This window comes from Paractinoplanes toevensis (assembly GCF_018332695.1).
Lineage (GTDB): Bacteria > Actinomycetota > Actinomycetes > Mycobacteriales > Micromonosporaceae > Actinoplanes > Actinoplanes toevensis.
Map to the genome: position 1 here is coordinate 1 of NZ_BOQN01000039.1, position 55,342 is coordinate 55,342.

Consider the following 55,342-nt stretch of genomic DNA (forward strand, 5'->3'; position numbering starts at 1 on the left):
GTCCCAACGCCGGGCGGGCCGGTCCCCACGCAGGGCGGGCCGCAGCCGACACCGGGCGGGCCGGTCCCGGCACCGCGCCGGCCCGAGATGGAGCCGGTCGCGGCCGGCGCTCAGCCGGTCATGCATCCGCGTGTCGCGCAGATCTGGTCGGCCGAGCCGCGACCCACGCCCCGCCCCGGCTACGTGGCCGGGCGGGCCGCCCCCGCGACCCTGCCGATGTCCGAAAAGGAACACCCGGTGGAGGCGCCGACCCGCCGAGTCGGTGTGGTGATCGGCGTGCTCACCCTCCTGCTCGCGGCGATCGGCGCCTACACCCTGCTCAACCGGGAGAAGCCGAAAACCGACGCCGGCCCGCCCGCGCAGCAGACCCACCCGGCCACGCTCTACTACTCCCCCAACCCGACCGTCGCGGCCACCACCACCGCGCCTACCACCCCGCCGGCGCCCAAGACGTCGGCGCCGCCCAAGCTGAGCTTCGACGACGCGCTGAGCCGGCTGCGCACGTCGGTCGAGGACGGCGCCGCAACCGGCGACATCCGCGGCGACGTGGCCACCGATCTGCTCAACCTGATCGGCAACCTGTCGCGGGCCGGCAGCAAGGACGTCGACGCCCGCATCGAGGTGATCCGGCAGAAGATCATCCAACGAACGGGTGAGGGCGCCAGCAGCCTCACCTCAGCGCGCGCCACCATCCTGCGCGCCCGCCTGGCCGACGTGGACCGGGCCGCGGGCGCCTGACGCCGTCCCGCACCTCTCCCACGCCCCGGCCGTCAAAGCCGTGCCGACGCCATCCCGCCGCCGCCACGGCCCAGATCTTGTAGAACCGCTGCTCTGTCCGCGCCTTAACTCAACAAGGTGGAGGTCGCGCCACCGCCAACGCCGGACATAGGCGATATGTCAGGCCGTCAACTCGGTTCGGCTGGCGATGGGGAGGCGCTGCCCGTAAGGCGGCACCGCGCCGCAAGACGGGACCACGCCGCAAGGCGGGACCGCGCCGCAAGGCGGGACCGCGCCGCAAGGCGGGACCGCGCCGCAAAGCGCAACCGCCCGCGAAGCGCACCGCCTGCAAAGCGCAACCGCCCGGAAAGCGCGACTGTCCGCAAGCGCAAGCGCAAGCGCAACCGCAACCGCCCGCGAAGCGCACCGCCCGGAAAGCGCGACCGTCCGCAAAGCGCGACCGTCCGCAAAGCGCAACCGCCCGCAAAGCGCAACCGCCCGCAAAGCGCAACCGCCCGCGAAGCGCACCGCCCGGAAAGCGCAACCGCCCGGAAAGCGCAACCACGCCGCAAGGCGGGACGCCGGCTCGGGGTCCGAGGCCGGCGCCCGGCGTGCGGAAGGCGTCAGGCGGAGCCGCGGATCACCAGGCGGGTCGGCAGCACTATGCCGCCGTCGTCGGTGTCGTAGCCGTCCAGTTTGGCCAGCAGGAGCCGGACCATCTCTCGGCCCATCTCGCCGATCGGCTGGTCGACGCTGGTCAGTGGTGGCTCGGTGTGCAGCGCTACCACCGAGTCGTCGAAGCCGATCAGGGCAACGTCCTGCGGCACCCGCCGGCCGTAGTGCCGCAGCACCCGCAGCGCGCCGGCCGCCATCGTGTCGGAGGCGGCGAAGACCGCGTCGACGTCGGGGTACTGCTCCAGCAGGCGCTGCATCGCGGCCTCGCCGCTCTCCTGGCTGAAGTCGCCGAACGCGACCGGGCCGTCGCCGACGATGTCGCGGTAGCCGTCGAGGCGGGCGAGACCGGCGGCCATGTCGAGCGGGCCGGTGATCGCCGCGATCCGGCGGCGGCCCTGGCTGCGCAGGTAGCCGACGGCCTCGCGGGCGCCGGCCCGGTTGTCGGCGTCGACGAACGTGCCGCTGTCGGTGTGCATCGGGCGGCCGACTCGCACGGTGGCGACGCCGCGGTCCTCCAGCAAGGCCGGCAGCGGGTCGTCGCCGTGCAGCGACAGCAGCAGCGCGCCGTCGACGTGCTGGCGGGTCAAATAACCCTCAAGGCGGCGGCGTTCCTCCGGCGCCTGGGCGATCATCAGCACCATCTGCAGGTTCCGGGCGACCAGGACCGACGAGATGGATTGGACGATGCGGCCGAAGAACGGCTCGGCGAAGAACCGCTCCCCCGACTCGAAGATCACCAGCGCGACCGAGTCGGTGCGCTGGGTGACCAGGGTGCGGGCGGCCCGGTTGGGCACGTAACCGAGTTCCTCGATCGCGTCCTCGACCGCCGCCTTGGCGCGTGGGCTGACCTGGGCCGATCCGTTTACGACGCGGGACACCGTGCCACGGCCGACGCCGGCGCGCAGCGCCACCTCTTCCAGGGTCGGCCGCCCGGAAGCCCTGCTCCGGTCCGTGGTCATCGGTGACACCTCCTCCGCGCGACCGGTGGTCGCGCCCGACACAAAGTACCTGGCATATGCAGCCCAGGACATGATCGAGGCGGGCAAACCCTAGTAGCCATGTAGGTAACTCCCGGTCAAGGCGCCCTCGGTGGGCACGGTGAACCGCCGGAGCGCGGGTGTGCTCACGGCGATCAGTGCGGTGGCGGCGAGCGCGGTGGCGCCACCGATGGCGAGTGCCGCGCCGCCCGAGGTGGCCGAGGCCACCAGGCCGGCGCGGAGGTTTCCGAGCTGGGGTCCGGCCTGGCCGGCGATGGCTTCGAGGGCGGAGACACGGCCGAGGTAGGCGTTCGGCGTGGTGCTCTGCACGACGGTGCCGCGGGCGACCACGGCCCAGGTGTCGGCCGCCCCGGCCACGGCGATGAGCAGGAGTACGACGCCGAGCGTCCCGGCCATCCCGACCGCGCCCGGCCACGCCGGACCCACCGTCACCAGACCCAGGGTTCCCAGCGCGAGCGCCCAGACCGCGCCGCAGGCGAGCATCAGGCGGCCGGGCCGGGGGCGGCGGGTGGCGAGCCCGGACAGCACCGAGGCGGTCACCCCGCCGGCGGCGAGGGCGGTGGTGAACAGGCCGAGGATCTCCGGGCGGCCGCCGAACAGCTCGGCGTTGACGACCGGGAACAGCGCGATCGGCATGGCGAACAGGGTCGCGGCGAGGTCGGCCAGCAGCGCACCGCGTACCTCGGGGGTGCGGGCGGCGTACGCCAGACCGGCCCGGACCGCCCGGAGCCCGGCCCGGCCCTCGGCGGCGGCCACGCCGGACGGGAGGCCGGCGAGGCCGATGAGGGCGGCCCCGAAGGTGAGCGTGTCGAAGGCGAAGCACCAGCCGACCCCGGCGACCGCGGTGAGCGCGCCGGCGGCGGCCGGGCCGAGCAGCATGGCCAGCTGGAACGACAGGTGGTTGAGGGCCAGGCCGGGGGCGAGCCGGTCACCGGCGAGCAGCGCGGGGATGAAGGCGCGCCGGGCCGGGCCGCCGAGCGCGCCGAGCGCGGAGCCGGCCGCGGCCAGCCCGAGGACGGCGGGCACACCGCCGGCGCCGGTGAACACCACCGCGGTCGTCGCCGCGCTGACCAGGATCTGCCCGCCGGTGCAGCGCAGGGCGAGGCGGCGCCGGTCGACGTGGTCGATGAACGCGCTGCCGACCAGGGAGAGCACGATGAGCGGGGCGGCGATGGCCAGGCCGAGCAGGCCGACGACGGCGGCGCTGTGGGTGGTGTCCCAGAGGTAGTAGACGCTCGCGAAGGCGCCGAACTGGCCGCCGAAGCCGGAGGCCGTGCTGCCGATCCACAACCGGCGGAATGTGCGGTTCTCCCGCAGCGGCCGGAGATCGACGAGCGCCTTCACGCGGGCACGCTAGCAAACATTGTGATGGGAGCGCTCCCATGACACCATGACTTCACATTAATTACTGTCAGTGGAGTTGTTACCGATGCGCCGTGTCTGGTTCGGGGTCCTGGCCGCGCTGCTCGCTGTGGCCGTGGTGGTCGTCCTGCGCGCCGACACCGAGAAGGCAGCACCGGCCGCCGTGCTCGACCCCAGCACGCCGGTGGAGCAGCGGGTCGACGAGCTGATGTCCCGGATGACTCTGGCCGACAAGATCGGCCAGATGACCCAGGCCGAGCGGGCCGGAGTGACCCCCGATCAGGTGACCGAGTACCGCCTCGGCTCGGTGCTGTCCGGCGGCGGCTCCGCCCCGGACGACAACACCCCGGCCGGGTGGGCCGACATGTACGACGCCTACCAACGCGGCGCGCTGGCCACGCCCTTGAAGATCCCCATGCTGTACGGGGTGGACGCCGTGCACGGCAACAACAACGTCCCCGGGTCGACGATCTTCCCGCACAACATCGGCCTGGGCGCCACCCGCGACCCCGACCTGGTGCAGCGGATCGGCGCGGCCACCGCCGAGGAGGTGACCGGCGCCGGGCCGGACTGGACGTTCGCGCCGTGCCTGTGCGTGGCCCGCGACGACCGGTGGGGCCGCACCTACGAGTCGTTCGGCGAGGACCCGGCCATCGCCTCGTCGATGACCACCGTCATCACCGGACTGCAGGACGGGCCGGCGCCGGTCCTGGCGACCGCCAAGCACTACCTCGGCGACGGCGGGACCACCGGCGGCGACGACCAGGGCAACACCGAACTGTCCGAGGCCGAGCTGCGCCGCATCCACCTGCCGCCGTTCCAGGCCGCGGTCGACCGGGGCGTCGGCACCGTGATGATCTCGTTCAGCAGCTGGAACGGGGTCAAGGCGCACGGCAACCGGTTCCTGATCACCGATCTGCTCAAGACCGAGCTCGGGTTCACCGGGTTCACCGTCTCGGACTGGGCCGGCATCGACCAGATCGACGGGCAGCCCGGCTTCACCCGGGCCGAGGTGGTCGCCGCGGTCAACGCCGGCCTCGACATGCTGATGGTGCCGGAGAACTGGACGACCTTCCTCGACGACCTGCGGGTCGCGGTCGAGGCGGGCGAGATCCCGATGTCCCGGATCGACGACGCGAACCGCCGCATCCTCACCCAGAAGTTCCGGCTCGGGCTGTTCGAGAAGCCCTATGCCGATCGCGCGTTCACGCGGACGGTCGGCAGCGCCGAGCATCGGGAGCTGGCCCGGCAGGCGGTGCGCGAGTCGCAGGTGCTGCTGAAGAACACCGGCGTGCTGCCGCTGGCCAAGAGCGGCGGGAAGATCTTCGTGGCCGGCAAGAGCGCCGACGACATCGGCAACCAGAGCGGCGGCTGGACGCTGACCTGGCAGGGTGCGAGCGGCGCCATCGTCGACGGCACGACGATCCTGGACGGCATCCGCGACACAGCCGGGACCGGCACCACCGTCACGTACGACCGGTCGGGTGCCGGCATCGACGGGACCTACCGGGCCGCGATCGCGGTGATCGGCGAGACCCCGTACGCCGAGTACGAGGGTGACCGGCCCGGCGGGCTCGGCCTCGACACCGAGGACCGGCAGGTCCTCGCGAAGCTCCGAGCGGCCGGGGTGCCGGTGATCGTGGTGCTGGTCTCCGGGCGGCCGATGGACGTCGCGTCGCTGGTGGACGGCTGGGACGCGTTCGTCGCGGCGTGGCTGCCGGGCAGCGAGGGCGCGGGCGTCGCCGACGTGCTGTTCGGTGACTACGCGCCGACCGGGCGGCTGCCGATGACCTGGCCGGCCTCCTCGGCCCAGGAACCGATCAACACCGGGGACGGAAAGGCCGGGCTCTACGCGTACGGATATGGCCTGTCCTTCGATGATCGCGAAGCGGACGCCGCCCCGCCCAGCTCGCCCGGCACCCCGAGCGCGACCGCCTCGAAGCTGCGCTGGATGGCGGCCACCGACACCGGCGGCAGCGGGCTGGACGGCTACGACGTGCTGCGCGACGGCGCGCTGGTCGGTACCACCGTCGCCACCTCCCTGTCGATCACGAAGCTCTCCCCCGGCGTGCACGAGTTCACCGTCGTGGCGCGCGACAAGGCCGGCAACCGCTCGGCCCCCTCATCCCCGCTGGTGGTCACCGTCCCGGACCCCGGCGGATGCAAGACACGTGACGGCGTCTGTGTCGTGACGTGAACTCCCCGTTCCCCCCACCCTTGGAGTCCCCATGATCCGACGTGTCGCCCTCGCGGCGGCCGCGGCCGGCGCCCTGGTCGCCGGCCTGCTCACCGTGGTCGCCATGCCCGCGGACGCCGCCACCGGCGGAACCGGAACCGGCTACCTGCACACCAGCGGTAACAAGATCATCGACAGTACCGGCGCGACGGTCCGGCTCACCGGCATCAACTGGTTCGGGATGGAGACCGACAACAAGACCTTCCACGGTCTCTGGGCCAACAATCCGTGGCGCAACCAGGTCGACACGATGGCCGGCGCCGGCTACAACACGCTGCGCATCCCGTTCTCCGACGACGCGCTCAAGGCCGGTGCGACCGCCACCGGCATCAACGACTTCGTCAACCCGGATCTGATCGGGCTCTCGCCCCTCCAAATTCTGGACAAGGTCATCGCGTACGCCGGCGGCAAGGGCATGCGGGTCATCCTCGACCGGCACCGGCCGACCGCGGCCGGTCAGACCGCCCTGTGGTACACCGCCGCCGTCCCGGAGAGCACCTGGATCGCGAACTGGAAGTCGCTCGCGCAGCGGTACGCGGGCAACACCACGGTGATCGGCGCCGACCTGCACAACGAGCCGCACGCCGAGGGCACCAACCCGGCCGCGACCGGTTCCTGCTGGGGTTGCGGTGTGCAGGAACGCGACTGGCGGCTCGCCGCCGAACGGGCCGGCAACGCGATCCTGTCGGTGCAGCCGAACTGGCTGATCTTCGTGGAGGGGGTGTCCTGCCCGAGCGGTGGTCTCTCCAACGTGTGGGACAACGACACCAGCAACGACGAGGACTGCGGCTGGTGGGGTGGCAACCTGTCCAAGGCCGGCGAGTTCCCGGTGCGGCTCAGCGTCGCCAACCGGGTCGTCTACTCGCCGCACGAGTACGCGACGTCGGTCTACCACCAGGCCTGGTTCGACGACCCGGCCTACCCGGCGAACATGCCGGCGATCTGGGACCACTACTGGGGTTACCTGTACAAGCAGAACATCGCGCCGATCATGATGGGCGAGTTCGGCACCACGCTGGCCAGCGACATCGACCGGGTGTGGCTGCAGAACCTGATGGCCTACACCGGCACCGGGGTCAACGGGATGTCCTTCACGTACTGGTCGTGGAACCCGAACTCGGGTGACACCGGCGGCATCGCCAACGACGACTGGACCACGATCAACCAGGCCAAGCAGTCCATCCTGCAGCCGTACCTGATCGCGCCGGTCGGCGGCGGCACCACCACCACGACCTCGCCGACCGTGTCGGCGTCGGTCTCCACGTCGCCGAGCACCCCGGCCACCACCGCGGGCTGCACCGTCGTCTACAAGCAGGACAATGCGTGGGAGGGCGGCTTCCAGGGTTCGGTGACCGTCAAGAACACCGGCACCGGCGCGGTCAACCCGTGGTCGGTGACCTGGGCCTGGCCGTCCGGCGTGACCCTGGGCAGCGGCTGGAACGCGACCGTGACCCAGAGCGGGACATCGGTGACCGCGGCGGCCCCCTCGTACGCGGCGTCGCTGGCCGCGGGCGCGTCGGTGACCGTCGGCTTCACCGCCAACGGGACGGCGAGCGCGCCGGCCACGGTGAAGCTCAACGGCGCGGTCTGCGCCTGACCATGACTGAGCGGTGCGGGCCAACCGGGCTGGTCCGCACCGCTCACCCGCTAGTCGTCGTCCCGCGCGTGGTGGGTCGCCGACGCGCTCGGCGACGGGCGCACCGCCGGGCCCGCCTGCGTCTTCTTCCCGCGCGCCTCGACCCGTGAGGCGAGGTAGTCGGTGCCGGACCGGGTGCCGTTGACCGTGATGCCGAAGCCGGCGCCCAGGTCGGCGACCTTGCCGGTCTTGCCGTTGACCCGGATCTTGGCGTTGGCGGTCACCGTGACCGTCAGCGCGGCGCTCTTGCCGCTGGGCTTGATGGTGACCGTGCGGCCGGACACCGCGGTGACCGTGCCGGTGGTCGAGAACCGCGACGGCCTCGACCGGTCCTGGTGAGCGGCGGTGTGCTCGGCGGGCGCGGCGACCGCGACCGTGGCGGCCGCGGGGATCACGACGGCGGTCACGAGGGCCGCCGCGACGGCGATGCGGCGAAAACGCACGGGACAACTCCTTGATCGGGGTAGTTCCGATCGTTCCCCCGCTCGGGTGCTGACCGGTTGCCGGAACGGTTGCCGCCCGGTTGCGGCGCGGCTCGCGCCCCGGACGCGACTGGGCGGTGCGGACCGGCCGGGCCGGTCCGCGCCGCTCACCCCTTCCCGGAGGTCTCAGTCGTCGTCGCCCAGATGCCCCGAGTCGTCCGACGCGGACGGGCTCACGGTCGCGCTCGGCGACGGGCTACCGTCGGACTCGCCGTCGGACTCGATGACGGGCTCGATGACGGGCTCGATGACGGGCTCGCCGTCGGGCTCGGCTTGATCCGCTTCCCGCGCGCCTCGATCCGTGCGGCGAGGTAGTCGGTGCCGGACTTGGTGCCGATCACCGTGATGCCGTAGCCGACGCCCAGGCCGGCGACGGTCGCGGCCTTGCCGTTGATCCGGATGCGGGCGTTGGCGGCCACCGTGACGGTGACCGTGCCCTTCTTGGCCTTGACGGTCACCGTGCTGTCGGCGGCGCTGACCGCGGCGACCGTACCGGTGGCGGTGAATTTGCTCTTCTTGCCGGCCTTGCTGCTGCCGGACGGTGCGGTCTCGGGCCGGTGGGCGGCGGTCAGCCCGCCACCCGGTGACGAGGCGAACGCGACCGTGGCGGCCGACGGCACGGCAACGGCGGTGGCCAGGGCCGCGGCGACGGCGATACGGCGAAACTGCACGGGCAACTCCTTGATCGGGGGTACTCCGATCGTTGCCCTGCTCGGGTGCCCGCCGGTTGCAAACGAGGCGTTGCCGGGTTGCGCTGCCGGCGGGCCCGAGTGTGGAGCTGTCAGAGCAGGCCGCGGGCGTGGAACGCGGCGCGGGTCTTGGCCGCGGCCCGGTGGCCGTAGAGCAGCCGGGCGGTGGTGACGGTCCGCTGGGCCGCCTCCGGCATGGTGATCGTCGGGTTGAAGAAGAACTGCGACTCCAGGATCACCCGGTTGGCGGTGGTGCGGCCGAGCGCCCGGTTGACGTCCCACAGCGCGTGCGACCAGATCTCGCCGTCGGCGTGCACCTCGCCCTCCAGGTCGGTCGGGTAGACCTTCGGGGTGTCGGTGCGGCGCAGGCAGTGCGGGGTGTCGTCGGTGTACGAGGTGGCGTCCCAGTCCATCACGCAGGCCCACGGGGTGACGGCGGTGTTCCGGCTGGTCGCCTGGGACATGGTGACGGCCCAGTAGTCGCCGAAGCCCTCACCGATCGAGCCGGCCTCCTCGGACTCGCCGAAGCCGGGCACCTGGTCGTCCTGGATGGCGTGGCCGTACTCGTGCCAGATCACCTCGTTGTCCTCGGCGTCGTCGACGCCGCCGGTGCCGAAGGTGATGCCGTCCACGCTGCCGTCGTAGTACGAGTTGTCGTCCTCGTAACCGGTGGTGGCGAAGTCCTGCGGCTCGTTGTTGACGTCGCGGAACCCGAGCCGGTGGATGTACTCCTGCGTGCTGGTGATGCTGTAGTAGGCCATCACCTGCTCGAAGCCGTCCTGTTCCCGGTTGAACAGGTAGGTGCGGCTGCGCGATGTCACCTCGCTGTCGCTGATGTTGTTGGCGTAGGCCCCGTCCAGCGTGGTCTTCCGCCGGTCGAGCTTGGTCAGCTTCACTGTGCGGTAAGCACGCCTGAACTGCGGGCCGTCGGCGTCGTCGTTGTCGGTGAGCGACTCGTTCTGCAGTTTGACCACCGGGTTCGGGTCGAAGACGCGACCCTTGCCGTCGTTGTTCTGCGCGGTGTTCTTCTCCTGGAGCACGCCGCCCGAGTCGGCGTCGACCAGGGTGCGGTAGGTGCCCTTCACGGTCGGGGTGAGCGTCATCCAGGCGAGCTTGGCCGGACTGCCCGGCACGATCACCAGTTGGGCGCTGCCGGGCTGATTGCCGAGACGCCCGGCCACCTTCGACTTCGCCGTCTGCGCGGTCAGGTCGGCGGCCGTCTCGTTCAGACCGGTCACCGTCTTGCGGCCGTCCTCGATCGTCTTCGTGCCGGCGGTGTCGGTGTGCGTGGCGTAATAGCCGCCGAAGACCGGGATTCCCCGATAGGTCTGTTGGTACCAGGTGTGCGTACCCAGCAGGGATTGGCGCGTCTGAACCGCGGTCAGACCGTCCGGGGCCGCCGCCGGCGCGGCCTGCGCGGCCGTCCCGCCGGCGGCGATCAAACCCAGTGTGACCAGCGGTGCAAGCACTCGAACTGCTCTGTTCAAGGAGACCCCCCACGTCGTTTTCTCCGAAGGGGGCGATGCTATCAATGCGACGAGCCATGCAAATGCATAAATGATCAACGCATCTGCTCAGAGCGCCGGCGCGGCCTGTTCGAGGATCTTCAGCGTGCGTCCGATATGGGCCCGGACCAAGGCTTCGGTCGCATCGCCGTCGTGCCGGCGCAATGCCTCGATCATCTGCCGGTGCTCGGCGTTGACCGCCACCGCGTCGGCCGGGCTCATCGCCCCGGTGCCGCTGAAGATCCAGTGGCTGATGTTGGTGCGCTGTGCGAACTGGACCAGCACCGGGTTGCCGCAGGCGGCGGTGATCAGGCCGTGGAACTGCCGGTTGAGCCGGTTGAGCTCGCGCAGGGTGGCACCGGGCCGGTCGATCGCGTCGGCCAGCTCGGTCAGCCGGTCGAGGTCGTCGGCGCCGATCAGGTCGGCGGCCGTGACACGGTCAGACAGTACCTGCCGTGATCGCTGCGGAGACGTCCTGACGGGGCAGATGGATGGAGATGGGGGTGCCGTGCCCCGGGTCGCTGTCGATGGTCAGGAGGCCGTCGTGCGCGTCGACGATCGCCTTGACGATGCTCAGGCCGAGCCCGGCCCCCTGCACCTCGCGGCGTTCGGCGTCGGCCGCGCGGCGGAACGGGGCGAGCACCCGCTGCTGGTCGGCCGCGCTGATCCCGATGCCGGTGTCGCGCACCTCGAGGACCGCGTCGTCGCCGTCGGCCCTGGCGGTCACCGTGATCCGGCCGCGCGGGGTGAACTTGACGGCGTTGAGCACCAGGCGTTCCACCGCCTGGCCGAGGCGTTGCAGGTCGGCGCGGACCGGAACCGGCTCGCCGGCGACGGCCGAGATCTCCAGGCCGCGCCCCTCGGCGAGCACCCGGTTGCGGGCGACCGCGTCGCGGACCAGCTCGGCCACGTCGATGACGGAGCGGTCGAGCACGAGCGAGCTCTGCCCGGCCTGCGCGGCCAGCAGCATGTCGTCGACCAGCGCGATCAGCCGGTCGGAGTTGCGCCGGATGCGGTCGAGGAACTGGGGGTTCTCCGACGGTGGCGACTCGGGGTCGCCGAGCACCTCGAGGTAACCGTTGATCGAGGTCAGCGGGGTGCGCAGTTCGTGGGTGACCCGGGAGATGAACTCGTCCTTGATCCGGTCGGCGTCGCGCAGCCGCTCGTTGGCGGCGTCCAGACCGCGGGCGTACTGGCGCAGTTCGAGCTGGGCCATCACGTGCCGGGCGAGAGTGCGCAGGCCGGCGCACTCGGCCGGGTTGAGCAGACGGGGCTCGGAGTCGATCACGCAGAGGGTGCCGAGCGGCTGGCCGCCGGCGGTCACCAGCGGGGCACCGGCGTAGAACCGGACGTACGGCTCGGCGACGACCATCGGGTTGTTGCGGAAGCGCGGGTCGAGCCGGGCGTCGGGCACCTGCATGACCTCGCGGGCGGCGTGGATGGCGTGCGAGCAGAACGAGTGCTCGCGGGCGACCTCGCAGAAGTCCATGCCGACGCTGGCCTTGAGCCACTGCCGTTCGCCGTCGACCAGGCTGATCGCGGCGATGGGGGTGCGGCACAACTGGGCGGCGAGCACGGCGATGTCGTCGAAGTCGGCTTCCGGCGCGGTGTAGAGCACGTCGTAGTCGTGCAGGGCGGCCAGCCGCTGCCGTTCCAGCTGCGGATCCGCGACCAACATGCCCGACATTTTACGAACCTCCGGCGGTGGCCGGGGTGTTCCGGGCCATACCGGTCCACTCGGCCGGTTGACGCAGGTGCTGAGCTTGAAGGTGCGGACGCCGACAACCCGATGGCAACCGTGCGGCACTCCCGTCGGCCCTTTCGCAACCTACCGTCTGAGCTGCATGAACGAATCGAAAGGACGGGTTGCCATGGCCGTAATTGTCGCTGCCGAGGACGACGCCGATGTCGCGGACCTGCTCGCGACCACGCTGAGCCGGGCCGGGCACGTCGTCCACCTGGCCGCCAACGGCCCGCGCGCCCTGCAGATGGTCGCCGAGCGCCACCCGGACCTCGTCATCCTCGATCACGGGATGCCCGGCATGACCGGCCTCGACGTGGCCCGGCGGCTGCGCGCCGACGACGCCACCTCGAGAGTGCCGATGATGATGCTCTCGGCCTTCACGCCGGACGGCGCCCGGGACGTCTTCGACCAGGTGCTGCACAAGCCCATCCCGCTCCGGCAGGTCGCCGACGTGGCCCGGGATCTGCTGGACAGCACCCGGCCGCGGCTGGTCACCGGCCGGCCGCTGACCGACCCGGAACGGCTGGCCGCGGTCAGCCGGCTGCTGGCCGAGCCGGACCCGGTCGACGAGCTGAGCCTGGCGCTGGAGATCGCCAACATCGCCGAGGCGACCCGCGCGCAGGCCGCCGCGATCGGGCTCATCCTCGACAAGGCGCTGCAGACGGTCGCCTCGGTGGGCCTGCCCGATCTGATCGTCGAGGCCGGCGGTGCACCGCTGGAGTGGACGCCGTGCGGCGTGCTGGCCGGCACCGACCGGCCGATGCTCCTCGACGACATGATCACCGACCCGATCTTCCGGGACATCCCGATGGTGGTGTTCTCCGGCGTCCGCTCCTACGCGGCGGTGCCGCTGCACTCGCCCGAGGGCCTGGTCGTGGCGGTCCTGGCGGTGATGGCCCCCGAGCCGGGCCGGTTCAACGCCGCCACCGTGGACCTGCTGCGCGCCGCGGCGCCGCGGGTGATGAAGCTGGTCGACCGCCGCCGCTGATCAGTTGCCGCGCCGGTGCTCGAAGATCAGGTGAGTCTCGGTGCCGGCCACCAGGTGGGTACCGCTGAGCCGCTCGGTGATGATCGTGCGCAGGTCGCCGACGTCGGCGGTGGCCACGTGCAGCAGGAAGTCGTAGGAGCCGGAGACGAAGTAGACGTCGCGGACCGCCGGGATGCCGGCCAGCGACTCGGCGAACTTGCCGATCGCGTCGCGGGCGTCGGACCGGATCCGCACCGCGATCATGGCCTGGATCGGGCGCCCGATCCAGGCCGGATCGACGTCGGCGTGGAAGCCCCGGATGGCACCGAGCTCGCGCAGTCGGCGGATGCGGGTCAGGCAGGTGGACGGCGCGATGCCGACCCGCTCGGCGAGCGCGTTGTTGGGCATCCGGCCGTCGACCTCGAGCAGGGCCAGCAGGTCCAGATCGATGGGATCGAGGGCCCGAAGATCCTTCGGCGTATCCGGCGTCATCGGCTCATGATCTGCACAAGATGCCGCGCTGACAAGCAGGACAGAATCTTATTCGGTCCCATTGCGCCCTTCCTGCACATCATTTCACCCTGGTCACACAACGCGAGCCCCGAAGGGACCGGAAAATGCAGATCGGCGTGCCGACCGAGGTCAAGAACCACGAGTACCGGGTGGCCATCACCCCGGCCGGGGTTGCCGAGTTCGTCCGGCGCGGGCACCAGGTGCTCGTCCAGGCCGGTGCCGGCGAGGGTTCCGCGATCACCGACGACGACTTCGCCACCGCGGGCGCCCGGATCGTGCCGGACGCCGACAGCGTGTGGGCGCAGGCCGACCTGCTGCTGAAGGTCAAGGAGCCGATCGCCGCCGAGTACCACCGGCTGCGCGCCGGGCAGGTCGTCTTCACCTACCTGCACCTGGCCGCCGACGCGGCCGGCACGAAGGCCCTGCTGGACAGCGGGACGACCGCGATCGCGTACGAGACGGTGCAGCTCGCCGACGGTTCGCTGCCGCTGCTCGCCCCGATGTCCGAGGTAGCCGGCCGCCTCGCTCCGCAGGTCGGCGCGTACTCCCTGATGCGTAACTCGGGCGGTCGCGGCGTGCTCCCCGGCGGGGTGCCGGGCGTGAGCCCGGCGAAGATCACCGTCATCGGCGGTGGCGTCTCCGGCGTCAACGCGGCCACCATCGCGCTCGGCATGGGCGCCGACGTGACCGTTCTCGACCTGAGCATCCCCCGGCTGCGGCAGATCGACGCCCAGTTCGGCGGCCGGGTCAAGACGCTGGTGTCCAGCTCCTACGCCATCGAGCAGTCGGTGATCGAGGCCGACATGGTGATCGGTGCGGTGCTGGTGCCCGGTGCGAAGGCCCCGAAGCTGGTGTCGAACGACCTGGTGAAGCGGATGAAGCCGGGCGCGGTGCTGGTCGACATCGCGATCGACCAGGGCGGCTGCTTCGAGGACTCGCACGCCACCACCCACGAGGACCCGGTCTACCGGGTGCACGACGCGGTGTTCTACTGCGTGGCGAACATGCCGGGCGCGGTGCCGAACACCTCCACCTACGCCCTGACCAACGCCACCCTGCCGTACGCGCTGCGGCTGGCCGACCTCGGCTGGCAGGACGCGCTCAAGCAGGACCCGGCCCTTGCTTCGGGCCTCAACATCCACGCCGGCCGGTTGACGAACGCGTCGGTCGGCGAAGCGCTGGGCCTCCCTTCGGTCGAGGTCTCAACCGTCCTCGCCTGACCCAGCACACAGAGAGAGGGGCCGCCCTGCAGCGGCCCCTCTTTCTACAGGTGGCGGGCGATCTGTGACAGGTCGGCCGGGCTCAGCCTGTCCGACGAGGTGTTGGCCTGGTGCCAGAACGGGTAGCGCAGCGGCTCACCACTCACGTCGTCGAGCGCCCTGACCTCGTCGTCGGTCAGCACCAGGTCGGCCGCCGCGAGGTTGTCGCGCAACTGGTCGTTGGTGCGCGCGCCGACGATCACCGAGGTCACGCCCGGTTTCTGCACGATGTAGGCCAGGGCCACCCGGGCCGCCGACACCCCGTGCGACTCACCGATCTTCACGGCCAGCTCGATCGTGTCGTACAGCTTGTCCTCGTCGTGCACCGGCGGCTCGGACCACTCGGACAGGTGCCGGCTGCCGGCCGGGGCCTGCACCCCCCGGCGATATTTCCCGGAGAGCAGGCCACCCGCGATCGGGCTCCACACCAGGATGCCGACGCCCTGGTCGATGCAGGCCGGCACGATCTCGGCCTCGACGTGCCGGCTGTGCAGCGAGTAGTAGACCTGGGTGCTGGCGAACCGTTCGAGGTGCCGCGCGTCGGAGACGCCGAGCGCCTTCATCATCTGCCAGGCCGCGTAGTTCGAACAGCCCACGTAGCGCACCTTGCCGCTGCGCACCAGGTCGTCCAGCGCGGCCAGGGTCTCCTCCAGCGGGGTGTGCCCGTCCCACTCGTGCACCTGGTAGAGGTCGATGTAGTCGGTGCCGAGCCGGCGCAGGCTCGCCTCGGCGCCGCGGATGATGTGGTGCCGGGACAGGCCGGCGTCGTTGGGGCTGTCCCCCATCGGCATCCGCACCTTCGTCGCGATCAGCCAGTCCTCCCGCGAGGAGCCGAGCGCCTGCCCGATGATCTCCTCGGACAACCCGGCCGAGTACACGTCGGCGGTGTCGATCAGATTGACCCCGGCGTCCCGGGCGATCGCGATCTCCTCCTTGGCCGCTTCCACGTCGAGATTGCCGACCGGGGTGGCCCACCCGGTGCCACCGAAACCCATCGTGCCCAGGGTGAACGTCGAAACCCTCAGGCCGGTCCGACCAAGTTGCCGGTACTGCATCGTCATCGCCCTCTCTGCGGTGCCTTCAACCGTTGCCAGCCTTTACCCGACCGGCCCCGGTTGTCCACCGAATGCGGTACCCGCGCAGCAGGCGTATATGTCGAGGCGAAGGAGGCCGGCATGACGCACTCATGGATGGCCGCCGGTATGGCGGCGACGCTCAGCCTTACCCCCGCACCGGGCGCTCCCGGTATCGACGAGCAGTACCTCCCGGCCGACAAGGCCGGTCTGGTCACCTCCCGCACCACCGCCAGCAACGTCTGGGCGACCGTGCAGGCCGAGGGCGGCCTCGGCGAGATCTTCTATCCGACGCTGGGCGGGCCGAGCGCCCGCGCACTGCGGTTCGTGGTCGCCGACCGGCACGGCCACGCCGTCCTGGCCACATCGTCACCACAGGTCACGGTGCGCACCGAACTCACCGACGAACGCAGCCTCAGCTTCCGGCAGACGTTCACCGCGCGGGACCGCTCGTGGCGGCTCACGGCCAACTACGTGACCGATCCGGATCGCGACACCGTCCTGGTCGGGCTCGATCTCGCCGGGCACGGCCGGGACCTCTACGCGATCTACGACCCGGCCCTCGGCAACACCCGCGGCAACGACGCCGGGCACACCCGCGGGGATGCCCTGGTCGCGAGCGACGGCGGCGTTTCGAGCGCGCTCACGGCGTACCCCTCGATCCGGGCCGCATCCAGCGGCTATGCCGGGGTCAGCGACGGCCTGACCGATCTGCTGGCCGACGGCCGGCTCGACCGGCGCTATCGCGACGCGGCACCGGGCAGCCTCGTGCAGACGGCCGCGCTGGCACCGCGTACCACCCTCGCTCTGGCCTTCGGCACCGGCGAGCGCGACGCGATCGCCGCGGCCTCCTCCTCTCTGCGGCGCGGCTTCGGCCGCGTCGCTTCGATTTACCGGTACGGCTGGCAGCGGTACCTGAGCAGCCTGCCGAAACCCCCGCCCGCGGTGTCCGATCGCGACGCCCGGCGCCTGTACCGGGTGTCCACGATGGTGCTCGCGGCCAGCGAGGACAAGACGCATCCCGGGGCGTTCGTGGCGGCGCCGGCGTCGCCGTGGGCGTTCGGCCGGGACGACCCGTCCGGGCCCTACCACCTGGTCTGGTCGCGCGATCTCTATCAGATCGCCACCGGCCTGATCGCCGCCGGGGACCGCGCCGCGGCCGGGCGGGCACTGGACTTCCTGTTCACCGTGCAGCAGAAGCCGGACGGCTCGTTCCCGCAGAACTCGCAGGTCGACGGCGTGCCGGTGTGGAGCGGGCTGCAGCTCGACGAGGTCGCGCTGCCGATCGTGCTGGCCTACCAGCTCGGCCGGAACGATGCGGCGACCTGGTCCCATGTCCGGCGGGCCGCCGATTTCCTGCTCGACTACCCGCAGGCGCCGTGGACGCCGCAGGAGCGCTGGGAGAACCAGTCGGGCTACTCCCCCGGCACGATCGCGGCCGAGATCGCCGGACTGGTCTGCGCCGCGTCGATCGCCCGCGGGAACGGCGACACCGCCGCGTCGGCGCGCTACCTGGCCACCGCGGACGACTGGCACGCCCGGTTGAAGTCGTGGACGGTGACCAGCACCGGCCCGTACTCGGCGCAGCCCTACTTCCTGCGGCTGACCAAGGACGGCCAGCCGAACGCCGGCACCACCTACGCCATCGGGGACAGCGGGCCGGCCGCCGCCGACCAGCGCACGGTGGTCGACCCCAGCTTCCTGGAGCTGGTCCGCCTCGGTGTGCTGCCCGCCGCCGACCCGGACGTCCGCAACACGCTGCGGGTGGTCGACGCCCAGCTCGGGGTGGCCACGCCCAACGGGTTCTTCTGGCACCGGGCGTCGTTCGACGGCTTCGGCGAGAAGGCGGACGGGTCGCCGTGGGACTACGGCCTGCCGGACGGCTCGCTGATCACGCACGGGCGGGCGTGGCCGCTGCTCAACGGTGAGCGGGGTGAATACGCCCTGGCCGCGGGCGCCCGGGCGGACGCACGCAAGCAGCTGGCCACGATGACCCGGGCGGCCGGCCCGACCGCGATGCTCTCCGAGCAGGTCTGGGACCTCTATCCGCCCGCGTTCGCACCGGGCACGCCGACGTTCTCGGCCACCCCACTGACCTGGGCCCACGCGCAGTACGTCCGGCTTGCCCGGAACATCCAGGCCGGGCGGGTGATGGAGCAACCGGAGGTGGTCGCGGCGCGATACCTCGGTTGACAAGGTTGGCTAATACGATTAGCTTTAAGCTAACGAAATTAGCCAACAGGGAGATGTCATGACCGAGTTCCTCAGCACCGGCGGCGGCACCATCGCGTACGAGGTGGCCGGCGACGGCCCCCTCGTCGTGCTCGCGCACGGCATGGGCGACAGCCGCACCTCCTACCGCTTCGTGATCCCGCAACTGGTCGCGGCCGGCTACCGGGTCGCCGCCGCCGACCTGCGCGGCTGCGGCGAGTCCAGCACCGACTGGCCCTCGTTCAGCCGCACCGACATCGCCGCCGACCTGATCGCCCTGATCCGCCACCTCGGCGGCCCGGCCGTGCTGGTCGGCCAGTCGATCTCCGGCGGTGCCGCCACCATCGCCGCCGCCCAGGCCCCCGAGCTGATCAGCGGCATCGTCGAGCTCGCACCGTTCACCCGCGCCCAGTCGATCAAGCTCGGCGACTTCCGGGTCAAGCGGTACCGGGCCGGCGCGACCAGGCTGCTCGGCACCGGCCTCCTGGGCAGCGTGAAGATGTGGCTCAGCTACCTCGACCTCGCCTACCCCGGTCGCCGGCCGGCTGACTGGGCCGAGCAGATCGAGCGGATCCGCAGCCAGATGAGCGAGCCCGCCCGGATGAAGGCGATGCAGAAGATGGGCATGTCCAAGCCCACCGACGCCCGCGACCACCTCGCCGGCGTGCAGTGCCCCGCCCTCATCGTCGAAGGCTCCCTCGACCCCGACTGGGTCGACCCGCGGGCCGAGGGAGAGGCCATCGTGGCGGCGCTGCCCGACGGGATCGGCGAGCTGGCAGTGATCGAGGGGGCCGGACACTACCCGCACACCCAGTACCCCGACGAGACCGTCGCGCTGCTGCTGCCGTTCCTCGCCCGGACGGCCGCCCGTGCCTAGGGCCGGCCTCGACCCGGCGGCCGTGGTCGCCGCCGCCGCCGCCCTCGCCGACGAGACCGGCCCGGCCGGCGTGACGATGGGCCTGGTCGCGGAGCGGCTCGGGGTGCGCACCCCGTCGCTCTACAAACACATCGACAGCCTCGCCGACCTCAACCACGGCATCGCCGCGCTGGCCATGGCCGAGGCGGCCGACGCGATCCGCGACGCGGTCGCCGGCCTCTCCGGCCGGGACGCCCTGGCCGCGATGTGCCGGGCCTTCCGCGACTACGTGCTGAAACACCCCGGCCGCTACGCCGCCACCACCGGCGCGACCGCCACCGGACCGGGCGACCCGCTCGCCCTGGCCGGCGAACGGGTGATCGGGTCGATGGCGGCGGTCCTGCGCGGCTACCGCATCGAACCGGACCAGATGAACCACGCCCTGCGCACGCTGCGCAGCCTGCTGCACGGCTTCGCGACCCTGCAGGCCGCCAACGGCTTCCAGTGGGACGCCGATCAGGAGGTGAGCTTCACCTGGCTGATCGACTTCGCCCACCGCGGCCTCATGTCCATGTCACCGGACTCCCCGTCGTGACCGACGCCGCACCCAGCCGCCGCAGCATCCCCAGCAGGTGCGCGAAATCCGCCCCCGTCCGGGACCGGACCTCGGCCACCAGCCGGCGCGGCGTCGTCGGCAGGAAGTCGGCGAACGGCTTCCTCGACGACAACCGGACCGTGCGACCGTCGCCGGACAGTTCCAGCTCATCGCCCGGCAACGCCTGCTGCTCGAAACGAGTGGCCCGGAACAGCTCGACCGGCGGATCCACGCGAGTGTCGCGCACGAAGAACCCGTCTTCGTCGACACCGATGAAATAGCGGCCCACGTCGAACCCCCGAGAGAACAACACGGTGCCGGACGCCTCGTCGACCAGCACGGCCTCGTCCGGCAGGCGCGCCTCCTTCTCGAAGAGGTCGAGCTCGGCCAGCACCCGGGGCACCTCGCCGGCCGGAATGCAGCCGTCGTGGGTCCTCGTCGGCAGGTAGGCGAGCAGCGCCGGGAAGTTCGCACCGCCCGCCTCCAGCAGCGCCCTCCGCAGGTGCCCGGCGCCCGAACCCAGGTACTCGGAGATCAACTGCATGCGCTCGTGCGCACAGCCGTTCTGCAGCCAGTCCTCCACCGCGAAGTGCGCCTCCTCGGTTTCCGCCGTCCAGGGCTCCAACAGACCGAGCCGGCCGTCGGCGCCGAACCCGATCGGGCCGGCCGGCGGCGGTCCCGCCAGCCCGCCCGCCCAGCAACCGCAATGGACATATGCAGCGAGTCCCATGTGCCGATCCGATCAGACCCGGCCGCGACGCCCGCGCCGGGGTGCCGCCGGGGCCGGAACCGGGCTGGTCAGCCGGTCGGGCCAGGCGAACTCCAGCGCACCGCCGGACCGCTCGAACTCGGCGGCCAGCCCGGCCAGCCGGCGGACCGCCCCGGACAGCTGCGCCGGCGACCACGGGAACGGATCGGAACTGAAGATGCCCCAGCTCCCCCGGGCCAGCTCGGGCGGCACCGCCGGCCGGCCGTGCTCGACCGCGTCGTGCACCACCCCGGCCAGCACCTCGGCCACCCCCAGCGGGCGCTTGTTGGCCGCCAGCAGGCGACGGCTGCGGTCGGCCGCGTCGTGCCGTGGCTTACCGCCGACCACCCGCATGTTGCCGAACACCCCGCCACCCGCGATCGATCCGAACACGCCCTCGGACATGCCGAGCTCGCACTCGGTCGCCGCATGCGCCAGGTCGTGCGGCACCCGCCACTTCCGGTCGAAGCCGGGCAGCTCGAGCACCACCCCGTCGGCCCGGCGGACGGTCGCCAGGGTGGATCCGCCCGCCGCCCGCGCGAACGTGATTAACATGCCTCGATGGTCGCCCGCCCGCCCGCGAGCGGCCAGCGAATTACCGCCGATGTTGCCAGGATGGGGAGATGCCGACCGACACCGCGCACCTCGCCGAACGCATCGACCGTCCCGCCGCCGACGTGTACGCCTACGTCGCCGACCCCGCGCACCTGCCCGACTGGGCGCCCGGCCTCGGCGAAAAGGTGGAGCGGGACGGCGACGAGTGGTTCGTCGTGACACCGGGCGGCCGGGTCAAGGTCGTGTTCGCCCCGCCCAACGAGTTCGGCGTGCTCGACCACGTGGCGACCTTCCCGAACGGCGAGAGCTTTCTCAACCCGCTCCGCGTGGTCCCCTACGGCGACGGTTCGGAGATCGTCTTCAGCGTGCGCCGCGCGCCTGGCACCCCGGACGAGGACTTCGCCCGCGACACCGGCCTGGTCGCCGCCGACCTGGCCCGCCTCAAGGGAATCTTGGAGGCGCGCTGAGCAGGGCCTACGTCGCGTCGCGGGCCTCGGCGATCAGGAAGGCCGCTACCGCATCGAAGGGCTCCAGCGAGCGCTCGGCCCGGGACAGCACGACCGCGCCCTCGGCCGCCGCGACCACGGTGGCGGCGAACGCCTCCGGGTGGGGATGGCCGCCCAGGGCCAGCAACTCGGCGAGCCGGGCGCGCCACGAGCGGAACACGGCCGCGGTGCGGGCCATCATCTCGTCGGAGCGGGTCGCCACGGTGACCGCGAGCACCGCGCAGCCGGCGGTGGTGTCGCTCTCCTCCAGCAGCGACCGCCAGATGCCCAGGTAGGTCTCGGTCACCCGGTCCGGGGTCGCGCCCTCCAGGCCGGCCAATGCCCGGAGGGTGTCCTCCCCGGCCGCGTCCAGGGCGGCCTCGACCAGCTGGTCCTTGCCACCCGGGAAGTGGTGGTAGATCGAGCCGCGCGGCGTGCCGGTCGCCTGCAGCACCTCGGCGAACGACGTCCCCTGTAAACCTTGCCGGGCGAGCAGCCGCACCGCCCCGTGAATCATCCGTTCCCGTACGCCCTCGGCCACGCGTAGCCCCCTCCGCTTCCGCCGAACCGCCCCTCGGTCGCCCGGCGCACACCGGCTAAAGCGTCCTAGGAGGCTAGGTATCCGATTTCTCCACGTCCCAGTCCTTTGTGGAGTAATTCGACAGGGAGGTTACGTCCATGTGGCAAGTCCCGCACGGGCGACCCCGATCGGATGAGCCGCGGACCGCCCGGCCGCGCCGCTCGTTGAACAGGTCGTGCGGGATCTTCTGGAACGTCGCGGCATGGATCTGGCCCTGATCATCGGCCTGACCGTCTTCTACGGCTTGTTCATCGGCGTCGCCCTGAGCCGATGAACCCGGCCCGGCACCGATAGCCCGGCGGCCCGGCACACCGGCCGGCCCAGCGGATCAACTCACAGCCGGCTGCCCACTGCCCGGAACGCTGCTGCTCGCGGCATACGTGGCCACCGGCAGCGGCGGGCCGACCGGCACGTAGTCCTCCAGCAGCGCCGGGGTGAGGCCGGCCCGGTGGATGGCGCGCAGCGCGGCCAGGAAGTCCTGCACGAACGCCGGGCGGAAGTGCATCAGGATGATGTCGCCGCGCTGCACGGCCCTGCCCTCCTGGTAGCGGACCTTGCCCTCGTGGACCGTCTCCTTCCACATGAACGCGGCCGTCATCCCGCATTCCTTGGCCACCCGCAGCGTCGTCGAGTCCTTGTCGCCGAACGGCGGCCGGAACAGCACCGGGCGGCGACCGTACCACTGGGCGAGCCGGTCGGCGCCGTCGCAGATCTGGTGCTTCTGGAAACCGTACGAGCGGCCGGCCAGCTCGGGGTGGGAGACGGTGTGCGCCTCGATCACCGCGCCGTAGGAGCGCAGCCGGTCGAAGAAGGCCGGGTCGTCGTGGATCGCGTCGGTGGTCAGGAACAGCGTCACCGGGATGTGCGCCGCGGCGAACAGCTTGATCGCCTCGGGGTTCTTCAGGTAACCGTCGTCGATGGTCAGGAACGCCACCGGCTGGGTGACCGGCACCCGGGACAGGAACGGCACCTGGTCACCCGGCGGGAGCACGATCGGTTCCGGCGCGGGCGGCGGCAGGAACTGCGGCACGTCGGAGAGCTTCCAGCCCACCGGCGCCGGCAGCGCCGAGGTCGGGACAGCCATCCCGGAGGTCACCCCGATCGGCCCGCCCGGGGTGGCGGTTTCCAAGGTCGGCCCGGTGTAGGACGGGAGCGGGGACGGCGTTGACGACGGCGTCACCGACGGCGACGCGGCGGGGCGCAGCGCCCGGCCCGCGCTCCAGCCGCCGGCGGCCGGCACCAGGATCATCGCGGCGAAAACGGCGCCCACCACGATGCGGCGCCGCGACAGCTGGATCACCCGCGGCACCCTACTCGCCGCGGGCAAACGATCAGCTCGCCAGCCGGAACACCTCCGCGTGCAGCTGCTGGGCGGGCACCTTCAGTTCGCGCAGGCTGCGCAGCACGGCGTCGGTCATTCCGGCCGGCCCGCAGACGAACACGTCACGTTCCACGATGTCCGGGACCAGCTCGGCGAGGGCGGCGGGGCTGAACGGCTGGTTGCTCTCGGTGGTGCGGCCGGTGAGCAGGTGCAGGTGCTGACCCCGTACGGAAGCGATGTTGTGCATTTCGCCGAGCAGGACCGCCTCGGCGCGGTCGCGGACCCGGTAGAGCACCACGACGTCGCCGGTGAGGCGTTCGTCCTCCATCAGCGAGCGGATCGGCGTCACCCCGATGCCGCCGGCGATCAGCAGGGACTTGCCGGTCACCCGGCGGGCCGAGGTGAACGCCCCGTACGGCCCTTCGGCGAACACTTTCGTGCCGATCGGCAGCCCGCGCAACCCGGCGCTGGTGGTGCCGATGCCCTTCGCCGTCAGGCGGAGGGAGCGGCCGTCCGGCGCCGCGGAGAGTGACCACGGATTGACCTGCCACCACCGGTTGTGACCGAGGAACCGCCACAGGAAGAACTGGCCGGCCCGGGCGTCGAGCCTGCCGAGGTCGTGGCCGGTGACGTAGACCGAGACGACGTCGTCGGCCTCGGGCACGACCGCGGCGACCTTCAGCTGGTGGCGGGCGTTGCGGACCAGGGGCGTCAGCACCCGGCCGGTGATCAGCGCGCCCAGCGCGAACGCCCACAGCCCCCACCAGTACACCTGGGTGAGGACGTTGGCCTTGAACGCGCTGCCCTCGTAGACCTGGTGCACGATGCCGAGCGTGACGAGCACATAGACCAGCAGGTGCACGGTGTGCCATGCCTCGTAGGACAGTTTGCGGCGGGCGATACGCACCGACAGGCCGGCCACCACGACCACGAGCACCGCGGCGATCATGCCGAGGAGCACCGGCATCTGCTTGGCGAGGTTGGAGATCTCGGCGAAGAACGAGATCTGGTCGAGCTTCGAGTAACCCAGCAGCACGAACGTGGGATGCAGCAGGACCAGCCAGAAGATGGTGAAACCGGTCCAGCGGTGCCAGGTGGTCAGCTTGTCCATGCCGATCCGGCGGTCGAGGAACGGCAACCGGGCGATCAGCAGCAGTTGCAACGCCATGACGAAGGCCAGGTGCAGGCCCAGGAAGCGGCCGATCGAGGTCAGGGTGTTGTGCGCCGGCGTGGCCGGGGTGGCGAACATCAACTCGACGATCACCAGATTGGCGATCAGGAAGATCCAGAGGGCAAGATGGGCGCGGCGGACGGGCGCGGCGGGGCGGGTTTGTGACGGACTGACGGCGATCATCCGATTCTCCCCAGGTGGCATGGCCGTGCGTGTAACCACAGGTAGCGGACGTAGGGTCAGCGCGCTATCGATCTGCTGACAAGTGGGTTGGCACTGGCCGGGAATACTGGTCACGCGCCCGGGCTGGTCCGGGCCGGTGAGGAGCGGGTTGATGACGGGGGCGGCCGGGCCGGGCGACGGGACGAAGCCGGACACGACCGGAATGTCGGGCGGCGGCGAGGGGCCGCCCGCAGCGAAGGGCTCCGCGCGGGTCACTCCGGCGGGCACGCCGCCGGCTTCCCCACCAGGCCGGGTGTACGGGGGTCAGCCGCCCGCGCCGAATTCCCCCTCCCCCGCGAGGGCGGCCGGCAAGGCGTCCGTGCCGCAGCCGGCCCCGAGCGCACCGCCGATGCCGGGGGGCGCGCGGTCGACGCCCGGCGTGCAGCCGACGCAGTGGGCGCAGCCAGGACAGGGCACGCAGCCGGGACAGGGCGCGCAGCCTCGGCAGGGCGCGCAGCCTCGGCAGGGCGCGCAGTTCGCGCAGGCGCCGCGGCCGGTGCAGGAGGCGCAGTGGGCTCTGCCGGCGCCCGCAGCGGCGACACCGACGGGCGGAGAAGCCGGAGCCCCACCGCCGGCCGCGACGGGGACGAGGAAGCCGAGAAGGCGTAGACGACTTCTTCTCGCCGTACTCCTTCCGGTCGTACTTTTGATCGGCCTTTCCGGCGGCGGCGTCGCCGCGCAGTTGCACCGGGCCCTGCCGGCCGCCGTCCTGACCACCGATGTCGCGGCCACCCTCAAGATCCCCGGCAAGCTGCCATCGATCCCCTGGCCGTCCAAGGGATCGGCCGAGTTGCTGATCGAGGGGATGGGCCGGATCGGCGGTTCCGGCGACAACGATCCGGAGCCGATCGGCAGCGTCGCCAAGGTCATGACCGCCTACCTGATCCTGAAGAACCACCCGCTCAGCGGCGACGAGGAGGGCCCGACCCTCACGGTGACCAGCGCGGACGTGGCCGATTACCAGGCCCGGATCCCGCTCGGCCAGTCGCTGGTGCCGATCACCGCGGGCGAGCGGCTGACCGAACGGGACGCCCTCGAGGCGCTGATGCTGCCGTCGGCCAACAACATCGCGCACATGCTGGGCGTGTGGGACGCGGGCTCGCAGGACGCGTTCCTGGCCCGGATGAACGAGGCGGCCCAGGAACTCGGCATGACCGGCACCCACTACACCGATCCGTCGGGGTACCTGCCGACCACCATCAGCACGGCGGCCGACCAGGTCACGCTGGCCCGCGCCGCGCTCAAGGACGAGGTGTTCGCCGACATCGTGGAGCTGCCGTCGGCGACCATCCCGGTCGCCGGAAAGATCAAGAACTACAACGATCTGCTGGGTGAGCTGGGCGTCTTCGGCATCAAGACCGGTTCGACCGGGGAGGCCGGCGGCAACCTGGTCTTCGCCGCGCGGCTCAGCGTCGGCGAGAAGAAGCTGGTCATCGTCGGCGCCGTCTTCAACCAGCCGGGCGCGCACACCCCGGAACAGCTCGGGAACGTCAACACCGTGGTCCGCAAGCTGCTCAAAGCGGTACGAACCTTCGTGAAGGAGTACACCCTGCTGGCCGACAAAGCGGTCGGTCTGGTGAAAACCGCCTGGGGCTCCACGGCGACGGTCAGCCCGGCGGGCCCGCTCAAGGTCATCGGCTGGCCGGGCATGACGGTCAACGTCAAGACCACCACGTCGGCGCCGGCCTCCGGCGTCACCCAGGGCCAGGTGGTGGGTGCGGTCGAGGCCTCCGGCGTACGGGTGGACCTGTCGACCGACGCGGCCACCACCGAACCCACGTTCTGGTGGAAGGTCAAGCGGAAGCCCTGACCCCCCGCATCGCGGCGTCGACATCGTCGTCGGTGAGCTGGTGGAAGTCGCCGTACCACTCGCCGACGGCCCGGAACGACGACGGCGCGCTCAGGCAGACGACCTCGTCGGCCTCGGCGGACAGGGCGTCCTGGGCGGCGGGCGAGCAGACCGGGACGGCGAGGAGAAGCCGCTGCGGGTGGTCCGCACGCAGCCGGCGCAGCGCCGCCCGGGCGGTCACGCCGGTGGCCAGGCCGTCGTCGACCAGCACCACGACCCGGCCGGTGGCGTGCGGTGCGGGGCGGCCGGCGCGATATCGCCGTACCCGTCGGCTCAGTTCCTCCCGCTCGGCCGCGACGGTCCCGGCCAGGTCGTCCGCGGTGATCCCGAGCGCCTCGAGGATCGCCTGGTCGAAGACCGGCGGGCCGTCCTCGGCGATCGCGCCCACGCCGAACTCGGGCCGTCCCGGTGCGCCGATCTTGCGGGCGAGCACGATGTCCAGGTCGCCGCCGGTCCGCGCGGCCACCTGCGCGGCGACCGGCACTCCCCCGCGCGGCAACGCCAGTATCAAGGGTTTCCCGGTGCTCTCCCGCACCGCGTGGGCGACCTCGGCGGCGAGTTGGCGGCCGGCGTCGTCGCGGTCGGCGAAGATCAGCGGAGATGAGCCGCGAACCACGTTCCCGCCTCCTCGGCCACCACGGCGAGCGCGCCCGGCTCCTCGAACAGGTGCGTCGCGTCCGGGACGATGCGCAGCTCGGCGGTCACCGTCATGGTTTCCCGGGCCTGCTCGTTCAGGTCCAGCACGGCCACGTCCTTCGCGCCGACCACGAACAGCGTCGGCGCCCGGACCTCGATGATCGCGGGACCGGCGAGGTCGGGCCGGCCGCCCCGGGAGACGACCGCGTGCACCTGGTCGGGGCGGGCCGCCGCGGCGACCAGGGCGGCCGCCGCCCCGGTGCTGGCCCCGAACAGCCCGACCGGCAGCATCCGGGTTTCCGGCCGCTCACCGAGCCAGTCGACGAGACCGATCAGCCGGTCGGCGAGCAGCCCGATGTCGAACCGCAGGTGGTGGCTGCGGGCCTCGTCGACCTCCTCGGCGGGCGAGAGCAGGTCGACCAGCAGCGTGCCGAGGCCGCGCCGGGCCAGTTCGTCGGCGATGTGCCGGTTGCGCGGGCTGTGCCGGGAGCTGCCGCTGCCGTGCGCGAACACCACCACCCCGTGCGCGCCGCCGGGCAGGTTGAGGTCGCCCTCGAGTTCGGTCCCCGCCACCGGGAAGAGTGTCGCCGTCAGCATTCCTCCGGCATACCCCCGATCGGCGGCCCTATACGTCCGACATGTCCGGGCTCAGCAGAGCGCGGAGAGCACGCTCGGCGCTGGCGAACTCGACCGCCCGGCCGCTGAACAGCTCGCCGTACAGGACCGACTCCATGATCCGCACGTAGAGGAAGGCCGGCGGGAACAGATCGTCGGTGGTCCGGCCGGCGCCGGCCTCGACGAAGATGTCGCGCTGGGCCAGGATCGCCCGGCGGTGCACCTCCCCCGACGGCGTGAACAGGACCCGCGCCGCGGTCTGCGGCTCGGCGCCGATGAACCGGCGCATCGGGCGGGACGCGCGCAGCCGCTCGGAGAAGCGGCGGGACACCTCGATCACGCCGTCCGGGCCGGCCTGGCGGCGGGCCGCCCGGGCCCGGGCGAGGAGCCGGTCACCGAGCAGCCAGAGTGCGTCGCCGAGCAGCGCGTCCCGGCTGCCCGCGACCCGGTAGAGGGTGGCCCGGCTGACCGCCAGCTGGGTGGCGAGCAGATCCATGTCGAGCGAACCGTACGACCGGAACTGCCGCACCGCGCCGCGCACCACATCACCGTGGCCGATGACCTTGACGCTCGTGCCACCCACCTCCCCGCAGACCCGGTCCGGAATCGAGATAACACCGCCGGGACCGATTCGGTTCAACGCCCCCGGCGCACCTGCGACGGCCGTCTCACGGTGCGCCCGATATTCGACCGACCTGCGGCGATGGCCCGTACCAGCGGCCACCAGAAACCATCGTGGGGAGAGACCATGCGTAGAAACCTCCGCACCGTCGCCGGCGCCGCCGCCGGCCTGGCCCTGGCGGCCGCCGCGGTCACCCTGATCCCGCACGCCGACGCGGCGACCGCGTCGTTCCGCCGCGGACCGGACCCGTCGGCGGCGAGCATCCGGGCCACCGACGGTCCGTTCGCCGTCACCCGTACGACGGTCGCCCGCTCGAGCGTGAGCGGCTTCGGCGGCGGCGACATCTTCGCGCCGACCGACACGAGTCAGGGCACCTTCGGCGCGGTGGCGATCGCCCCCGGCTTCACCGCCACCCGCAGCAGCATGGCGTGGCTGGCGCCGCGGATCGCGTCACAGGGCTTCGTGGTGTTCAACATCGACACCCTGACCACCTCGGACCAGCCCGCCCAGCGCGGCCGCGAACTGCTGGCCGCCCTGGACTTCCTGACCGGCACCAGCAGCGTACGGGCGAAGATCGACAAGAGCCGGCTGGCCGTGATGGGCCACTCGATGGGCGGCGGCGGCACCCTGGAGGCGGCCCGCTCCCGCCCGTCACTGAAGGCGGCCGTCCCGTTGACCCCCTGGGACCTGACCAAGAACTTCGCCGGCGTCAGCGTCCCCACCATGATCATCGGAGCGCAGGCGGACACCATCGCCCCGGTCCGGCAGCACTCCGAACGGTTCTTCGCGAGCCTGCCGTCCACTACCGACACCGGTTACCTGGAGCTGGCCGGGGCATCCCACTTCGCCCCGAACATCCCGAACACGACGATCGCCGCGACCAGCGTGGCGTGGCTGAAACGCTTCGTCGACGCCGACACCCGCTTCGAGCAGTTCCTCTGCCCGGGCCCGGCCACCGGCGCCACGGTCAGCCAGTACGAGACGAACTGCCCGCACCGCGGCTGACGCCCTCGAGGGGTGGTTCCACCGCGGTGGAACCATCCCTTACGGGGTGTGGGGCCACGGAATTCAGGGTGACGTCGGAGTCCATGCCGGATGGCCCGGCGGGCGTGAACGACCAGGCTCCATGCATGGCGGTCAACGGGGGGACGCGGCTGCGGCCGCGGGGAAACAATGTCGATCGGGTGCGTCTGCTGCCGCAGGTGGCCGTGATGGTCGCGGCCGTCGCGGCGTACTTCCTGGTTCGGGGCGCCACTCAGGCGGCCACCGCCGAGGCGGTGCGCAACGCGCATTCCGTGGTCGGCCTGGAACGCGCGCTCGGGCTCTTCCACGAGCCCGGCTGGCAGGCCTCGGTGATGGGAATGCCGTTCCTGCGTACGGTGCTGAACGACATCTACATCTGGGGTCATTGGCCGGTCATCGCGGTGACGTTGATCTGGCTGGCGCGGCGGCATCCCGCCGTCTACCTGCGGGCCCGCGACACGATGCTGCTGTCCGGCGGGATCGGCCTGATCATCTTCACCGCGTTCCCGGTGGCGCCGCCACGGCTGGCCGGTCTCGGCATGTCCGACACCGTCACCGCCGGGGCGCACGCCTACCGGGTGTTGCAGCCGGCCATGTTCACCAACCAGTACGCCGCCATGCCGAGCCTGCACGTCGGCTGGGACCTGGTCATGGGGCTGGCCATCGCGACCGCGTCCGGGCACCTGCTGCTGCGGCTGATCGCGGTCACCCTGCCGGTGGCGATGGTGATCACCGTGCTGTGCACCGCGAACCACTATCTCGTCGACGCGATCGCCGGTGCGGCCCTGACCACCCTGTGCTGGCTGATCGTCGGATCGGCCCGCCGGGCCCGCCGGGTGGAACCGCTGCCCCGGGGGGACTTCGATCGGGTGCCGGCCCTGGCCGGCCGGCGCTGAGCTCAGCGGACCAGGGAAGGCAGCCACTCCGAGAAGGCCGGGACGTACGCCAGCAGCAGGATGGTCGCGAACATGACGGCCATGAACGGCAGCATCGGGCGGATCAGGTCGACCACCCGGATCTTCGCCAGGCCGGTCACGATGAAGCTGGCCGAGCCGAGCGGCGGCGTGACCAGCGAGATGCCGAACACCGCCAGGCTGAAGATGGCGAAGTGCAGCTCGCCCATGCCGGCCTGGGCGGCCAGCGGCAGGAACAGCGGGATCAGCACGACCAGGGCGGGGATGCCGTCGAGCAGGGCGCCGAGAATCCAGAAGAGGATCATGAGGATGGTGACGAAGACCAGATAGTTGCCGGTGAACTGGCTGGTCCAGTCGGCCAGTTCGACACCGACCTGGTCGTAGGCGAGCATGAAGGCGAGCAGCTGCGCCACCCCGACCAGGGACAGCACCACACCGCTGATGCGCCCGGCGTTGACCAGGATGGTCCCCCAGTCGGACCGGGACACGCTGCGGTAACCGACCGCCAGCAGCACGGCGTAGAGAACGGCGACGGCGGCGGCCTCGGTGGCGGTGAAGATGCCGGCCAGGATGCCACCGAGAATGATGACCGGGGCGCCGAGCGGCAGCATCGCCGACACCGCGGCCCGGCCGAGCGCCGCCGCGGTGACCTCGACCCGTTCGCCGGTCGGCTCGACGTACTTGGCGTAGAAGTAGATGACCACACCCTTGGCCACCGCGACCACGGCCGCCGGGATGAGCGCCGCGAGGAAGAGATCGCGGATCGAGATCTGCGCGACCGTGCCCAGCACGATCATGGTGATCGAGGGTGGGATGAGAATGCCGGTGCCGGACGCGGCCGCCACGATCGCCGCGGCCCAGGGCCGCCGGTAGCCCGCCTTGGCCATCGGCGGGATCATGGTCGAGCCGATCGCCGCCGCGTCGGCGTTGACCGAGCCGGAAAGACCGGAGAAGAGCATGGTGGACGCGACCACGCTCATCCCTAGACCGCCGGGCAGCCAGCCCACCAGCATGGTGACGAAACGGACCAGGCGTTCGGCGGCGCCGGAGCGGTGCAGGATCTCACCGGTGAGCACGAACAACGGGATGGCCAGCAGCGTGAAGCTGTCCAGGCCGTGATAGACCGACTGCGCCGCCGCGGACAGCGGCAGGCCGTCCCACCAGGCCTGGGCCAGTCCGACCGTGCCGAGGGCGGCGACCACGGGGACGCCGATGAGGATGAGCGCGACAATGCCCACGAAGCCGACCGCGAGGGTCACACGCCACCCCCGACCAGGTCGACCTCGGCACTGACCTCGTCCGGCAACGGCTGCGGGGCGATGAGCTCGACGACGACGTGCAGCAGGCCGAGCGCCGAGCCGAGCGGAATGGCCAGCAGGATGGTCCACAACGGAAGCCCGGCGGGAGTGGTCACGTCCCGTTGCTCACTGATGTATTGGACGGTGCCGACGCCGAGCGCGAGCAGGACGCCGCCGAGGAAGACGAGTTCGACGGAGCGGACGACGCGTCGCCCGCGGTCGGACAGCCGGCGTTCGTACAGGTTCAGGGTGACGTGGGCGTTGTCCCGCACCCCGATCGCGAAGCCGACGAACGCCACGTAGAGCAGCAGCCCGGTGGCCACCTCGGTGGACCACGAGAGCGGCTGCGACAAGGCGTACCGGAAGAAGACCTGGGCCAGGATGACCGCGACGATCCCGATGAGCAGCAGCCCGATGAGAATGTTCTCGGCGAGCGTGACCGCTCGCAGTGCCGCTCTCATGCGACCGGGAGAAGCTTCATCAGGTCGCCGAACGTCGGCCGGTACTTGTCGAACACCGGTTTCAGGGCGGTTTGCATGGATGCCACGTCGACGTCGTCGTTGGAGGTGGCGCCGGCGTCCTGGGCCTTCTTCACGAAGATGTCGGTCTGCGTGTTCCACAGCTCGCGTTCGTGATCCTGGGTCAGCTTGCCGGCCTGCACCAGCGCGTCCTGCACGTCGGCCGGCTGCTCGGCGAAGAACTTCTTGCTCACCATCAGTACGTCGACGCCGAGCTGGTGACGAGTCCAGGACCAGTGCTTCGCCTCCTCGACCTGCTTGCTGGAGACGTAGTAGATCGGGTTGTTCTCCGCGCCGTCGATCACGCCTTGCTGCAGCGCCGAGTAGATCTCGGTGGCCGGCAGCGGGGTGGCCTGCGCGCCGAGGGCGTTGAACGAGTCGACGGTCACCGGGTTCTGCGGCACGCGGAGACGCAGGCCCTTGAGGTCGGCGGCACCGTGCACCGGCCGCTTGGTGTTGTAGACGTTGCGGGTGCCGGTGTAGAACCACGACAGTACGGTCAGGCCGACGCCGTCCAGGATCTTCTTGCATTCGTCGCCGAGCGGGCCGGACAGGGCGGTGAAGCCGTCCTCCGGTTTGGCGAACGCGTACGGCAGGGAGAGCACGCCGAGCCGCTTGTCGAACGCGGTGAGGTTGCTGAACAGCGACTTCGACATCTGCAGGGTGCCGCTGCGGACCTGCTCGTTCATCCGGTTCGAGTCGCCCAGGGTGGCGTTCGGGAAGACCTTCACCTCATACTTGCCGCCGGTCAGCGACTTCACCTGATCGCCGAACCAGCGCTCCGCCGCGATCTCCGGATTGTCCTCGGCCACATCGTCGCCGAGCCGGATCGTGGTGGCACCCCCGCCGCCGCCCGGGTGCCGGCTGCAGGCACCCAGCCCGCCGGCCGCGACGGCCAACGAGAGCGACAGCACGCTTCGCCTGTTCATGACACGCTCCTCCGGAGTACGTCTACATATGTGGACAGTGTCTTCACTGAAGATTTGACTGCCAACGTAGAGACTTACTTCAATCCGGTCAAGCACACGTATGTGGACATGATCTAGATAGACAGATTGAAACTTTGGCCGCACTCGTGATGCCGAGCGACTAGCGGATGCCTTCGCGGCGGAGCGTGCGCGCGAGCGCCTCGGTGTGGCGGATGACCGCCTCCGCCACCTCCTCGACATGCTTGCCGGTCGCCAGGTGCGTCGGCATCGAGCAGGACACGGCGTCGGTCGCGGGGATGCGGTAACCGACCGCCACCGCCACGCACGCCACCCCCTCGGTGCCCTGTTCCCGCTCGACGGCCCAGCCGCGCTTGCGCACCACGTCCAGTTCCGCATGCAGCGCCGCCCGCTCGACGATCGTGTTCGCGGTGATCGCGGTCAGCTCGCCGGGCAGCAGGGCGTCGACCTCCGCCTCGGTCAGGTCGGCGAGCAGTGCCTGGCCGAGCGCGGTGACGTGGGCCGGCAGCCGGCGGCCGACCCGGGACACCAGGCGGACCGAGTTGCGCGACTCACGGCTGGCCAGATACAGCACGTGCGCGTCGTCGCGGCGGGCGTAATGGATGGTGTAGCCGATCTCGGTGCGCAGGTCCTCGAGCGTCTCGCAAGCTGACCGGAGGGCAGGGTCGCGGTCGAGGTAGGCCGTGCCGGACAGCAGCGCATGCGGGCCGACGCCGAAGGCCGAACCGCTCTCGTCGGTCTCCACCCACTTCAGGTCGCGCAGGGTACGCACCAGCGCGTGCAGGCTGGACCGCGGGTAACCCATGCGCTCCTGCAGCTCCGACAGCGTGAGGCGGGTCGGCGATGCGGCCAGCGTCTCGAGGATCTTCACCGTGCGCTCGGCCGACTTGACCGGTGACACATCGTTGACGGTCGCTGACTCGGGCGCGGACGGCCGGGCGGAGCGCGGACGGGCGTTGGGCATGAGCTCCACCATAGCGATGGGCGTCCACATTTGTAGACGCGAGGCACATCCTGGACGGCCGCGCGTCGGCCCGTACGCCGGACTTGCATTTATTTGCATCGATTGACCGGGCTCCGTGGACGGTCGTAGGGTTTCGGTTGCTCGACCGGCACCTCGCCGTCCTGACCGACGGCACTCCTCGACCGGTGCCGGCGTGCCGATACCGCCGTGTGGCGGTGCCCCGCGATCCACCGCCGCGAGGCACGGCCGGCGGTGCGGCGCGACCCGCTTCCGCACCAGACCGAGGAGTTCCACCGTGCCCAGAATCGTGAAATGGTCGGCCGCGCTCGTCGCGGTCGTCAGCGGCGCCGCCGCCGTCGTCGGCGTGACCGCGCTGTCCTCCGAGGCCGCGACCACGCTGACCGTCGCCGCCGACGGCAGCGGCCAGTACAAGACCGTGCAGGCCGCGGTCAACGCGGTCGCCGCCAACAACGCCAGCCGGGCCACCATCAACATCAAGGCCGGCACCTACCGGGAGATCGTCACCATCCCGTCGAACAAGCCGTACATCACGCTGAACGGCACCGGCTCCGGGCCGAGCAACGTGGTGATCGTCAACAACCGCAGCAACGCCGGCGGTTACGGCACCTTCGGCAGCGCCACCGTGACGGTCAACGCGAAAGAGTTCATCGCGACCAACCTGACCTTCTCCAACGACTACGGCACGGGCAGCCAGGCCGTCGCGATCAACATGAACGGCGACAAGGGGATCTACAAGAACGTCCGGTTCCTCGGCAACCAGGACACCCTGCTGGCCAACACGCAGCGGCAGTACATCGCCAACTCGTACGTCGAGGGCACCGTCGACTTCATCTTCGGCGACGCCACCGCCGTCTTCAACGCGACGTCGATCTACGAGAAGCGCTCCACCGGCGGCCCGCTGACGGCGGCCCGGACGCCGTCGGGCAACACCTACGGCTTCCTGATCTACAAGAGCACGATCACCGGCGCGACGAACAACACCACGCAACTCGGCCGCCCGTGGGGCCCGGCCGCGCAGGTGCTGTTCCGCGAGTCGTCGCTCAGCGCCACCATCGCGACCGCGCAGCCGTGGATCGACATGTCCAGCAACTCGTGGAAGAACGCCCGCTTCTACGAATACAAGAACACCGGCTCGGGCGCGACCACCAACAGCAACCGCCGGCAGATGAGCGACTCGACGGCCGCGAACTACACCCCGCAGAAGTATCTGGCCGGGTCCGACGGCTGGAACCCGATCGGCTGACGAACGGGCGGGGCTTTCCCGCCGGGCGGTTTGAGAGTTAGACCTTGGCCGGGCAGTATGCATCGGGTGCAGCGTTCCCGCTACGTCGCCCTGGCCATCCTGGTCACCCTGCTCGGCGGCTGCGGCTCCGGCGATGACCAGGCGCCGTCGACCGCGAAACCGTCATGGGTGAGCCCCGCCCCGTCCGCCTCGCCGGCGCCCTCGGCCGCGCCCTCCCCGTCCGCGTCGGTCTCCCCGTCGTCCAGCGCCACCGACACCACGGTCGACTGGCCGGCGAAGGCCAAGAAGCTGAACACGGCGCTGGCCAAGGTGCCGGGCTCCTTCTCCGTGGCCGTGCTCGACAAGAACACCGGCGAGAAGTACGCCTACCGTGGCACCGTCAGCTTCGACACCGCGAGCATCGCGAAGGCACAGATCCTCGCCTGCATGCTCCTGCACGACCAGGCCGCCGGTCACGGGCCGACCTCGAGCGAGATGGCGCTGGCCAAGCCGATGATCCGGCTCAGCGACAACAACGCGGCGACCAGCCTGTTCCAGCACGTCGGCGGGCGTTCCGGGGTAGGGGCCTGCAACCGCAAGCTCGGCCTGACCCACACCGTGGTCAACAGCGCGTGGGGCCTGACCCGGACCACCGCCAACGACCAGATCCGCCTGCTGAGCGAGTTCACGGACACCTCCGGCCCGCTGAACTCCGCCTCCCGCAAGACGATCTTCCAGCTGATGAGTACGGTGTCGGCGGCGCAGCGCTGGGGCGTCCCCGCACTCGCGAAGTCCGGCGAGACCGCGACCGTCAAGAACGGCTGGGACACCCGGTCGGCCGACGGGGGCCTGTGGGCCGTCAACACGATCGGCCGCCTCACCGACCAGGACGGCGACGTCAACGTCTCGATCACCGTCCTGTCGCACGACAACCGATCCATGTCGTCGGGCGTCACCCTGGTCCAGAGGGTGGCAAAACTGACCCGCCAGTTCCTCGGCTACTGAGGCTCGGCCGGCCTCAGCGCCGCGAGTAGGGGTCCCGCCCGGGACTGCGCACCGCGGCCGCCGCGGCCTCGGAAATGTCGGCTGCTACACCGGACAGCAGGTAGACGCGGGTGGTGGCGTTGCCCTGCGGTGTCGGAAGGCCGGTTCGGGTCAGCGTTTGGATGTCGCGGATGGCATCCAGTGCGCCGCTGACCCGCACGTCCTCGTCGTCCAGCGCCGGCATCGCGAAAAGCATGCGTCAACTCCAGTCGTGGGTACCGGGTCAAGGCTGGCTGACCCCCGGCTCGCCGTCCTCGATGTGGCCGGTCAGGTGGCGTAGGTAGGTCGGGTTCAGGTCACTGGTCACCGTCACGTCGTACCAGTTGTGGTGTTGCGGGAGATGGCGGACCTGGCTCTGGCCCGGGTTCAGCCGGATCACGGCGTGTTCGCCGTGGTAGGCGTCGGTCAGGACGACCCTCGTCGCCTTCGACGACGGGTTGGCCAGGGTCAGTCGCGCCTCCCGGACGGTCACCTCCACGCCGGCGCCGCGGAAGCGGCGGAAGAAGCCGTTCGGGCCGTGCACTCCCAGGTCGGCGGTGTCCGGCCAGGTGCCGGTCAGGTGGGTTCGGGCCGCGGCCGTGTAGGTGCTCGGTTCGCCGCCGGCCTCGGTGACGTAGAAGACCGCGCCGGCCCGCCCGCGACTGGCGAAGGTGACTCGCACCTGGCCGGCCGCGTACCGGGCGTCGGCGGCCAGGTCGTAGCTCAGCGGCCGGGCCGGGCGTACGCCGTGCTCGGGGGTGGGCAGTTTCGGGTCGGCCGGCGGGGACGGCACGTAGTCGGGGTGGCGGTCGCGGTCGGCGGGAGCGTACGCCGAAGTGTCCGGCAGTCGCGGTGCCGCCGGGCGGGCCTTGCGGAAGTCGAAGGCGGCCGTCAGGTCGCCGCAGACGGCGCGCCGCCACGGCGAGATGTTGGGTTCGTGCACGCCGAAGCGTTTCTCGATGAACCGGACGATCGACGTGTGGTCGAAGACCTCGGAGCAGACGTAGCCGCCGGTGCTCCATGGCGAGATCACCAGCATCGGCACCCGCTGGCCCAGGCCGTACGGCCCGGCAACGTGCCCGTCCGAGGCCGGCCGGAATTCGTCACGAAGGTCCACGGTCGAGTTCCCGGCGGTGGGATAGGCGGGGACCATGTGGTCGAAGAAGCCGTCGTTCTCGTCGTAGGTGATCAGCAGCGCGGTCCGGGCCCAGACCTTCGGGTCGGCGGTGAGCGCGTCCAGGACCTGGGCGATGTACCAGGCGCCGTAGTTGGCCGGCCAGTTCGGGTGCTCGGTGTACGCCTCGGGAGCGATGATCCAGGACACCTGCGGCAGCTTCCCGGCCAGCACGTCGTCGCGCAGCGGTGCGAACATGTCCTCGCCCGCCTTGAGGTTCGTACCCGTGCGGGCCTTTTGATGGAGCGGCGAGCCGGGCGCGGCGTTGCGGTAGGCGTCGAAGTACAGCAGCGAGTTGTCGCCGTAGTTGCCGATGTACGGGTCGGAGGTCCACCCCCAGTAGCCCGCGGCGTCGAGCCCGTCCCCCACGTCCTGGTAGATCTTCCAGGAGACACCGGCCGCCTCGAGCCGCTCCGGATAGGTGGTCCAGCCGTAGCCGAGTTCGTCGTTGGTGACGACCGGACCGCCGCCGGTGCCGTCGTTGCCGGTGTACCCACTCCACATGTAGTAGCGGTTCGGGTCGGTCGGGCCCATCAGGCTGCAGTGGTAGGCGTCGCAGATGGTGAAGCTGTCGGCCAGCGCGTAGTGGAACGGGATGTCGTCGCGGGTCAGGTACGCCATCGTGGTCGCCGTCTTGGCCGGCAGCCACCGGTCGTAGCGCCCGCCGTTGAAGGCGTCGTGCCCGTCGTTCCAGCCGTGCGGCAGGTCCTGCAGGAACTGCAGGCCCAGGTCGTCGGCGTCGGGCCGGAACGGCAGCACCCCGCCCTGGTTCCACACCGACCGACCGTCCGGCAGCGTCACCGGGGTGCGGTCGCCGAAGCCGCGCACTCCGCGCAGCGCCCCGAAATAGTGGTCGAAGGACCGGTTCTCCTGCATGAGAACGACGATGTGCTCGATGTCGGCGATCGTGCCGGTGCGCCGGTCGGCGGGGATGGCCGCGGCCCGGGCGATGCTCGGCGACAGGGTGGCCATGGCGGTCGCGCCGCCGGCGAGGGCCAGGAATCCACGACGATTGATGCGATCCATGCCGAGCAGTCTCGGTGCCCGGCCGGTAACGGCGGGCTGCGGTGAGGCTGCGGTCAGACGAACAGGCGGCGGTCGTCCGGTAGCCGCCCGGTCACTCCGGTCCGATCGAGAAGCTCGAGCAGGGGAACCGCGACCCGGCGGGTGGTGTCCAGCGCCCGGCGGGCCTCGCTCAGCGTGAACGGTTGCGGAATTCCGCGCAGCACCGCCGCGGCCTCCTCCGGCGCGCCGGCCCGCAGCACGACGTTGGGGGCCAATTGGACGAGCAGCCCGGCCCGGACCGCGGCCGCCTGCTGCCGGGCGCCCAGACCGAGTTCGGCCAGTTCGTAGGCCTCCGGCGCGGCGAACGCCGGCTTGCCGTCGAACGCCTTGCCGACCGCCGCGACCAGCTCGGCCGGGATGCCGGTGGCCCCGGTCTCGACCCGCCCGTTGCGCACCCGCAGCGGCGGTCTGACCAGGGCTTCGACCAGGATCCGGTCGGGCAGGCCGAGCCGGTGCCGCAAGGCCTCGACCGGGGCGCCGGCCTCCAGCGGGTGTGCCGACCGGTAGGCGGTCGCCTCGGCGACCAGCCGGTCCGCCAACCCCGCCCAATGGCCGGGCTCGGCGAACCACTCGCCGGCGACGGCGGTTCCCGAGACGGGTACGCCCATCGCGGCCAGTTCGCTCGCGTGGATCAGCCGGCGGCGGCGGAGTTCGCCCGCCAGGTCCGGCACACCGTCCATGGTGTCCAGGTCGGCGGCGCGGGCCGCGGCGGCCCCGCGGCGGCTCAACCCGGGCGGTACGACGTCGAGCACGGTGACGCCGCCCGCCACGTGATGCCGCCCGGGGTCGCGCAGCAGCGCCCGGTCGCCGAGGCGCAGCGGCAACGGGCGGCCCAGGCGAAGACGGCAGGTGTCGGCGCCGAGCGGGCGGACCCGGGCCGGGACGGCGGCCGAGCCGATGTGCAGGGTGACGGTCGGCGGCAGCTCCTTGACCGGGTCGCCGTGCAGCCGGACGTCGATCAGGTCGGTCTGCCGGAAGCTACCCGGCGTGAGCAGGGCGTCGCCCCGCGACAGCCGGTCCTTGGCGACACCGCGCAGGTTCACCGCCACCCGGGCCACGGCGGTGACCTCGCCGGCCGGTTTCCCGAGCGCCTGCAGACCGCGTACCCGTACGGAATCATTGTCGAGCGTGAGTTCGTCGCCCACCGCGACCCGGCCGCGGCCGAGGGTTCCGGTGGCGACTGTGCCGGCGCCCTTGATGGTGAAGACGCGGTCGATCCACAGCCGGACCGGGCCGTCCGGGTCGGCCGCGGGCAGTGCGGCGACCAGGCGATCCAAGGCCGATCGCAGCTCGCCCAGCCCCTCGCCGGTCGTGCCGGAGACCGCGACCGCCTCGACCGCGCCGAGGCTGCTGGCCGCGATCCTGTCCCGGGCCTCGGCCCGGGCCGGGGCCGGGTCGGCCAGGTCGCTGCGGGTGACGACGAGCAGACCATGGCGTACGCCGAGGGCGTCGAGCGCGGCCAGGTGCTCGGCCGACTGGGGCATCCAGCCCTCGTCGGCGGCTACCACGATCATCGCGGCCGGGACCGGGCCGATCCCGGCCAGCATGTTCGGGACGAAGCGCTCGTGGCCGGGCACGTCGACGAACGCGACCGTCTCCCCCGACGGCAGCGCGGTCCAGGCGAAGCCGAGGTCGATGGTCATGCCGCGACGGCGTTCCTCGGCCCACCGGTCCGGTTCCATCCCGGTCAGGGCGCGGACCAGGGTGGACTTGCCGTGGTCGACGTGCCCGGCGGTCGCCACGACGTGCATGGTCAGGCCACCGCCAGGACGGCGGCGATCAGGTCCTCGTCCGACGTCGCGGGCACGCATCGCAGATCGAGCAGCAGACGCCCGCGCTCGACCCGGCCGACCACCGGGGTTGCTCCTTGGCGCAGGCTGACCGCGTACGCCTCGGGCAGGGAGAGTGACCACGACGGAAGCCGGACGTCCGGCGCTCCCCCGCCGCCGACGACCGCGACCGATTCGGTCAGGGTGACCGGGACGCCTTTCTCGGCCAGGCAGGCCCGCACGCTCTCGGTGCGGTCGCGGAGCAGCGCCGCGTCGAGGTGCAGCGCCTGTCGCACCGGGGTCGGCGGGCCGTCGATCGTGGCCTGCAGAGCGGCGAGGGTGAGCTTGTCGACGCGCAACGCCCGGGCGAGGGGGTGGCGGCGCAGTCTTTCGACGAGCGTGGCGTCGCCCAGGATCAGGCCGGCCTGCGGGCCGCCGAGCAGTTTGTCGCCGCTGGCGATGACCAGGTCGGCGCCGTCTCGCAGGGTGGTGGCCGCGTCCGGTTCGCCGGGCAGCAGTGGGTCCGGCTTCAGCAGCCCCGAGCCGATGTCGGAAATAAGCGGAATATCGAGGCCGGACAGCTCCTTGATCGTGGCTCCGCTCGTGAAGCCGGTGATCGAGAAGTTGGACGGATGCACCTTGAGGATGAAGCCGCTTGCCGGATTTATCGCCTTTTCATAATCCTGGATGGACGTGCGGTTGGTGGTGCCGACCTCCCGCAGCCGCGCCCCGGTCGATTCGAGCAGGTCGGGCAGGCGGAAGCCGTCGCCGATCTCCACCATCTCGCCCCGGCTGACGATGATCTCCCGGCCCGCCGCCAGGGCGGTGGCCGCCAGCACCAGCGCGGCGGCCCCGTTGTTGACCACGTGCACGTCGCCGGCGTCCGGCACCGAGCCGCGCAGTGCGGCGAGAGCCGTGCGCCCCCGTTTCGCCCGCCGCCCGGTGACCAGGTCCATCTCGACGTCGGTGTTACCGGCGGCGGCGGCGATCGCTTCCCGCGCGGCGTCGGACAGGGGCGCCCGGCCGAGGTTGGTGTGCAGGACGACGCCGGTCGCGTTGAGCACCGGCCGCAACCCACCGGCCGTGCCTGGCAGAGCCGAAACAGCCGCGTCGGCCACGCTCTCCGGGCTCAGCGAGCCTTCCCGCACCAGCTGCTGGGCGGCGCTGACGGCGGCCTTGACGGCCGGCCGCCCGAGCCGGCCGGCGGCGTCCCGCAGCCGGGGATCGGCGAGGACGACATCGGTACGCGGCACCTGCCGCCGAGGATCCACACCCCAAATCTATGCCGTACGGGTTGTCGAGGAGCGGCTGCGGCAGGGACGAGCCGCACCTCTAGGTGCGGTGATGGCGCACCGCCCAGTCGGCCAGGGCGGACAGCGGCTCCAGAAGGCTCGTGCCCAGCGGGGTGAGGCGGTACTCGACGCTGGGCGGCACGGTCGCGTACACCGTCCGGGAGATCAGGCCGTCGGTCTCCAGGGAGCGCAGGGTGCGGGTCAGCATGCGCTGGCTGATCGCGGGAATCGAGCGGTGTAGCTCGTTGTAGCGGTAGGGCTGCTGCCCGAGCAGGGCCAGCACCAGCACCGTCCACTTGTCGCCGACCCGGCGGAGCACGTCGGTCACCGGGCAGATCTCGTGCTCGGCGGCCGGGATCGGGGTGGGCAGCCGGGTGGCGAGCATGGAGGGCACACCAGTGTTCGTACCGGACATGAAACTGCCTCCTTTCCGCCGTTCGCGCCCGCCGCGAGGATTCTCTCGTGAGCGTAATTCTGATCAGCGGCGGCACGAACGGGATGGGACTGGCGTTGGCCCGGGCCCGGGCGGCCCGGGGCGACGAGGTCATCGCGCTGGGCCGCGATCCGCGATTTCTGGGACAGGGGCACTTCCTGCCGGTCGATCTGAGCGACGTCGAGGACACGCTACGGGTCATCGACGTGATCCGGGAGCGGTGGCCGGTGGTGGACGCGGTCGCGCTGTTCGCCAACGGGCCGGCGCCGCACCGCATCGAGACCCGGCAGGGCCTGGAGCGGACGTTCGCCCTCTACTACCTGAGCCGTTACCTGCTCGGGCGGGCCTTCTTCGACACGGCCGGGGTGATCGTCAACGTGGCGGGGGTGGGGATCAGCAAGGGCACGATCGCCTGGGACGACCTGCAGCTGACCCACGGGTACCGGATGGTGCGGGCCCAACTGCAGGCCGGGCGCCTCAACGATCTGCTCGGCCTGCTCCACTCGAAGAGCAAGGCACGGTACGTCCTCTACCACCCCGGCTTCACGCGCAGCGGCGACCTTTCCCCGTTGCCGGCGGTTCTCCGGGCCGCCGTCAGGATCGCCGCGGCGGTCAAGGCGCGACCGGTCAGCGAGTCGATCAAGCCGATCGACAACTGGCTCGACAATCCGCCGGCCGCCCCGCTGACGGCCGTGGACCGAGGCCGTGAGCTGCCGCTGAGCTTCCCGACGCTGGACCCGGACGCGGCGCGGCGGCTCGAGTTGACCACCGAACGAATATTGCTCCGTGCGGGGACCGTCCCGCCGGGCTAGGGTCGATCACGTGGGCGTCCGGACCTGGATCGAAGGCTGGCCGGTCTACCGGCAGTTGACCGGGACCGACCCGCTCGGCCGTGGTGCCGCCGCGCAGTCCGACCGTTCCAAGTCGCTGACCGCGCGCACCGAGACCGCCGACCGGGTCGCCAAGTCGGTCTGCCCCTACTGCGCGGTCGGCTGCGGCCAGCGCATCTTCGTCAAGGACGAGAAGGTCGTCCAGATCGAGGGCGACCCGGACAGCCCGATCTCCCGCGGCCGGCTCTGCCCCAAGGGCTCGGCCAGCCTGAGCCTGGTCACCAGTGACCGCCGCCGGCAGCACGTGCTCTACCGCAGGCCCTACGGCACCGAGTGGGAGCGGCTCGACCTGGAAACGGCGATGGACATGATCGCCGACCGGGTGCTCGAGGCCCGCGAGCAGACCTGGGAGGACGCCGACGACGAGGGCCGGCCGCTCAACCGCACGCTGGGCATCTCCAGCCTGGGCGGGGCGACCCTCGACAACGAAGAGAACTACCTGATCAAGAAGCTGTTCACGGCGCTCGGCGCGATCCAGATCGAGAACCAGGCGCGTATTTGACACTCCGCCACCGTTCCCGGTCTGGGAACCTCTTTCGGCCGTGGCGGGGCCACCAGCTTCCTGCAGGATCTGGTCAACGCCGACTGCATCATCATCCAGGGCTCCAACATGGCCGAGGCGCACCCGGTGGGCTTCCAGTGGGTCATCGAGGCCAAGAACCGCGGCGCCACGGTGATCCATGTCGATCCGCGGTTCAGCCGCACCAGTGCGCTCGCGCACACCCACGTGCCGGTGCGGGCCGGGGCGGACATCGCGTTCCTGGGTGGGGTGGTCAACTACATCCTGAGCAACGAGAAGGACTTCCGGGAGTACGTCCTGGCGTACACCAACGCGTCGATGATCGTCAGTGACGACTTCCTGGACACCGAGGACCTGGACGGGCTGTTCAGCGGCTTCGACCCGAAGACCAACACGTACGACGAGTCCAGCTGGATGTACGCGGGGCACGAGGAGCACGGCCAGGCGCACGAGGAGTCGCACGCCAGCCGGGAGACCGCGTCGGCCCAGCAGCACGAGTCACACGGGCCGCCGCTGCCCGGTGACGTCCGACGCGACCCGACACTGCAGCACCCGCGCTGCGTCTACCAGATCCTGAAACGCCACTACGGCCGCTACACGCCCGAGGTCGTCGAGCAGCTCTGCGGCGTACCGGTCGATAAGTTCTTGGCGGTTTGCGAAGCCTGGACCAGCAACTCGGGTCGCGAGCGCACCACGTCGCTGGTCTATTCGGTCGGCTGGACGCAGCACAGCGTCGGCGTGCAGTACATCCGCACCGGCGCGATCATCCAGCTGCTGCTGGGCAACATGGGCCGGCCCGGCGGCGGGGTGCTCGCGCTGCGCGGGCACGCCAGCATCCAGGGCTCCACCGACATCCCGACCCTGTTCAACCTGCTGCCCGGTTACCTGCCGATGCCGCACCACGCCCAGCACGTGGATTTCCAGGACTGGATCGACGACATCCGGCACCCGGGGCAGAAGGGATTCTGGGCGAACGCCGAGGCGTACGCCGTTTCGCTGCTCAAGGCGTATTTCGGCGAAGCCGCGACGGAGGAGAACCAGTGGGGGTACGGCTGGCTGCCCCGCCTCACCGGCGATCACGGTACGTACCGGCAGGCGCTCGACATGATCGACGGGAAGATCAAGGGCTACTTCCTGCTCGGCCAGAACCCGGCGGTCGGGTCGGCGCACGGCCGCGCCCAGCGGCTGGGCATGGCCAACCTGGACTGGCTGGTGGTCCGCGACCTGTACATGATCGAGAGCGCGACGTTCTGGAAGAACGGCCCCGAGGTGGAGACCGGCGAAATCACCCCGGAGACGTGCCGCACCGAGGTGTTCTTCATGCCGGCCGCGTCGCACGCCGAGAAGGAGGGCACCTTCACCCAGACCCAGCGGCTGCTGCAGTGGCGGGAGAAAGCCGTCGAGCCGCCGGCCGACGCCCGCAGTGAGCTGTGGTTCTTCTACCACCTGGGCAAGCGCATCCGGGCCCGGCTCGCCTCGTCGACGCTGCCGCGCGACGCCGGCATCAAAAACCTGACCTGGGAGTACGGCGAGGACGAGCCCTCCGGCGAGGCGGTGCTGCAGGAGATCAACGGGTTCGACCTGAGCACCGGGAAGCCGCTGAGCACGTTCAACGAGATGAAGCCGGACGGCAGCACATCGGGCGGCTGCTGGATCTACACCGGGGTGTTCGCCGACGGCGTCAACCAGGCCGCCCGCCGCAAACCCGGCAGCGAGCAGAGCTGGGTGGCGCCCGAGTGGGGCTGGGCCTGGCCGGCCAACCGGCGCACCCTCTACAACCGGGCTTCGGCCGACCCCGACGGCAACCCGTGGTCGGAGCGCAAGGCGTACGTCTGGTGGGACGGTTCGGCCGGCGAGTGGACCGGCCACGACGTGCCCGACTTCGAGAAGACGAAGCCGCCGTCCTACCGCCCGCCCGAGGGTGCCTCCGGGGTGGCGGCGATCTCCGGCGACGACGCGTTCATCATGCAGGGCGACGGGAAGGGCTGGCTCTACGTGCCGTCCGGCCTGATCGACGGCCCGATGCCGACCCATTACGAGCCGGCCGAGTCGATGATCCGCAACCCGCTCTACGGGCAACAGGCCAACCCCACCCGCAAGGTGTACGACCGGGACGACAACCCGACCAACCCGAGCCCGCCCGAGCCGCACACCGACGTCTTCCCGTACGTCTTCGGCACCAGCCGCCTCACCGAGCACCACACCGCGGGCGGCATGAGCCGCCAACTCGCGTACCTCTCGGAACTGCAGCCGGAGATGTTCGTCGAGGTCTCCCCCGAGCTGGCCACGGAACGCGGCCTGGAGCATCTCGGCTGGGCGCACGTCATCACCGCCCGCGCCGCCATCGAGGCGAAGGTCCTGGTCACCGACCGGATGACGCCGCTGCGCATCGAGGGCCGCATCATCCACCAGCTGTGGCTGCCCTACCACTGGGGTGCCGAGGGCCTGATCACCGGCGACTCGGCCAACGACCTGATCGGCATCACCCTCGACCCCAACGTGCTCATCCAGGAGAGCAAGGTCGGCACCTGCGACATCCAGCCCGGCCGCCGGCCGACCGGAAAAGCCCTTCTGGCGTACGTCGAGGAATACCGCCGCCGAGCCGGGCTGATCCCCGGTCACCACACCCCGATCGTGACCACGCGTGCTCCGGAGGACGCTGATGGGCAGCAATAGCCTCTACGGTCCGCTCGACCCGGCGCCGGACGCGGGCTACACCGACGCGCCACCGCGGATGGGCTTCTTCACCGACACCTCGGTCTGCATCGGCTGCAAGGCCTGCGAGGTCGCCTGCAAGACCTGGAACGCCATCCCCGACGACGGCTTCAACCTGCTCGGCCAGTCCTACGACAACACCGGCGGCCTGACCGCCAACTCCTGGCGGCACGTCGCCTTCATCGAGCAGCCGCGGAGCGACAGCGGGGCCGCGACCGGCGTCCCGGGCGCCTTCGCGGGCCTGCCGACCGGCCCGTCGGCGAGCGCACAGAGCGCGGTGATCGCGGCCACCACCGGCGCGGACACCGGCACCGCCCCCGGCCTGCCGCCGGCCGTGGACGCCCTCGCCGCCGCCGGCACCGTCGACCCGCAACTCTTCCCGGCCGCCGGCACCGGCCCGCAGTTCCTCGGCATGCCGCAGACCGATCTCCCCGGCCGCACGAGCGACGCGCCGCGCACCGACTTCCGCTGGCTGATGATGTCCAACGTGTGCAAGCACTGCACCCACGCCGCCTGCCTCGACGTGTGCCCGACCGGGTCGCTGTTCCGCACCGAGTTCGGCACGGTGGTGGTGCAGGAGGACATCTGCAACGGTTGCGGCTACTGCGTGGCGGCCTGCCCCTACGGCGTCATCGACCGCCGGGAGGACGACGGCCGGGCCTGGAAGTGCACGCTCTGCTACGACCGGCTGTCCGACGGCCTGATGCCGGCCTGCGCCCAGGCCTGCCCGACCGAGTCGATCGTCTTCGGCGAGCTGGCTTCACTTCGCGAACAGGCCGCCGCCCGCGTCGAGACGCTGCAGTCTCAGGGCGTCGACTCGGCCCGCCTCTACGGCCATTCCGACGACGACGGCGTGGGCGGCGACGGCGCGTTCTTCCTGCTGCTCGACGAACCCGAGGTGTACGGCCTGCCACCCGACCCGGTGGTCACCACGAAGGACCTGCCCGACATGTGGAAACGAGCCGGCCTGGCCGCCCTCGCCATGGCCGCCTCGGTGGCGGTCTCGTTCCTGGGCCGGCGCGGATGAGCCGGCGCGGTGACCGGCCGATGGTGCCGAAGGCGCAGTTCCGGTCCTACTACGGCCGGCCGATCGTGCGGCCCGCGCCGTGGACGCACGACATCGCGGCCTACCTGTTCACCGGCGGTCTAGCGGCCGGCTCATCGCTGCTCGCGGCCGGCGGCCAACTGACCCGGCGGCCGAAGCTGCGGCGGGCCGGGCGGGTCACGGCGCTCGGGGCGCTCGCCGCCAGCGGCTACTTCCTGGTCGCCGACCTGGGTCGGCCGGAGCGCTTCCATCACATGCTGCGGGTCGCCAAGCCGACGTCGCCGATGTCGATGGGCACGTGGATCCTGACCGCCTTCGGCGCGGCGGCCGGAGCGGCGGCGGTCGCCGAGGCCGCGTCGCTGGTTCCGTCCCGCCTCGTGCGGCGGGTGCTGCCCCCGATCGGGGCCGCCGCCGGACTGGGGGCGGCGGTAGTGGCTCCGGCCCTCGCCACCTACACGGCCGTGCTGCTGTCCGACACGGCGACACCGAGCTGGCACGTCGCGTACCCCGAACTGCCCTTCGTCTTTGCCGGCAGCGCCCTGGCCAGCGGGGCCGGCATCGGGTTGATCGCCGACCCGGCGCCGCCCACCCGCCGGATGGCCGTGCTGGGCGCGGCCCTGGAACTCTACGGAGCCCACCGGATCGAGACCACGAAAGGCCTGCTCAGCGAGCCCTATGCGACCGGCCGGGCCGGGAAACTGCTGAAGGCCGGCCGGACGCTGACCGCGGCGGGGGTCGTGGGCGCGGTGCTGGGCCGCCGCAGCCGGGTCGTCTCCGCGCTCTCCGGCTTGTCACTGCTGACGGCGTCGGCGATGACCCGGTTCGGCATCTACGAGGGCGGCATGGCGTCGGCGCGGGACCCGAAGTACACCGTCCTCCCCCAGCGTGAGCGGCTCACCGAACCGGCCGACGGTCAGTAACACTCGACGGTCTTGCCGGTGCTCGGGACCAGCTCGCCGATGACCGGGAAGCCCGGGATCTCCCCGGCCAGCAGCAGGCCACCGGAGGTCTGGGCGTCCGCGAGCAGCAGGAGTTCCTCCTCGGGCAGGCCGGACTTCAGATGCGGCCGCACCCAGTCGAGGTTGCGCCGGGTGCCGCCGCTGACGAAGCCGTCGGCGAGCGCCTGGCGGGCCCCTTCGAGGTACGGCACGGCCCGCGAATCGATCCGCGCGGTCACGTTGCTCGCGCGGGCGAGCTTGTGCAGGTGCCCGAGGAGCCCGAACCCGGTGATGTCGGTGGCGCACGTGATGTTGTTCCGCCGGGCGGCCTCGGCGGCCTCCCGGTTGAGGGTGGTCATCGCCGTCACCGCCTGCGGGAAGACCTCCCCGGTCGCCTTGTGCCGGCTGTTGAGCACGCCGACGCCGAGCGGCTTGGTCAGGGTGAGCGGCACGCCCGGCACGCCCGCGTCGTTACGCATGAGCAGGTCCGGGTCGGCGATGCCGGTGACCGCCATGCCGTACTTCGGTTCCGGGTCATCGACACTGTGCCCACCGGCGACGTAGCAGTCGGCCTCGCGCGCGATGTCGAGCCCGCCCCGCAGCACCTCGGCGGCCAGCTCCATCGGCAGCAGATCCCGGGGCCAGCAGAGCAGATTGACGGCCACGACGGGTGTGCCACCCATGGCGTACACATCGGAGAGCGCGTTGGCCGCGGCGATCCGCCCCCAATCGTAGGCGTCGTCCACGACCGGCGTGAAGAAGTCCGCGGTGGCCACGATCGCCTGCCCGCCGGCGATCCGCACGACGGCCGCGTCATCACCGTCGTCCAGCCCGACCAGCAGTTCGCCAGGCCCGCGCGGCAGATCCCCGCCGACCAGCCCGGACACGACCGCTTCGAGCTCGCCGGGCGGAATCTTGCAGGCGCAGCCCCCGCCGTGTGCGTACTGGGTGAGCCGCTGAGCAGAAGTCATCGTCACGGACCAACTCTGGCACGCCGGCCGCCCGACCGCCCGCCGCGGCCACGGCCGGTCTAGGGTGATCGACGGAGGCGTTCAGGCGGCTGGTGCCCCTCGCAGTCTTCAAAACTGTCGTGGCCCGGCATCCGGGCCAGGCGGGTTCGATTCCCGTCCGCCTCCGCCAGCCCGAACGACGGTGCGGGCGCCTGGCGAGGCGCCCGCACCGTCATCGCGGCCTACAGGTGGGACGCAGTCACCCGGGAGGACTCGTACGTCGTGGCGGCCTGCGGCAGGCCCGGCACGGTGGATACGTCCTTGACCAGCATGCCGGTCCTGGCGTCAACGGTCAGCACCTCGCCGCCCTCGCCGCCGAACACCTCGGGGCCGGCGGTGATCGTCAGCGTGGCCGTGCCGCCGGTGGTCGAGTTCTTGACGCTGACCGCCGAGATGGTGGACAGCAGACGCAGCACACCCGCCCGGACCTGCGTGTTGCCGTCGCCGGCGGACAGCGCTTCGGTGCTGAACGTCCACAGGGCATTGTCGAAGTGCCGCTGGACGGCCTGCGGGCTGTACGGCTTCGGCTCGGCATTGCCACCCTTCTGCTTGATGATCTCCTGGGCGGCCGCCTGCTCCTTGTCCCACTCCGCCTTCTGCGCCGCCGGGTCCAGGCCGACCAGCGGGTCCTTCGCCGCTTTGAGCATCCGGGTCCGGCCGTCGGCCGGGCTGCTGTCCGCCGCGGCAATGGCCGCCTTGAGCAGCGGAGCGTAGCCGCCGGCCTTCATCTGGTCCTGATGGCGGGCGATCGCACGCTTGACGTCCCGCACGCTGTTGCCCGTGTAGATCGCGTGACCGTCGGTGTACAGCGTGTAGACCACCTGCATGGTCTTGGTGCCGTGGACCTGAGTCGCTTTCACCAACCACGCGTCGCCCGCCGCCGGGGTGACCGTCCTGATCGACCCGGCCAGGGTCATCAGCGGCGCACGGTCGGCGGCCTCGTCGACGGTGACCGAACCCGGGGCCACGGCCGGCGAGTCCTGGCCGGCCACCGCGCCCCCGGTCGCCGACGAGTTGAGCACCACGGCGACGACCGCTGCCGCGGCCGCGATCCCCACCCCGGCGCCGATGCCGAACCGGCCCGCGAGACCGATTCCGCGGCGGCGCCGGATCACCGGGCTGATTTCGTGTTCCCGCTCGGCTGTAGTCGTTTCCATGGTTGAAGTCGTCTCCATGATCGTGTCCTCCGCTGACATGTCGCCCCCCGGGTCGGCCATCGCCGCCCGTAGCACCGCCCGCGCCCGCTGATAGGCCTCCGGGCGCAGTGGTTCTGCGCTGCCCAACTCACCGACCAGATCGAGCTCGTCGGTCATCGGTGTCTCTCCTTCGCGCTGTTGCGATCCTTCAGAAGCGCGGACACCCCCGGCGCGTCGCGCAGTGCCGTCCGGGCCTGGCTCAGGAGCCGCCGCGCGGTGCCGGCCGGTATGCCGAGCGCCCGTGCGGCGTCGGCTGCGGTCAGGTCCTCCCAGGCGACGAGCCTCAGGACCTCCCGCTCCTCGGGCTTGAGTCGCAGCAGGGCCGACCGGAGCACCGCCCGGGCGTCCATGCCGAGGTCGACCGCCGACCACGGATCCCAGCCGGCCGCCAGGTCCGGCACCTCCCCGACCAGGTCCTCGGCCGGCCGGGACCGCCAGTAGCGGCGCAAGCGATTCAACGCCACCCCGTACAGCCACGGCCGCGCATCGTCGTACGACCGGTCGTACGATCGCCGCGACTCGAACGCCGCAACCCAGACCTCGCCCAGCAGGTCCTCGGCCGCATCGCGGCCCGCCCGGCGAACGAGGTAGGAACCGACGGCGGTCTCATGACGCTCGACCACCTCCACGAAGGCGTCGACTTCGCCATCCAGCGACCGACCGATCAAATCCGCATCCGATGCCATAGCCCTCCTCGGCAAACTCCGCGCTTCCAACCAGACATTGCCGATCGGCCCGCGAAGTGTTCAGCCCCCGCGAGCGAGGACGTTCACCCATACTGACCGCGTGCAGTCCGAGCAGCCCGCGCACCTCGTGGAGACTCCGCTTCCGGCGGGAAGGATGACACCGGGCATCACCCGGCGCGGCGAACAACTCCTGCGGCCGACGGGCGCGTGGTCCGGTGCAGTGCACGAATATCTGCGGCACCTGGAATCCACCGGATTCACCGGCGCTCCCCGATTCCTCGGCATCGAGGGGGAGCGTGAGGTCCTGACGTTCATCAACGGCGACGTGCCGGTCGATCCCCACTGGCAGCCCGGACGCGGGCACTGGCTGCCTCCATACGCCCGTTCCGAGGACGCCCTCGTCGCGGCCGCCGACCTGCTGCGGCAACTGCACGAGGCAGCTCGCGGCTACCGGCCCACCGACACCCAATTCCGCTTCGATCCGCGCCCGCCACGGACCGGAGAAATCATTTCGCACGGCGACCTCGGACCATGGAACACCGTCTACCAGGACGGCGTGCCGGTAGCGTTCATCGACTGGGACGCGGCAGGCCCGGTCGAACCTCTGGTGGAGCTAGCCGCGGCGGCGTGGGAATTCGTCCCGCTGCTGCCACCCAAGCAACTGCGGCAGGCGGGATTCGCCCCGGTACCGGACGTATCCGCCCGGCTCCGACTCTTCCTCGACGCTTACGGCCTCCGTGATCCGCGCTCCATCGTCCCCGCCCTGCAGCGTTGCCGGTTGCTCGCCGCCGAGCGCATCAAATACGCACCGGTGACACCCGCGGAAGCAGCCGAAGCTCTCGAACACCACGCACGCGACCTACGCTGGCTGCACCACGCACTGCCACATCTGAACCTCGAACAAGCGCGGAGCCGCACCGTCATCGGCGAATGAGTGAATTTGATCTGGCGGGGAACGCGGCGGGCGAAACCGAGGGCGTCGCGCACGCAGCCACCCAGCCCGGCGCCATTGCAGATCTTGCGGACTTGCCGCTCTGTCCGCACGGCAAGCCCACAAGAGCGGGTGCGGGCCTGCCCGCAGCGGGTGCGCGGAGGGTGAGGTGCACCGGCCGGGACCGCGTGCCCGGCCGGCTACTGCTCCGGTGTCAGCTCCCAGCCGGTGACGGTCGTCTCCGACTCGAAGCCGTCCGCGGTGCGGGCGCGGGCCGCGACCTGCAGGTACACGGCGGCGGTGGTGTGGATGACGGTGGCATTGCCGTTCTCGTCGGCGGCGATGAACTGCTGGGCGCGGGACCTGCCCCCACACGTACAGATTGGCCCGCAGCTATGGGGAGACTGCGCCACTCGCCGTACGGCTGGTGACGGCGAGAATGTTGTCGCCACATCCTGGTCGCCGCCGGCCACCGCCAAGGTGAACTTCCCGTGATGCCGGGCCCGCCGCTGGGCGTCCCGGCCGAGTAGTCGGCCGAGCTCACCACCGGCGCGTGTGGCCGGGTCGTGTCGACGGTGAAGGGTGCAGACCGCAGACCAGGCCGACACCGCGCCCGCGGCATCGGTCACCCGCGCGACCAGGCGGTATCGAACCCCGTTGACCAGCGTGGCCGGGACCGGGGTGAAAAATCCTCCGTGATCGATGTTGTGTTACCAACCCATGGTTCCGGGGGCGCCCTTGAAGGGGCCGATGATGTCGGCGGTGATCCAGCCGCCGTAGAAGTCACCCTCCTGCGGACGGACCAGTTCGCCGGCCACCCGGCATTCGTCGACCCGGCTCGGATAGAAGGCGACCGCTCCGGCGATCTCCGCGTACGCCGGTGAGGGGCGTTCGTAGGACCAGCCGGCCTGCCGCACCCGGATGTCGCCGGCGACCAGGTCCCAGTAGTCGGCGACGCCCTTGAACTCGCAGTGCGAGCGGCCGGTGCCCCGCTCCAGCACACCGTCGGCGATGTCGTCGCGAGGCACGTAGTAGACCGGCGGGTGCGAGGTTTCCAGGACCCGCCAGCAGCGGTCGCTGTCGACGATCGTCTGCCCCGCGTGCACCACCGTCACCCGGGCCGCGGTGCGCTCCAGCCGTGGCGGGCGGGGATAGTCCCAAACCGACTCCATCGGTCCAGCTTGCCACCCCGGCCCGGCCGGAAGACCGGCTAGCGGCCGTACTTGTCGAACGAGACCGTCCAGTCGCCCAGGCCGTTCCAGATCGGGAGGTGGCGGGGGCTGTTCCGGACGTCGACGATGTCGCCGACCAGGAAGTTGTTGTAGACCCACTTGGCGTCGGCGGTGCTGAGGTTGATGCACCCGTGCGACAGGTTCGCCCGGCCCAGCGAGCCGTTCCACGGAGCGGCGTGCAGGTATTCGCCGGAGTAGGTGATCCGGGTGCAGAACTCGATGTTCTCCGACACGTAGTAGTTGGGGTCCTTCGGGTCGGTGATGCCGTAACTCGCCGAGCTCATGGTGTGCTTGCGCTTGCGGCCCAGCACGACGTGCGGGCCGCCCGCGGTCCAGTAGCTGATCTGCTCGCCGTTCGCCCCGGTGGTGCCGCCACCCTTGCCGAGGCTGCTCTTCATCGAGCGGACCAGCTTGCCGTCGATGTAGACCTTCGTCACGTGGGTCCGGTTGTCACTGATCGCGATCAGCTGCCGGCCGATCCGGAAGTGGGTCGACGTGTTCTTCGCACCGTACGTCGTCTTGCCGAGCTTGACGCCGAACATGTTGACCGTGACGTCGACCCTCGTCCCGGCGGTCCAGTACTTCGCCGGCCGCCAGTGCACGGTCTGGTCGTCCCGCCAGTAGAACTTGCCCTTCACGGCGGGCGACGTCTTGATCTCGATGGCCTTCTCCGCCGCGTTCCTGTTGACGGCACGGCTGAACCTGACGATGACCGGCTGCCCGGCACCGTAGGTCTTGCCCTCGTCGAGGGCGAGCATGGCGTTGGCCTGGAACGTGACGGTGGCGGTGTTCTCCGGCTTCATCGTGGTGAAGCTGCTGTCCTGGGTGGTCTTCGCGCCCGCGCTGTCGGTGGCCTCGACGGTCACCGTGTACTTCTTGCCGTACGCGAGGTTCTCGGTCGACCGCCAGGTCCCGTCGGCCTGCATCGCGCCGTCGATCTTCGCCTTGCCGGCGGTGACGGTGACCGACTCGAGCTTGCCGTCCGTGGCGCTGACGACGATCGGCTTCAGCGGCAACACATCGGTGTTCCCGTCGGCCGGGGTCACGCTCAGCCGGACCGGCACCACGATCGCCTGCTCGGTGTCGGCCGCCGTCCCGACCCACGAGGTGGTCCCGTCGCGCCCTTTGGCGGGCGAGGAACACCCGGCCGCCGCGGTGGCCGCGGCCACGCCGACCGCGCCGATGATCACCTTACGTCGCTGAATCATGACTCTCACATTCGAGGGATGCCGACCGGCGCCGTCCATGGCCCCACTACAGAGACGCGAGCGAGGCTCGAAACGTTGCATCTCTCGGCGGAGGGAGATCATGGTGACAGATTTGAATCTCGGTCGGTAGCCCGCTCCAGGAGAACCTCTGCCGTGATGCTCATCGTCGTACCCGTCGGGCTTCTCGTCGGGTTGTTCATCGGTGCTGTCGGGGTGGGCGGCGTCGGGCTGCCGCCCGCGCTGACCTGGTTCGCCGGGCTCGATCCGCACACCGCCGCGGGGACCAGCAGCTGGAGTTTCCTGTTCACCGGCCTGGCCGGAACGCTGGTGTACGCGCGGCACCGCGCCATGCCGTGGCGATTCGCCGGATGGCTCACGCTCGGAGTGGTGCCCGCGGCCGTACCCGGTGCGCTGGCCAACGGCCTGCTGCCGGACCGCGTCGTGCTGGTCCCGCTCGGGGTGTTCGTGACCGCCGCCGGCGTCTTTCATCTGCTGTTCCGCACGCGCACGGCGCCCCGCCGCACGAGCCTGCCGCCGCGCGCCGCGATCGTCACCGGGGCGGTGGTGGGCTTCTGCTCGGCACTGACCGGGACCGGCGGCCCCGTGTTCCTCATTCCCGTCCTGCTCGGCCTGGGCATTCCGGCGGTCACCGCGGTGGCGGCCGGTCAGCTGATCCAACTGCCGCTGGTGTGCTTCGCGAGCTTCGGTTACGCCGTTCAGGGCTCGATCGACGTCCGGCTCGGCTGCCTGATCGGCGTCATCGCGGCCATCGGGGTGGTGGCCGGCGCCCGGGTCTCGCTGCGCCTGCCGGAGCGTCGTCTTCAGCAGGTCGCGTCCGTCGCGCTGCTCGGGTTCGGTGTCGTCGTGCTGTCGTCGGCCTGGTTCTCCCCGCGTTGACAGGGAGAACCAGGCCGAGGCCGCATTACCCCGTTCAGCGCACGAAGACGTGGTCCAAGCCGTCGCCCGCCCCGGCGACCAGGTTGGTC

General features: G+C 71.1%; 53 protein-coding genes, 1 tRNA gene and 1 pseudogene (1 of these 55 cut by a window edge). 22 read left to right on the forward strand and 33 right to left on the reverse strand.

The window, feature by feature from the left end:
* Window positions 1-738 (forward strand): annotated as a pseudogene (locus tag Ato02nite_RS14115) (hypothetical protein); the annotation flags it as partial.
* A 602-nt stretch (window positions 739-1,340) separates the two neighbouring features.
* Here Ato02nite_RS14115 and Ato02nite_RS14120 read toward each other — a convergent pair.
* Both Ato02nite_RS14120 and Ato02nite_RS14125 read right to left on the reverse strand, forming a co-directional pair.
* A complete protein-coding gene (locus tag Ato02nite_RS14120; RefSeq protein WP_213006953.1) occupies window positions 1,341-2,351 on the reverse strand; it encodes a LacI family DNA-binding transcriptional regulator in 1,011 nt (336 codons plus the stop codon).
* A gap of 90 nt (window positions 2,352-2,441) precedes the next feature.
* The gene (locus tag Ato02nite_RS14125; RefSeq protein WP_213006954.1) at window positions 2,442-3,734 is read right to left on the reverse strand and encodes an MFS transporter; all 1,293 of its coding nucleotides are present in this window, start codon (window positions 3,732-3,734) and stop codon (window positions 2,442-2,444) included.
* Between the two features lie 85 nt (window positions 3,735-3,819).
* Between Ato02nite_RS14125 and Ato02nite_RS14130 the strand changes: the two genes are divergently transcribed.
* Both Ato02nite_RS14130 and Ato02nite_RS14135 read left to right on the forward strand, forming a co-directional pair.
* Window positions 3,820-5,949 (forward strand): glycoside hydrolase family 3 N-terminal domain-containing protein, encoded by a 2,130-nt coding sequence (locus Ato02nite_RS14130; protein WP_213006955.1) that lies wholly within the window; start codon window positions 3,820-3,822, stop codon window positions 5,947-5,949.
* Between the two features lie 31 nt (window positions 5,950-5,980).
* Window positions 5,981-7,585 (forward strand): cellulase family glycosylhydrolase, encoded by a 1,605-nt coding sequence (locus tag Ato02nite_RS14135; RefSeq protein ID WP_213006956.1) that lies wholly within the window; start codon window positions 5,981-5,983, stop codon window positions 7,583-7,585.
* Window positions 7,586-7,635: 50 nt separating this feature from the next.
* Here Ato02nite_RS14135 and Ato02nite_RS14140 read toward each other — a convergent pair whose 3' ends face one another.
* The 4 genes from Ato02nite_RS14140 to Ato02nite_RS14155 form a co-directional block, all read right to left on the reverse strand.
* Window positions 7,636-8,067: a hypothetical protein gene (locus Ato02nite_RS14140; protein ID WP_213006957.1), complete on the reverse strand. Its 432-nt coding sequence runs from the start codon at window positions 8,065-8,067 to the stop codon at window positions 7,636-7,638.
* Window positions 8,068-8,279: 212 nt separating this feature from the next.
* Window positions 8,280-8,777 (reverse strand): hypothetical protein, encoded by a 498-nt coding sequence (locus Ato02nite_RS14145; protein ID WP_213006958.1) that lies wholly within the window; start codon window positions 8,775-8,777, stop codon window positions 8,280-8,282.
* Window positions 8,778-8,887: 110 nt separating this feature from the next.
* Complete coding sequence (locus tag Ato02nite_RS14150; protein ID WP_213006959.1) at window positions 8,888-10,264, reverse strand: M36 family metallopeptidase; 1,377 nt, start codon at window positions 10,262-10,264, stop codon at window positions 8,888-8,890.
* A gap of 105 nt (window positions 10,265-10,369) precedes the next feature.
* Window positions 10,370-10,684 carry an FCD domain-containing protein gene (locus Ato02nite_RS14155; RefSeq protein WP_307853724.1) on the reverse strand — a complete coding sequence of 105 codons (315 nt, stop codon included), beginning with the start codon at window positions 10,682-10,684 and terminating at the stop codon, window positions 10,370-10,372.
* Here Ato02nite_RS14155 and Ato02nite_RS51585 point away from each other — a divergent pair.
* Entirely contained in the window at window positions 10,616-10,759 is a 144-nt protein-coding gene (locus tag Ato02nite_RS51585; protein WP_246606881.1) for a hypothetical protein, read from the forward strand. The genes Ato02nite_RS14155 and Ato02nite_RS51585 overlap by 69 nt on opposite strands.
* On the opposite strand, the gene Ato02nite_RS14160 is transcribed toward Ato02nite_RS51585, so the two are convergent.
* Entirely contained in the window at window positions 10,740-11,978 is a 1,239-nt protein-coding gene (locus tag Ato02nite_RS14160; RefSeq protein WP_213006960.1) for a GAF domain-containing sensor histidine kinase, read from the reverse strand. The genes Ato02nite_RS51585 and Ato02nite_RS14160 overlap by 20 nt on opposite strands.
* A gap of 193 nt (window positions 11,979-12,171) precedes the next feature.
* On the opposite strand from Ato02nite_RS14160, the gene Ato02nite_RS14165 reads away from it, so the two are divergent.
* Window positions 12,172-13,032 carry a response regulator gene (locus tag Ato02nite_RS14165; RefSeq protein ID WP_213006961.1) on the forward strand — a complete coding sequence of 287 codons (861 nt, stop codon included), beginning with the start codon at window positions 12,172-12,174 and terminating at the stop codon, window positions 13,030-13,032.
* Here Ato02nite_RS14165 and Ato02nite_RS14170 read toward each other — a convergent pair whose 3' ends face one another.
* A complete protein-coding gene (locus Ato02nite_RS14170) occupies window positions 13,033-13,503 on the reverse strand; it encodes an Lrp/AsnC family transcriptional regulator (protein ID WP_213006962.1) in 471 nt (156 codons plus the stop codon).
* A 125-nt stretch (window positions 13,504-13,628) separates the two neighbouring features.
* On the opposite strand from Ato02nite_RS14170, the gene ald reads away from it, so the two are divergent.
* On the forward strand, window positions 13,629-14,744 hold the full coding sequence (gene ald, locus Ato02nite_RS14175; RefSeq protein WP_213006963.1) for an alanine dehydrogenase: 1,116 nt from the start codon (window positions 13,629-13,631) through the stop codon (window positions 14,742-14,744).
* Between the two features lie 44 nt (window positions 14,745-14,788).
* Here ald and Ato02nite_RS14180 read toward each other — a convergent pair whose 3' ends face one another.
* Window positions 14,789-15,844: an aldo/keto reductase gene (locus Ato02nite_RS14180; protein ID WP_246606882.1), complete on the reverse strand. Its 1,056-nt coding sequence runs from the start codon at window positions 15,842-15,844 to the stop codon at window positions 14,789-14,791.
* A 114-nt stretch (window positions 15,845-15,958) separates the two neighbouring features.
* On the opposite strand from Ato02nite_RS14180, the gene Ato02nite_RS14185 reads away from it, so the two are divergent.
* From Ato02nite_RS14185 to Ato02nite_RS14195, 3 genes are read left to right on the forward strand one after another with little or no spacing between them, the layout of a single operon-like run.
* Window positions 15,959-18,049: a glycoside hydrolase family 15 protein gene (locus Ato02nite_RS14185; RefSeq protein ID WP_213006964.1), complete on the forward strand. Its 2,091-nt coding sequence runs from the start codon at window positions 15,959-15,961 to the stop codon at window positions 18,047-18,049.
* Window positions 18,050-18,107: 58 nt separating this feature from the next.
* Window positions 18,108-18,944 (forward strand): alpha/beta fold hydrolase, encoded by an 837-nt coding sequence (locus tag Ato02nite_RS14190; protein WP_213006965.1) that lies wholly within the window; start codon window positions 18,108-18,110, stop codon window positions 18,942-18,944.
* Window positions 18,937-19,518 carry a TetR-like C-terminal domain-containing protein gene (locus tag Ato02nite_RS14195; protein WP_246606884.1) on the forward strand — a complete coding sequence of 194 codons (582 nt, stop codon included), beginning with the start codon at window positions 18,937-18,939 and terminating at the stop codon, window positions 19,516-19,518. Before Ato02nite_RS14190 ends, Ato02nite_RS14195 begins: the two co-directional genes overlap by 8 nt.
* Here Ato02nite_RS14195 and Ato02nite_RS14200 read toward each other — a convergent pair.
* Window positions 19,487-20,248 carry a hypothetical protein gene (locus Ato02nite_RS14200; RefSeq protein WP_213006966.1) on the reverse strand — a complete coding sequence of 254 codons (762 nt, stop codon included), beginning with the start codon at window positions 20,246-20,248 and terminating at the stop codon, window positions 19,487-19,489. The two genes, Ato02nite_RS14195 and Ato02nite_RS14200, sit on opposite strands and share 32 nt — an antisense overlap.
* A 12-nt stretch (window positions 20,249-20,260) precedes the next feature.
* Window positions 20,261-20,821 (reverse strand): hypothetical protein, encoded by a 561-nt coding sequence (locus Ato02nite_RS14205; RefSeq protein ID WP_213006967.1) that lies wholly within the window; start codon window positions 20,819-20,821, stop codon window positions 20,261-20,263.
* Window positions 20,822-20,889: 68 nt separating this feature from the next.
* Between Ato02nite_RS14205 and Ato02nite_RS14210 the strand changes: the two genes are divergently transcribed.
* Window positions 20,890-21,288 (forward strand): SRPBCC family protein, encoded by a 399-nt coding sequence (locus Ato02nite_RS14210; protein ID WP_213006968.1) that lies wholly within the window; start codon window positions 20,890-20,892, stop codon window positions 21,286-21,288.
* Between the two features lie 7 nt (window positions 21,289-21,295).
* Here the strand turns inward: Ato02nite_RS14210 and Ato02nite_RS14215 are convergent, their stop codons facing one another.
* The 3 genes from Ato02nite_RS14215 to Ato02nite_RS14225 form a co-directional block, all read right to left on the reverse strand.
* Entirely contained in the window at window positions 21,296-21,847 is a 552-nt protein-coding gene (locus Ato02nite_RS14215; RefSeq protein WP_213006969.1) for a TetR/AcrR family transcriptional regulator, read from the reverse strand.
* A 367-nt stretch (window positions 21,848-22,214) separates the two neighbouring features.
* Window positions 22,215-23,186, reverse strand: coding sequence for a polysaccharide deacetylase family protein (locus Ato02nite_RS14220; protein WP_213006970.1), 972 nt, complete (start codon window positions 23,184-23,186; stop codon window positions 22,215-22,217).
* A 31-nt stretch (window positions 23,187-23,217) separates the two neighbouring features.
* Window positions 23,218-24,561 (reverse strand): ferredoxin reductase family protein, encoded by a 1,344-nt coding sequence (locus tag Ato02nite_RS14225; protein ID WP_213006971.1) that lies wholly within the window; start codon window positions 24,559-24,561, stop codon window positions 23,218-23,220.
* A gap of 685 nt (window positions 24,562-25,246) precedes the next feature.
* On the opposite strand from Ato02nite_RS14225, the gene Ato02nite_RS14230 reads away from it, so the two are divergent.
* Window positions 25,247-26,410 carry a D-alanyl-D-alanine carboxypeptidase family protein gene (locus Ato02nite_RS14230; protein ID WP_246606889.1) on the forward strand — a complete coding sequence of 388 codons (1,164 nt, stop codon included), beginning with the start codon at window positions 25,247-25,249 and terminating at the stop codon, window positions 26,408-26,410.
* On the opposite strand, the gene Ato02nite_RS14235 is transcribed toward Ato02nite_RS14230, so the two are convergent.
* From Ato02nite_RS14235 to Ato02nite_RS14245, 3 genes are read right to left on the reverse strand one after another with little or no spacing between them, the layout of a single operon-like run.
* Window positions 26,394-27,065: a phosphoribosyltransferase gene (locus tag Ato02nite_RS14235; protein ID WP_246606891.1), complete on the reverse strand. Its 672-nt coding sequence runs from the start codon at window positions 27,063-27,065 to the stop codon at window positions 26,394-26,396. The genes Ato02nite_RS14230 and Ato02nite_RS14235 overlap by 17 nt on opposite strands.
* Window positions 27,041-27,682 carry a dienelactone hydrolase family protein gene (locus Ato02nite_RS14240; RefSeq protein WP_213006972.1) on the reverse strand — a complete coding sequence of 214 codons (642 nt, stop codon included), beginning with the start codon at window positions 27,680-27,682 and terminating at the stop codon, window positions 27,041-27,043. Before Ato02nite_RS14240 ends, Ato02nite_RS14235 begins: the two co-directional genes overlap by 25 nt.
* A 28-nt stretch (window positions 27,683-27,710) precedes the next feature.
* Window positions 27,711-28,340, reverse strand: coding sequence for a QsdR family transcriptional regulator (locus tag Ato02nite_RS14245; protein ID WP_213006973.1), 630 nt, complete (start codon window positions 28,338-28,340; stop codon window positions 27,711-27,713).
* Window positions 28,341-28,448: 108 nt separating this feature from the next.
* On the opposite strand from Ato02nite_RS14245, the gene Ato02nite_RS14250 reads away from it, so the two are divergent.
* Window positions 28,449-29,327 carry an alpha/beta hydrolase family protein gene (locus Ato02nite_RS14250; RefSeq protein ID WP_213006974.1) on the forward strand — a complete coding sequence of 293 codons (879 nt, stop codon included), beginning with the start codon at window positions 28,449-28,451 and terminating at the stop codon, window positions 29,325-29,327.
* A gap of 179 nt (window positions 29,328-29,506) precedes the next feature.
* Complete coding sequence (locus tag Ato02nite_RS14255; RefSeq protein WP_246606892.1) at window positions 29,507-30,241, forward strand: phosphatase PAP2 family protein; 735 nt, start codon at window positions 29,507-29,509, stop codon at window positions 30,239-30,241.
* 2 nt (window positions 30,242-30,243) lie between these two features.
* Here Ato02nite_RS14255 and Ato02nite_RS14260 read toward each other — a convergent pair whose 3' ends face one another.
* From Ato02nite_RS14260 to Ato02nite_RS14275, 4 genes are all read right to left on the reverse strand, one after another.
* Window positions 30,244-31,518: a TRAP transporter large permease gene (locus Ato02nite_RS14260; RefSeq protein WP_213006976.1), complete on the reverse strand. Its 1,275-nt coding sequence runs from the start codon at window positions 31,516-31,518 to the stop codon at window positions 30,244-30,246.
* Window positions 31,515-32,018: a TRAP transporter small permease gene (locus tag Ato02nite_RS14265; RefSeq protein ID WP_213006977.1), complete on the reverse strand. Its 504-nt coding sequence runs from the start codon at window positions 32,016-32,018 to the stop codon at window positions 31,515-31,517. Before Ato02nite_RS14265 ends, Ato02nite_RS14260 begins: the two co-directional genes overlap by 4 nt.
* Window positions 32,015-33,004: a DctP family TRAP transporter solute-binding subunit gene (locus tag Ato02nite_RS14270; RefSeq protein ID WP_213006978.1), complete on the reverse strand. Its 990-nt coding sequence runs from the start codon at window positions 33,002-33,004 to the stop codon at window positions 32,015-32,017. The genes Ato02nite_RS14265 and Ato02nite_RS14270 overlap by 4 nt, the downstream gene beginning before the upstream one ends.
* A gap of 160 nt (window positions 33,005-33,164) precedes the next feature.
* Complete coding sequence (locus tag Ato02nite_RS14275) at window positions 33,165-33,986, reverse strand: IclR family transcriptional regulator (protein WP_213006979.1); 822 nt, start codon at window positions 33,984-33,986, stop codon at window positions 33,165-33,167.
* Between the two features lie 295 nt (window positions 33,987-34,281).
* Here Ato02nite_RS14275 and Ato02nite_RS14280 point away from each other — a divergent pair, with 295 nt between their 5' ends.
* On the forward strand, window positions 34,282-35,250 hold the full coding sequence (locus Ato02nite_RS14280) for a pectinesterase family protein (protein WP_246606893.1): 969 nt from the start codon (window positions 34,282-34,284) through the stop codon (window positions 35,248-35,250).
* Between the two features lie 57 nt (window positions 35,251-35,307).
* Window positions 35,308-36,234 (forward strand): serine hydrolase, encoded by a 927-nt coding sequence (locus Ato02nite_RS14285; protein WP_213006981.1) that lies wholly within the window; start codon window positions 35,308-35,310, stop codon window positions 36,232-36,234.
* Window positions 36,235-36,247: 13 nt separating this feature from the next.
* Here Ato02nite_RS14285 and Ato02nite_RS14290 read toward each other — a convergent pair whose 3' ends face one another.
* The 5 genes from Ato02nite_RS14290 to Ato02nite_RS14310 form a co-directional block, all read right to left on the reverse strand.
* Window positions 36,248-36,469 carry a hypothetical protein gene (locus Ato02nite_RS14290; protein WP_213006982.1) on the reverse strand — a complete coding sequence of 74 codons (222 nt, stop codon included), beginning with the start codon at window positions 36,467-36,469 and terminating at the stop codon, window positions 36,248-36,250.
* A gap of 27 nt (window positions 36,470-36,496) precedes the next feature.
* Entirely contained in the window at window positions 36,497-38,452 is a 1,956-nt protein-coding gene (locus tag Ato02nite_RS14295; protein ID WP_213006983.1) for a phosphocholine-specific phospholipase C, read from the reverse strand.
* Window positions 38,453-38,505: 53 nt separating this feature from the next.
* Window positions 38,506-40,242 (reverse strand): selenocysteine-specific translation elongation factor, encoded by a 1,737-nt coding sequence (gene selB / locus Ato02nite_RS14300; RefSeq protein WP_213006984.1) that lies wholly within the window; start codon window positions 40,240-40,242, stop codon window positions 38,506-38,508.
* A 2-nt stretch (window positions 40,243-40,244) separates the two neighbouring features.
* Window positions 40,245-41,531: an L-seryl-tRNA(Sec) selenium transferase gene (selA, locus tag Ato02nite_RS14305; protein ID WP_438873040.1), complete on the reverse strand. Its 1,287-nt coding sequence runs from the start codon at window positions 41,529-41,531 to the stop codon at window positions 40,245-40,247.
* A 61-nt stretch (window positions 41,532-41,592) separates the two neighbouring features.
* Window positions 41,593-41,967, reverse strand: a complete 375-nt coding sequence (locus Ato02nite_RS14310) for a winged helix-turn-helix transcriptional regulator (RefSeq protein WP_213006985.1) — start codon at window positions 41,965-41,967, stop codon at window positions 41,593-41,595.
* Between the two features lie 47 nt (window positions 41,968-42,014).
* On the opposite strand from Ato02nite_RS14310, the gene Ato02nite_RS14315 reads away from it, so the two are divergent.
* From Ato02nite_RS14315 to nrfD, 4 genes are read left to right on the forward strand one after another with little or no spacing between them, the layout of a single operon-like run.
* Window positions 42,015-42,797, forward strand: a complete 783-nt coding sequence (locus Ato02nite_RS14315) for a Rossmann-fold NAD(P)-binding domain-containing protein (RefSeq protein ID WP_246606895.1) — start codon at window positions 42,015-42,017, stop codon at window positions 42,795-42,797.
* 10 nt (window positions 42,798-42,807) lie between these two features.
* On the forward strand, window positions 42,808-46,071 hold the full coding sequence (fdh, locus tag Ato02nite_RS14325; protein WP_246606896.1) for a formate dehydrogenase: 3,264 nt from the start codon (window positions 42,808-42,810) through the stop codon (window positions 46,069-46,071).
* Window positions 46,058-47,137, forward strand: coding sequence for a 4Fe-4S dicluster domain-containing protein (locus Ato02nite_RS14330; RefSeq protein WP_213006987.1), 1,080 nt, complete (start codon window positions 46,058-46,060; stop codon window positions 47,135-47,137). Before fdh ends, Ato02nite_RS14330 begins: the two co-directional genes overlap by 14 nt.
* A gap of 20 nt (window positions 47,138-47,157) precedes the next feature.
* Window positions 47,158-48,075: an NrfD/PsrC family molybdoenzyme membrane anchor subunit gene (gene nrfD, locus Ato02nite_RS14335; protein WP_246606897.1), complete on the forward strand. Its 918-nt coding sequence runs from the start codon at window positions 47,158-47,160 to the stop codon at window positions 48,073-48,075.
* On the opposite strand, the gene selD is transcribed toward nrfD, so the two are convergent.
* Window positions 48,069-49,064: a selenide, water dikinase SelD gene (gene selD / locus Ato02nite_RS14340; RefSeq protein WP_213007029.1), complete on the reverse strand. Its 996-nt coding sequence runs from the start codon at window positions 49,062-49,064 to the stop codon at window positions 48,069-48,071. The genes nrfD and selD overlap by 7 nt on opposite strands.
* Window positions 49,065-49,137: 73 nt before the next feature.
* Here selD and Ato02nite_RS14345 point away from each other — a divergent pair.
* A tRNA-Sec gene (locus Ato02nite_RS14345) sits at window positions 49,138-49,233 on the forward strand.
* A gap of 52 nt (window positions 49,234-49,285) precedes the next feature.
* Here Ato02nite_RS14345 and Ato02nite_RS14350 read toward each other — a convergent pair.
* Both Ato02nite_RS14350 and Ato02nite_RS14355 read right to left on the reverse strand, forming a co-directional pair.
* Window positions 49,286-50,416 (reverse strand): hypothetical protein, encoded by a 1,131-nt coding sequence (locus tag Ato02nite_RS14350; protein WP_213006989.1) that lies wholly within the window; start codon window positions 50,414-50,416, stop codon window positions 49,286-49,288.
* The gene (locus tag Ato02nite_RS14355) at window positions 50,413-50,985 is read right to left on the reverse strand and encodes an RNA polymerase sigma factor (RefSeq protein ID WP_213006990.1); all 573 of its coding nucleotides are present in this window, start codon (window positions 50,983-50,985) and stop codon (window positions 50,413-50,415) included. The genes Ato02nite_RS14350 and Ato02nite_RS14355 overlap by 4 nt, the downstream gene beginning before the upstream one ends.
* A gap of 100 nt (window positions 50,986-51,085) precedes the next feature.
* Here Ato02nite_RS14355 and Ato02nite_RS14360 point away from each other — a divergent pair, with 100 nt between their 5' ends.
* The gene (locus tag Ato02nite_RS14360) at window positions 51,086-51,919 is read left to right on the forward strand and encodes a phosphotransferase (RefSeq protein WP_213006991.1); all 834 of its coding nucleotides are present in this window, start codon (window positions 51,086-51,088) and stop codon (window positions 51,917-51,919) included.
* Window positions 51,920-52,116: 197 nt separating this feature from the next.
* On the opposite strand, the gene Ato02nite_RS14365 is transcribed toward Ato02nite_RS14360, so the two are convergent.
* The 3 genes from Ato02nite_RS14365 to Ato02nite_RS14375 all read right to left on the reverse strand — a co-directional run bounded on the left by Ato02nite_RS14365 (window position 52,117) and on the right by Ato02nite_RS14375 (window position 54,356).
* On the reverse strand, window positions 52,117-52,545 hold the full coding sequence (locus tag Ato02nite_RS14365) for a hypothetical protein (RefSeq protein WP_213006992.1): 429 nt from the start codon (window positions 52,543-52,545) through the stop codon (window positions 52,117-52,119).
* 81 nt (window positions 52,546-52,626) lie between these two features.
* Window positions 52,627-53,088, reverse strand: a complete 462-nt coding sequence (locus Ato02nite_RS14370; RefSeq protein ID WP_213006993.1) for a DUF427 domain-containing protein — start codon at window positions 53,086-53,088, stop codon at window positions 52,627-52,629.
* Between the two features lie 38 nt (window positions 53,089-53,126).
* The gene (locus Ato02nite_RS14375; RefSeq protein WP_213006994.1) at window positions 53,127-54,356 is read right to left on the reverse strand and encodes a L,D-transpeptidase; all 1,230 of its coding nucleotides are present in this window, start codon (window positions 54,354-54,356) and stop codon (window positions 53,127-53,129) included.
* Between the two features lie 18 nt (window positions 54,357-54,374).
* Here Ato02nite_RS14375 and Ato02nite_RS14380 point away from each other — a divergent pair, with 18 nt between their 5' ends.
* Window positions 54,375-55,253, forward strand: coding sequence for a sulfite exporter TauE/SafE family protein (locus tag Ato02nite_RS14380; protein WP_369076919.1), 879 nt, complete (start codon window positions 54,375-54,377; stop codon window positions 55,251-55,253).
* 34 nt (window positions 55,254-55,287) lie between these two features.
* Here Ato02nite_RS14380 and Ato02nite_RS14385 read toward each other — a convergent pair whose 3' ends face one another.
* A protein-coding gene (locus Ato02nite_RS14385; RefSeq protein WP_213006996.1) for a TolB-like translocation protein crosses the window boundary here: on the reverse strand, window positions 55,288-55,342 show its end. The gene runs 1,193 nt beyond the window's last position; only the last 55 of its 1,248 coding nucleotides appear in the window; its start codon lies beyond the right edge, outside the window; its stop codon occupies window positions 55,288-55,290.

Excerpts from the sequence above, each read along its gene's own strand:
- Ato02nite_RS14330 (WP_213006987.1), top strand. The coding sequence starts at position 46,058 with ATGGGCAGCAATAGCCTCTACGGTCCGCTCGACCCGGCGCCGGACGCG.
- Ato02nite_RS14290 (WP_213006982.1), bottom strand. The coding sequence starts at position 36,469 with ATGCTTTTCGCGATGCCGGCGCTGGACGACGAGGACGTGCGGGTCAGC.
- selB (WP_213006984.1), bottom strand. The coding sequence starts at position 40,242 with ATGCACGTCGTGGCGACCGCCGGGCACGTCGACCACGGCAAGTCCACC.
- Ato02nite_RS14285 (WP_213006981.1), top strand. The coding sequence starts at position 35,308 with ATGCATCGGGTGCAGCGTTCCCGCTACGTCGCCCTGGCCATCCTGGTC.
- selD (WP_213007029.1), bottom strand. The coding sequence starts at position 49,064 with ATGACTTCTGCTCAGCGGCTCACCCAGTACGCACACGGCGGGGGCTGC.
- Ato02nite_RS14200 (WP_213006966.1), bottom strand. The coding sequence starts at position 20,248 with ATGGGACTCGCTGCATATGTCCATTGCGGTTGCTGGGCGGGCGGGCTG.
- Ato02nite_RS14295 (WP_213006983.1), bottom strand. The coding sequence starts at position 38,452 with ATGGATCGCATCAATCGTCGTGGATTCCTGGCCCTCGCCGGCGGCGCG.
- Ato02nite_RS14190 (WP_213006965.1), top strand. The coding sequence starts at position 18,108 with ATGACCGAGTTCCTCAGCACCGGCGGCGGCACCATCGCGTACGAGGTG.
- Ato02nite_RS14380 (WP_369076919.1), top strand. The coding sequence starts at position 54,375 with ATGCCGACCGGCGCCGTCCATGGCCCCACTACAGAGACGCGAGCGAGG.
- ald (WP_213006963.1), top strand. The coding sequence starts at position 13,629 with ATGCAGATCGGCGTGCCGACCGAGGTCAAGAACCACGAGTACCGGGTG.
- Ato02nite_RS14135 (WP_213006956.1), top strand. The coding sequence starts at position 5,981 with ATGATCCGACGTGTCGCCCTCGCGGCGGCCGCGGCCGGCGCCCTGGTC.
- Ato02nite_RS14355 (WP_213006990.1), bottom strand. The coding sequence starts at position 50,985 with ATGGCATCGGATGCGGATTTGATCGGTCGGTCGCTGGATGGCGAAGTC.
- Ato02nite_RS14240 (WP_213006972.1), bottom strand. The coding sequence starts at position 27,682 with ATGCTGACGGCGACACTCTTCCCGGTGGCGGGGACCGAACTCGAGGGC.
- Ato02nite_RS14170 (WP_213006962.1), bottom strand. The coding sequence starts at position 13,503 with ATGACGCCGGATACGCCGAAGGATCTTCGGGCCCTCGATCCCATCGAT.
- Ato02nite_RS14120 (WP_213006953.1), bottom strand. The coding sequence starts at position 2,351 with ATGACCACGGACCGGAGCAGGGCTTCCGGGCGGCCGACCCTGGAAGAG.
- Ato02nite_RS14310 (WP_213006985.1), bottom strand. The coding sequence starts at position 41,967 with ATGTCCGGTACGAACACTGGTGTGCCCTCCATGCTCGCCACCCGGCTG.
- nrfD (WP_246606897.1), top strand. The coding sequence starts at position 47,158 with ATGGTGCCGAAGGCGCAGTTCCGGTCCTACTACGGCCGGCCGATCGTG.
- Ato02nite_RS14375 (WP_213006994.1), bottom strand. The coding sequence starts at position 54,356 with ATGATTCAGCGACGTAAGGTGATCATCGGCGCGGTCGGCGTGGCCGCG.
- Ato02nite_RS14370 (WP_213006993.1), bottom strand. The coding sequence starts at position 53,088 with ATGGAGTCGGTTTGGGACTATCCCCGCCCGCCACGGCTGGAGCGCACC.
- Ato02nite_RS14130 (WP_213006955.1), top strand. The coding sequence starts at position 3,820 with ATGCGCCGTGTCTGGTTCGGGGTCCTGGCCGCGCTGCTCGCTGTGGCC.
- Ato02nite_RS14210 (WP_213006968.1), top strand. The coding sequence starts at position 20,890 with ATGCCGACCGACACCGCGCACCTCGCCGAACGCATCGACCGTCCCGCC.
- Ato02nite_RS14205 (WP_213006967.1), bottom strand. The coding sequence starts at position 20,821 with ATGTTAATCACGTTCGCGCGGGCGGCGGGCGGATCCACCCTGGCGACC.
- Ato02nite_RS14350 (WP_213006989.1), bottom strand. The coding sequence starts at position 50,416 with ATGACCGACGAGCTCGATCTGGTCGGTGAGTTGGGCAGCGCAGAACCA.
- Ato02nite_RS14265 (WP_213006977.1), bottom strand. The coding sequence starts at position 32,018 with ATGAGAGCGGCACTGCGAGCGGTCACGCTCGCCGAGAACATTCTCATC.
- Ato02nite_RS14225 (WP_213006971.1), bottom strand. The coding sequence starts at position 24,561 with ATGATCGCCGTCAGTCCGTCACAAACCCGCCCCGCCGCGCCCGTCCGC.
- Ato02nite_RS14270 (WP_213006978.1), bottom strand. The coding sequence starts at position 33,004 with ATGAACAGGCGAAGCGTGCTGTCGCTCTCGTTGGCCGTCGCGGCCGGC.
- Ato02nite_RS14250 (WP_213006974.1), top strand. The coding sequence starts at position 28,449 with ATGCGTAGAAACCTCCGCACCGTCGCCGGCGCCGCCGCCGGCCTGGCC.
- Ato02nite_RS14185 (WP_213006964.1), top strand. The coding sequence starts at position 15,959 with ATGACGCACTCATGGATGGCCGCCGGTATGGCGGCGACGCTCAGCCTT.
- Ato02nite_RS14180 (WP_246606882.1), bottom strand. The coding sequence starts at position 15,844 with ATGACGATGCAGTACCGGCAACTTGGTCGGACCGGCCTGAGGGTTTCG.
- Ato02nite_RS14275 (WP_213006979.1), bottom strand. The coding sequence starts at position 33,986 with ATGCCCAACGCCCGTCCGCGCTCCGCCCGGCCGTCCGCGCCCGAGTCA.
- Ato02nite_RS14160 (WP_213006960.1), bottom strand. The coding sequence starts at position 11,978 with ATGTTGGTCGCGGATCCGCAGCTGGAACGGCAGCGGCTGGCCGCCCTG.
- Ato02nite_RS14165 (WP_213006961.1), top strand. The coding sequence starts at position 12,172 with ATGGCCGTAATTGTCGCTGCCGAGGACGACGCCGATGTCGCGGACCTG.